Raw genomic sequence first — 53,764 nt, 5'->3', positions numbered from 1 at the left:
GGGTGACGCTGAAAAGTGACTTTTCCGGCAACGGCATTGAGCTGTTCCATTGCTTGAGCGGCAGCATTGCCAACCTGAGCAGTGACCGATTCAGCCTGAGTTTGAATACTGGCCGCAGATTGCGGCCAGGTAAGTGATGATTGTTGCCAAGCCATGAGCGGTTACTCGGCAACGGGCGCAGGCGGCCAGGGGTTGTCTTGCTTAATTTTCAGGTACCACTCCTGCGCCTGTTGCTCGTTTTTGTCCGCACCGACATCATCACCCAGCATGCGCTGCATCCGGGCTTCGTTCATCAGTGGATCAACGATTTGGGCATACTGCTGACGGCGAATGCCGTTGATTTCCTGAACTTCCGATTCAAACTTGGCCTGCTCGTCAGTTTGCCAGCCGGACTCGGTCCAGATGTCCCATCGGGTGGCGGGTTTATCTGATGTGTAATCGTTAGTGACTTCAGAGACATCATCAAATTGCTTTGATTGGGTGCAGTCTAATTTTAGCCAGGCCGTCGTAGGTTGCTTTTCTTTTTGGACTGTCCAATGACCGTCCTGATACCTGCGTGGCGCTGTGCCGTTTTCATCCAAGTAAGCGAAGTACTCACCTTCAGATAATTCAAACTCGGGCATTGATTGTGGTGAGTGATATCCGGGGATTAAAAACTCACCAGGATGCAACAAATCAGGTTGTGCATTGGTTTTCTGAATGTATCGGCCATCAGCCGATGAATATGCGTAAACAATCATGCGGCTTCCGCTCCGTGGTAGATGTAGATATAGGTGTTGATGGTTTTAGGGCGGTTTTCATCTGCAGTTGGAACAACTCTGGATGCATCAAATTTGATAGTCATTGAATAATTTTCAGTTGACTGAGCGGACACAGATAGGTCTGCATACCTTGCATTCAGTTCGCCCGGCTCAAACGCACCTTCGATGCGACTGGTCTCCCATATTGATGCGACAGATACATTTGATAATGACGCGGTAATATTTCGGATTGCATCATTCTGAGTGGTAGCAAATTCTACTCCAGCTTGCGCACCGCGGCGAAAATGCCCTCTGTGATAATCTGGGGTTGTAAATGTTAATACGCCATCACCCGTTCCGTAATGACCTGCATAATCATCTGGCGCGGCATCAATAATAGATTGTGTCGTCACATTCCCAGCAGCCTGAATATGGCTCCATAGTTGCCAGTAATCGGCTCGAGATAGCTCGAGCCGGTGAGCCTTAACATATCCTGGCCGGGGAACATCTGTTGAAAACTCAACAACTTGACCAATCATCAGTTCTGTTAACCCCCGCACCTCCGGTACGGACGGTGGGGTATCGAGGGAATAAAATGGATTTCCGTTATTATTCGTTACTGGATAATAGTTAGGAACTGCGGTAATCAGGTCAGCTAATTCGGGATGAGTCGGCGGGATCGACACATTGGTTGAGGCATATGTCATGACCTTAAATTGATCACTGGCATCGTAGCCCTCTGCTCCGACGGCTCTCATTCCCATAAACGAAACTTCACCATTTTGCACATTGCCACTGCTATTCAGTGCCAACCATTTCCGACTTTGATATTCAACAATACAAAACTGCCAACCCCAACCATTAAACTGGCGACTCATAGCGTAGCTGGTTCTATCAAACGACGATTTTACAGTGATATCTAGCGTTTCAACCCGGTCCGATGCGCTTTGCCCACCTCGACGAAAGAGCATTTTCCCGTAGACGTATGACTCACCTGCTGACGGTGTTGTATTATCCACGTAGGGGATCAACAAAATCAGAGCTGACTGATAATCAAACCAGAACTGAAATTGTTCTAATGGTGTTACTGTCCCTCGCAATGGATACTGCGGATGCGGATCCCCATCTTCCAAATGCTCCTGCATCCCACCGCGCTGCCGCCTGTCCACCACACTGCCATCCGCAGCAATATCGGCAATCTTCGCAACATAGTGAAAACGGCCCTGGCTGTCGGTGTAATCAGATTTCGCCGAGCCTGACGCGATGATGTTGACGTGATTTTCCCACTTCGACAGTGACGTGCCGTGGCGGTATACATCCAGCCAGAGTGCGTTCGGTTTGGTTGAGACGGTCTGCAGAATGTCATTGGCCAGCACGGCACGCAGGCCGCCGACATAGGCAACCCCGGATGTGATTTTGTACTTGTTCGGATCGGCCTGCTGAACCACATCAAAGCCGCTAACGAAACCGACCTGACCATAGTTATCGAGGCAGGCTAAGCGGTGGTCTTCATCCATCCCCAACAAGCGGGCTGAGAAGTCAATCTGCCAGGTACCGGCATCAACAGTTACGCCAGCCAGTGCGGCGGCGCCGTTGTATTCCATCACCAAGGTACGGGTCAGCGCAGAGCCGAGTTCTTTGGTTTCCTGCGCCTTGTGGACCACAAAACCGCACGAACCCGCCACATTTTTATCACGCAGGAAAATCGCATTGAAGGTAAACGCAGGTTGGCTGCCGGGGATTACCACCGAATACGCCAGGGCGTTGTCACCCATCTTGCCAAGCTGGTCGATATCCTGCTGATGCACCCACTGATTGGACGGTGGCAGCCCCTGATTTCGGTCAATCGGCTGGCTGGCATCCAGCCCCGGAATGTAGGCAAAAATCATCTCGTTCATGTCCGGGCCGGTGCCCGCACTGATCTGGCTTTGCAGGTAACGTTCAAATTCGAACGGTATTGCAGTCTGACTCATTGGTTGTTTCCTATGCTGGCAACAAAGATGTCTTGGCTGTGATTCACCTGGCTAGGGTTCACCGCCGTCTTCTGTGTGTATTCATCGCGGGCCCGGTACAGCGCGTGGCTGTGGCTGAATTCCCCGTGATGGAGATTGACGATTACGGGATAACTCACCTCGAACCGATAGCGGCGGCAGGTCCGGCCGTATTGCTCAATCAGGGTTTGCATCAGCCGCGAGTTCTGCGACATCGCCGAGTCACGCACTTCAATGGTGATAACGTCCCACTGGCCCGGGTCTTCCCGTTCTTTAAAAGCCACGATGCCAATATCAAGCCGCTCAAATATCGCTTTGAATCCCGCTACGCTGCCGGAGTCTTTGGCATTGATAGCCGCGAACTTCACCCGCTTGCGGTACAGGACCAGCGGCTCACCATCAAAACGCTGAATATCCCGATCCCACGCCATCAGGTTCAACAGGGATTCAGTGCAAGTCAGCGGGTCGAACTGTTCAAGCGGCCACTGCAGCCACAACTGCACTTTCTGCATGAAGGCGTACACGCCCTGGGTCAGGTAATGGGGCTCTCGCAGGGCGTCGCTAATGGTGCTGCCGTCCTGCCACCAAGGTATTTTTATTTTGGGCAGCTTCACGAATCCCCCTCAGCTTCAACAGACAGCGATGCCAAACGGGGCTGTTCAATTGCCGCGCTAATGTCCTCCTGAACCAGACCGTTCACCCAGATTTTCACTGATTCAACAGTGCTCATGGCCTGGTGAATTTCACTGGCCATCTTCGACACACTGAACCGGCTTTGTGGCCGGGCTCGGCTCATCTCAGCATGGGCTGCGGTTTCCCGAAAGGAGGCACGAATGCGGCTTTCCACTTCAGCCAATGCGGCGCTAGTCTGCTCGGGCGTCAGGTTCTTCACCAGTGCCGCCCGCACGGTCATGGTCACAGGTAAATCCGGGATGGCCTGACAGGTCAATACATCCCCATGCCCGTGATAACCCTGATTCATGATGTGCTCATTGAGCTGGCTGATCACTGCGGCGGGCGTAGGGCCAACATCCATCAGAATGAAAGCCGTCGCCGTCCCTGGCTGAATATGCCCGGTGTTTTCAAAGAAAATATTGTCACTGCGAATACCTGCAACGCTGGCAATGATGGAGCGGTACGCATCATCAATATGCCAGCTTCCAGAACTGGTAAACGCGTTCTGGCAACGCAGGGCCAGTTCTTCGTCGGTTTCTTCATTAGCGCCCAGACGCGTGAGCCAGTCCGGCTCATTCTCAGCCGAGACAATGCCGGGGATTTCTTGCGGTAACAGGTTGTAATACCCGGCAGGCAGATTAAACGCCGCTCCGGCCTCTGAGGCTTCAACGGGCACACGACCACTGCCTGTACCTGCGGGGATCACGGTTTCCGCAGTGACCCTCACCTGATACACGGTGCCATCAATGGGCGCGGTCTGAATCACGTCACCTTGCGCTATCGTGGTCTCATCATTCGGGTTAGCCTTGGTCAGGGTGATTTCTCCCTGCGCTTTCACCGCGGCTTTCGGCGTCAGGTTCAGCTCCCAGGCTTTCAGCTCCAGCGCCCAGCGCGACGCCGTTGCCACAAACATATTGGGCAGCACATGGGTTGCCAGCAGCACATTGACCAGCCAGTGAACCGGCGTCACCACCGCAGCCCGAACCCAACGCCAGAACGGCGACATGTCTGAGTCGTTTGACACCTTGCTGCCCGCGGCAACCACGGAGGTTTTCAGCTCGGCCTCGATGGCCGCTTCTGTTACGGGCAGGCCTTCATCTTCCATCAGGCTGACAAAATCCACATCAGGGCGCTGGTTCATGCCATCACCTCAATCGTGATATCACCGGTGGGGCCATACTCATAAGCCTCAGCACTCAGGGTGATGTAGTCCGAGCTGACTTCAGTGGCCGTGGCCGTGCCGGGGATCACCCGAATATCGCGCTCAGCTTCTTGCTCGATGCGGACCAGCACATCGGCCCGCAATGCCGGGTTGCGCTCAGCCTGCAGTTCACGGGCCAGCCCCTTTTCCATAATGGCGTGCTTGATGTCCTGGGCGATGCTGTATAAATCGCTGGTCGCTTCCGGCTGCTGGCCTGCATCCATCTGCCAGCCGCCGTCGATCACCTTAATATCGATATAACGTTTATCCGGCATTGAGTTCATCCCATTCGGCTAATTGGTCCGGAGTCATTCCGTTCGGCGCATCAATGTACACATCGCCATACTGACGAATGTTGCTGGTCTGCGGCGGTGTCGGGCTGGTCATGCTCTGAACCATGCTTGGAGGTACTGACGGCGTGTTTTCCGGGCGCTTGTACTGAATGGCTGTCGGCATATCGTCAGCAGATACCTGCCCTGGTAATGGGGCTGCCGTCATCGCCGGGTGCTGCACCTGATAGGTTGCCGCATCTGGCAGGGTTGCAATAGCAGGCGGGGTCGCTTTTTCAACCTGCTCTACCGCTTTCATGGCAGGGGCTTCAGGCATCTCTCCGGCACGCCATTCAATATCGATACCGGGGATCATATTCAGTTTGTCGATCACCCAGTCGATGGTGTCAGACAGGAACTTGAACACGGCGGTATCACCAAACGCGGCTTTCAGGTCGTCCCACCAATAAATCATGGCGCCCACTGCCGCGACTAAAGCGACAATCCCGGCAATCACCCAGGTGATTGGGTTGGCCCACAGCGCCGCGTTCATCAGCCAGGTGGCCGCGGTCATTGCCATCGTATTGATACGCAGCAACTTCAGCACCCCGTTCAACGTGCCTGTGGTTACTGCCCAGCCTGCTGACATCATGCGGGCAATGCCCATCACCAAGGACAGCGAGGCCACCACGCCACCCAATGCCAGTGCCCCAATAGCCACATAGCCCAGAACTTCGGTCAGGAAAGGGAATTCAGCTGTCCAGCCCGTCAGGTAAACCATGCCATCGGCCATGCTGCCCACCACCGCATTGATAGAAGGCAGAATGGCGCCAAACACCGCGGCACGTACGGCAAACCAGCTGGCTTCCAGTCGTTCCCACTGGTCTGTCATGGCCCCGGCCATTTCCTCGGCCTTGGTCATGCCTTTCACCTGGCCCAGTGCTTCAATGCTGCCTGCCAGCCCTTGGGTATCTGCCATTAGCAGCTTGATTAAGCTCACTGCCTCTTCTGAGCCAAAGGCTTTTTTCAGCGCATCGGATTCCGTGACTTCCAGGGTGTCGCCAAACTTGCCTTTCAGTTTGTCGAGAATATCGAGCATCGGCAGCATGTTGCCCTGGGCATCGGTAAACTTCAGATTAAGCTTATCCTGCGCAGTCCCGACCCCGGCCAGAAATGCCTTGTACTTGGTACCCGCTTCGCTACCGCTCATGGTGGCCTGCAAAGTACCGAGAATTGCCATCTGCTCCGACATGGCAATGCCCGCAGATGTCGCATTTGCACCGACACTGGTGAATGCTGCACTCATCTCGTTACCCGTGGTTTTGAACATCTGCACCGCACTGGCGGTCATTCCTGCAACCTGCTCCACCCATTCCCCTTTCCCCATCTCTTCAGCCTGATTTTTGAAGATGCCGTACATGGTGCCCATGTAACTGGTGATGGTTGAGGTATCGGCTTTGGTGGCCGCGGCCAAGACGCCGGATGCTTTGGTGAACTGCGACAACTCATTGCCATCGAGCCCGGCAATCGCCGACTGGATATCATAGGAAGCGGCGACAAAGTCCGTGGCAGACTTGCCATATTCGGATGAAAACTCAAACGCTGTTTGCGTTAACTGCTTCAGGGCATCGTCAGTGACTCCGAGTGATTTCACTTCCCCGATTTTCCGATCCATTTCAATGGCAGGCATTAGCGCTTCCTGAATGGCAAATCCTGATGCCACCAAACCTGCACCACCCACAGCCATATCCTGCATGCCTTGTTTGCCTGCATTCATCGTGGATTGCACCTGTTTGGTTATGCCCTGTAAGGGTTTGGTGATTTGGTCAATCAGACCAATCTGCATCAGGAGTTTTTCATTCATCGGCTAAACAACCTTGATATCGCAGCCATCACGGCTATTTCAGTGCGCTCTTTTTCGTGCTTATCCAGCCACAGGGCGCGGGCTAAGTTCTGCGGCTCATCGCTTTCACCGGGAAAGTACAACCGCCGCAGGGTAAGCGCCTGTTCCAGACCGTTCTGGTCGATGCGCTCCGCCCGCTCGGTTAGTTTTTTAGGGTGATTTTGATGCCGCCTTTTGAGGCTTCATGCACGGTGCCGAACACTTCCATGGTCAGGCCCGGCACTGTGTTCATCAGCTCAACCAGATCCGCTTTCTGCTCAGGCTTCACGGTGCGTTCCAGATAGGTGCGGGCCGGTTCGACTTTTTTATCCAGGGTGACACTGTTGCTGTAGTTGTTGGCGTCAGTCACGGTTGGGTTGAATTCAAAGTCAGTGTCACCAATGGTCACGACGACAGGTTTCATAGATTTGCTCATGCGGTTTCTCGCTCTTTGTCTAATTTCGATTCCAGACGGTCAAACCGTCCGTTGATTGATAATTTCAGGTCGTCCACGGCTTCGCGCAGTTCATGTTTGGTGGCGTACTTCTCCGCGACGTCACCGCGCAGCCGCTCGGTTGCCAGCTCGTTAGCATGGATACGGCGGTCATGGTCGCGAGCGGTCGCCTGGCCTTTATCTGTTCGTCCGAATATCAAGGCAATCAGGCTGAACACCACGGCCAGCAAAGCCACACCTGCCGATACCCAAGCTGGTTCCATCTAGCCCCCAGAGATTTTCAGGTGTTTGGTTTTATCAGCGCTGCCTTTGCTGCTCCCCAGCCAGTAGGCAATGCCTGTTGAAAATGCAGTCAGCACAGAACCCACAATGATCATCAGCACGCTGTCATAACGTTCCGGCATCGGCGGGCCGAACAACAGGGCGGTAAACATCAGGGCCACCATGCCAACCATGGCAATTGCCAGAGCGCTCGGCATCCAGTGGTCTTTATGCTGCTCGCGGGCGTGCTGGGTATCTGCCATTGCAATCCGGGCCGATTCCATCGCCAGCCGCCCTTCTTCCAGCGACAAGCGTTTCAGCTCCTGCGCGTGTTCCAGCTCAAGTTGCTTGAGTTTGAGGAAGGCATCGGGGTCATTTTTCATGGCATGTTCGATGGCTTCCGGGGTGTTATCAACACCCAGCGCACTGGCAACCAGTCCGCCGACTGCACCGCCAGCAGGGCCACCAATTAAAGTGCCAACCATGGGCGCAGCGGTACCGATCAGCTGTTTTACTTTGTCCCACATCTCAGTAGCTCCAAATCCAGGGACGCGGGCGGTTTTTCCCTGCCACCATGTCGTCCAGATGAATAAAACGGCCAGCGCCTTTCTGCGCCACACCAATGCCGGTGAAGCCATACTGCTGCGCGGTACCAATCAAATTCAGTGCGGTTTCACCGCTTAAGCTGACATCAACTGCCTGCCCGTAATTGTGCGCACCGGGTGCGGACTTGCGGGCTTCGACCGGATGGCGATCGCAGCGGTACCCACTGGTGATCACAAACGGTATGCCCATGTCGCTTCGGGTGTTCTGCAGTTTATCCATCGTGGCAGGCTGCATCTTCAGGCCGGATTCCGGCCCGCAATGGCCGCACTTACAGGCAAATTCTTCCGGTTTGAAGTTCGGCCAGCGGCGGATAAATTCTTCACGTGTCATCACAGCTTCCCCTTGTCGGCGAGTTCCTGGCATGGGGTGCAGTACTGGCACCCCGGTATGTGTTGGCGGCGTTTTTCAGGGATCGATTCGCCGCACTCCGTGCACTCTGTCGCGCTGGTCTGGTTGCCCGTCTTACGGGACGAGGCATCCAGCTGTCGGGCCAGCGCCATTTCGGTGAATTGGGTTTCAATGCCACTGGCATGATCAAGCAAGTCCATCAGCTCAACAGCCCGCGGGTATCGTTTTTATCCAGATACGGCGTGCCGTTGATGCGAACGAACAGCGGGCTGGTGACAAAGCCTTTAATCTTGCGGGTCGACTTATCTGCACTGTCCGGATCAATCCCGACGATATCGGCCAGCACCCACTTCACGCCGAACAGCTCCACTTTGTCTTCATCCACACCGTTGTTGGCGTAAAACATCATGTCTTCCGGTTTAATGCCGCGGTAACTGCCTGCACTTTTGGCTGCCGTATGGATTTTTTGAACTGGTTTAAATCCAGCTCAATTTCAACATCACAACTGACTTTGCCGTCTGTGTAGCCATCGGTGACGCCGCGGGTGAAGGCGGCAGCAGATTCGTCGTTAATGGTGGCGGTTGCGCTTTTTACATGGACAAACTCACCAAATAAGGTGGTATCAAAGCTGCGTCCTGAGAAACGTGCTGTCATTGCGTCACTCCCTGTTTGATGGCAATAGCGATGGTGATTTTGACCGGGCAGTCATAGGGCTGAACGGCCATATAGATTTCGACTTCTTCGCGGGTTACCCACTTGATCTGAATGTCGTCATCTTCCGGCGGCAAAATTTCGCCCGGTACCCCGGTTTGCGCCATGGTGCGCAGGTCCTGGGTAAAATAGAGCTTGGCTTGCGCCATACTCTCGGGCCGGGAATTGAGTGTCCGATCAGCAATGCGGGCAATAGCGCGAATACGCACCTTGCGAGCGGCCTTCATGGCGACACGGATATGGCGGATGTCCTGATAGTCACCGCCGGGCACATCCAGCGTGCGGCCCGTGGTCCAGTATTGGCCGGGGTAATCCGGGTACCACATCGGCACTGCCAGGCGGTTTTGCTCTAAGGTTTTCAGGATCGCCAGTTCGAGCGGCTTGCCGTTCTTGTCGGTCAGTAATTCCGTGCTGCCAAGAACGCTGCCCGTTTTCACCCGCGCAGGGGAATCGGCCAGAGACACTTCCTGATTGGCAAGGCGGCCGCAGTATTTACCGAGCGTTGAGCCATCGGCGTGCACGCGTGGTACCACAGTGATGTATTCGCTGGCGACGTCTGTCGGGATCGCCACCGTACTTGCCAGCCAGGTAGCCCAGTCGTCACCGTTCACCGAATCGTTATCAATTTGCGGCAGGCAACATGCGGCGAACACTTCACGGCCCAGGGTGCTTTTCAGCTCCGTGCGCAGAGCGATAGCGTCTTCCAGCAGTGATTTATCGGTGGCCGGGAAATCCAACACGAAGGCTTCAAAGCTCGATGTTTCGTTGGCTTTCTTGATGGCATCCTGCCAGTTATCGGCGGGGTCGAGAATCATCACCCCAGCGGTCCATTCGCTCTTGCCATTAAGCTGTGCGGCTTTGACGGTAGTCAGCAAGGATTCATCAGCCTTGCTCAGGGCATCATCCAGATCACTGGTTGCATCCACCATCAGCAGCTGGCGTTCAGTGCCGGTTACCTGGCCGTAGCCCACAAAGAGAAAGTGGTACTCAACCCCGGCAATGGGGCCATTCATCAGGTTCAGAATTTTGATAATAACGGTGGGCCATGCCATGTTATTTGCTCCTGTTTCGCGTCAACTCGCGTTTAATCATCATTGCGGTACGTTTTGGGCTGACACCAATCAGGTGACGTTCCGGCCTGCCAACTTCCCAGCTTCTCGCTGGCGTTTTATTTTCCAGCTCTTGTATGGTCTTGGCCGCTTCACCCACCTTCATGTTGTCCATAATCCATTTGAGGGTCGGTTTCTTTCCCCGTTTCTGCCGCCCCTGCGGTTGTAATCGAAAGTCCAGATCACGCAGCGCCTTCGCTTGCTCACGGGTTGCCGGCTCGTCCGGCTTTGGCTCACTCTGTTTCTTTGCCTGTCGTTTCCGGGCTGTAAGGCCACTGCTTTGCGACAAACCGTGATGATGCTGATAAGCCACCGTACCTCGCGCCGACGGCCAGCCCACGAACAAGTCAAAGCTGTTGTTTCGCTGGAAGTGCTTCAGCTTTTTGGTAAAGCCCCTAAGCATCTTTCCGCGGCCACGCTGCCGCTGTTTCCACTGCTGACCATCCGGCCCACGTTGGGCACGAATATTCTTGCGGGTCGTTTTAGCTATTTGGGCGCCGACTTTGCGCAATATCCGCTGGCGTGATTTCTTATCCAGCGCCAGCAGCTCCAGCGACTCTTTTACCCGCAGATAGCTTTGCTTGTCGGCCTTAACCTCAATCACCGGATCACCACATCACGCAGGCGCTCAGCCACCCAGACTTCATATTCAGCAATGCGCCAGCGCTTGCCCTGCCAGAACACACCGCCGTTCTCGTCTTCAATTAGGTTGATGGGCTCTTCAAACGCCACTTCGATAATGACTTCCGCGCTGTGCTCGTCTTCCATCACCACATCAATGCTGGGGTCGCCCAGTTCCTGATGTTCTTCACGCTCTGAGTCGTTATCCATCAGCCAGGCGGCAACGTTGGCAAACAGCACTGCCGGGTCGTATTTTTGAAACGGGAAGCGGTCGAAATAAAACTCTGCCGTGTAACGCTGGTACGCCAGCACAACCCCGTTCCCCATATGACGCGGTGACAACTGCAGCTCAATGTTGCTCATCTCGGCACTGAGCTGTTTTGCAATTGGCTCACCCACGCACTGCTCAATGTGGGTTTTCAAATCGCGCAGCTTGTAACCGGCCTGGTACTGGGTCATAGCAAGTCCACCGTTGAACGGTTGTGGCCCAGCATGTTCCGAAGAATGCGAACACTTTCGGCCAACAATTCGTTTTTGGTTTCCAGGCTGCGCTCTGCCAGGTGATCACCGTCTTTCTTCTGGTGCACCGTGACAAAGTCCGGCAGTAAATCGGCTTTCGCGCGGGCAAACACCGCGGCTTCATACTGAATCACCACCCGGTTTTTTCCGTTGATGGCCGGGAAGGCTTCAATGTCGGCGGCTTTCACAATGCCCTCTGCCATATAACGGGCTTTCAGGCGTTCCAGCTCCAGATTGACCGAGGCCATGGCATTGGCGACGGCATAGGCAATGCGCTCATCATCTTGCGCTGCTGGCGTACTGCGACGGCGTTCAAACGCTCCGGCGTCAATGTCTGGCCAGAATCCGTCATTCTGGATCAGGGTTTCCTGATAGCTGGCTGCTGTACCTGTGAACATGGCCGTTCCTTAATTAGTGCGCCTCTGCCCACTGGGTCGACGGATTCAGACGAGTGAAACACTGTCTTATCCTCGCCAGCCGAGGCGCGGCGGGGTTAGGAGCCGTTATAAATTCTTGCCGTCCTTCAGGGCATTGATGCGCTGAGGGATGCGGTCTAACACGCTTTTCACGCCAATCTTGTCGTAAAACTCATGTGCTTTTTGCAGCAGTGCCTGTGCCTTTTCCAGGGTCTCGATATCACCCACAGCCGCCGGGCGTGGCTTGCCTTCGTGATCGCGCAGCAGGTAATAACCGGCGAACTTGAACCACTTAGCTCTGACCTTTTCGTGCAACCGCCAGTCATTCATCACTTTTTCGAAAACCTGGCTGAAATACGGTTCGATGTTGTGGCCGCGTTCAGCTTCGCGCTCTGCCCATTCCAAAACGTGATCGGCGCAGAAGGTCGGCCAGTCGCGCTTGATGTTCTCCGGTGTCGGCAAGTCCATCTCAATGGCTTTCAGGCACCAGGCAATCGCGGTTTCCAGATCACCGATATCAAACATCCACAGCGTAAGGGTGGTGAAAATCGGGTTTTCATAGTGCTCGCCAGCTGCCAGATAGGCTTCCGCAACGGGGCGATACTTAGGCATCAATACATCGCGTTTATGGACGATGCGGTCAGCAATGGCGTTGAAGTTTTTCAGCACCTTTTTGTCGTTTTCAAACTCAATCAAACGCAGGTGCAGGCTATCGGTATTCACCGTGGCGGCTGCCGCCACGGTTTGCGTTTCCGACTGGAGCAACTGGTCTCGCTGACGTTTTAACGGGCTAACCATGAATCACTCCTATGCCGCTGGCTGAGGGTCAGCGACCGTGACTTCTTCAATGGCCGCGAACTTGTTCAGGTTGCCCACCGCATAACCTTCCATGCGGATGTGGTTATTCTCAAAACGCAGGCGGTCTTCGTTGTTTTCCTGCTTCCGCCACTGTGTGCCTTCCTGCGTCAGGATCTGCAGGTTTTTCAGATTGGTTACCCAAATCATTTTTGGCGGGAAGAAAGGCGGCGTGTAGGCTTTCTTACCTGCGATGGTCTTCGCCAGTTGCTGGGCTGCTTTGTGTTCGGTTGGTGTGTCTGCAGCCTGCAGCAGGCGGTGCTGTTCCGCGGCAACCAGATCAGAGCCGACAATCACAACCAGGTCCGGGTCTTGCCGGTGCTCAGGGGCAATGGTGGTGTTAATCAGGTCTTGCGTCAGCGAATCAAGGTTTTTATAGGAATCTGCCGCGGCGCCTGTGGGGTCAAGAACAGCGGCGGCCAGTACCTGCGCGGCTTTCTTTTCCTTCACTATGGTCAGCCAGCCTTTGTTGACGTCCTGGCCCAGTGGGTTGGCAACCGGATCAGTCTTATCGGCAATGGAGGTACCATTGAAACCCACCCGCAACATATCCAGAGCAAAACGACGTGAGATGGCGTTTTTCATCATCTTCAGCCATTCACCTTTTGAGCCCGAATTCGCCCACTGGGTCATGGTTTCCCAAAGGATGTGCGCACCGGAATCAGTTTTGGTCAGCTCATAGGTATTACCGTTTTGGCCGACTTCGACGCTGAAGCGGCCTGCCGGATCACGCCCTGTTGAAAGGCCATCGTTACCCACATCGACAACCTGACCTTTAATCTGCTGAACCGGCAGCAGTGCAATCATGCCCAGGAAGGCATCCGACTGCATAATGGCCTGGCGCAGCTTGGTTTCCATTGGCGGGGTGATGTTGAACATCTTAGTACCCGCTGCCGCACCAGCACTTTCAACGGTGGCGTTGCAGAACTCGTGCAGAAATTGAGTAGAGACAGCATTCAGCATTTAAAACACCTCCATTTTGTCGGCGTCTGAACCTTCACCCGCCGGGCGCTGGCCGTCGACTTCGACATTCAGGGCGGTAAACTTCTGCTCAAGGCCTTCCAATTTGTCAGTCAGTGGTTTCAGGCCGTCCTGCAGGGCTTTGGTAAAGCTCTCGGTTGAGAAAGTCTGCGTTTCAGCAGGCTCAGACTCCTGCAGGTTCTGGGAAAACTTGGCTGTCAGGCTTTCTTCCAGCTCCGTTTTCAGTTCGGTTTTCATGGTGCTGAACTGTTCTTTCAGCGCCGCTTTCAGTTGCTCTTCGGTCACGTCTGTGTCCTCTGCCGTGGGTGAAGTGACTGGCGGCGCGGTGTCGCCAGCTTTAAAAAAGGATTCCATTGCGTGATATAAACGTTTGAATGCATTCATGTCAGGCTCATCAGCCACAAATTCAAACGGTTCCAACTGGCTGTATTCGCGCTCGCACTCGGTATTGCCCATCGAGAATTTCAGGCGTGAGGTACCTGTACTGGCCGGGGAGTCGGTCACGGCAAGGCCCATCAGATAACAGCGGCCTTTACCGCGGTAGTCCGGGTTAGGCTCAATGGAAGTAAACAGTTTCTGGCCGTCTTTGTTGGCGCTCATCAGGTATTGATTCGCGGTAATTTTGGCGAACAGCCGCAACACGCCGTCTTTTTTCTCGGCTTTCAGTGCGTCTACGGTGCCCCAGTTTTTACCGTCGAACTCCTGCCAATAAGAACGCTTATGCTCAGGCCAAATCAACGCGGTGTATTCGTCCTGGCTGTATTGCTCAGCCATGTCTTTAATCCAATTCGCAGTGATGGTCCGGCCGTCTACGGTCGTTCCCTCAGTTGCTACGATGATCCATCCGCTTTCTTTTGCCATGCTGTCTGTTTTTACCGTTGATGAGTTCGCGAAATCGCTGTTTACGTATCAGGTCACGGCAAAGATACGACTTTAAAAGCCAGTGTTCATGCTGGTTCGTTCTTGAAAATTCGGATTTCAGCCGTTTCAGAATGCATCCGAACGGTAAGCGGATTTTTTCGCAGTAAACGCCAGTAAACTGCGGGCATGGCATACTCATTAGATTTACGTGAGGCGGCAAAACGCCTCTATCTCCGGCGCTATACGCCGGATGAAATTCGCATGGAACTGAACCTGCCGAATGCCCGCATCATCTACCACTGGGCGGATAAATACGGCTGGCGCGACATGCTGCGAGAAGAAGAGGTGGACGACGCAATCGCCCGCCGCATTGTGCTGCTTACCGATCAGCCCGAGAAAACCCCCGGTCAGTTGAAAGAACTGGACATGCTGATAGAAAAGCACGTGAAGCTGAAAAAGCAGCGTGCTCAGTCGGTGAAGCAAAGTGAGCCACAGCAAAGCTCAGGCAATGAAAGGACACCAGAGCAAAAGGCTTATCTAAAAGCGGCAGGTGAGAAAGCTGGCGCCAACAGTAAAAAGCGCGGCAAGAAAACGAAAAACGACATCAGCGAAATAGCTGAAGCCGACTTCACTGAACTGCATGACAGCCTGTTCAAATACCAGCTCACGATGCGTGACAACCTGCATCAGCGCACTCGTAACATTCTCAAATCCCGTCAAATTGGCGCAACCTACTATTTCGCCGCCGAAGCACTGGAAAACGCCATTATCACAGGCGACAACCAGATTTTCCTGTCCGCGTCCCGTGCTCAGGCGGAGGTGTTTCGCAGCTACATCATTCAGATTGCCAAGGAATTCCTGGGTATTGAGTTAACCGGCAACCCGATCATCATCAGTAATGGTGCCGAGCTGCGATTTCTCTCGACCAACAGCAAAACCGCGCAGAGTTATCACGGCCATGTGTATATCGACGAATATTTCTGGATCCCGAAATTCGACGAGCTGAACAAACTGGCCTCGGCCATGGCAACGCACAAGAAATGGCGTAAAACCTATTTCTCGACGCCATCGTCGAAAACCCATCAGGCGTATCCGTTCTGGACCGGCGATGCCTGGAAGAAAGGCAAAGACACCCGCCAGAAAATTGAATTCCCGAGCTTTGACGAGTACCGCGACGGTGGCCGCCTGTGCCCCGATCGGCAATGGCGATATGTTGTCACCATTGAGGACGCTGCCGCAGGCGGTTGTGACCTGTTTGATATCGAGGAGCTGCGCGATGAATACAGCGGCGACGACTTTGCCAACCTGTTCATGTGTGTGTTCGTGGACGGCAGCAACAGCGTGTTTAAGTTCACCAAGCTGGAAAAAGCCATGGTGGATACCGCCCACTGGCAGGACTTCAAACCCCACAACAAACGGCCATTCGCTAATCGTGAAGTGTGGCTGGGTTACGACCCCAGCCGCACACGAGATAATGCCTGCCTGGTTGTGGTGGCACCGCCAGCTGTCGCGCTGGAAAAATTCCGTATTCTGGAAAAGCACTACTGGAAAGGGCTGAACTTTCAGCACCATGTGGCGGAAATTGAGAAAGTCTTCGAGCGCTACAACGTGACGTACCTGGGCGTGGATACCACGGGCATTGGCGCTGGCGTGTGGGACTTGGTGACTGCCAAGCACCCCCGTGAGGCCGTTGCCATTCACTATTCCACCGAAAACAAAAACCGCCTGGTGCTGAAGATGATAGACATTGTGGATGCCGATCGCCTGCAGTTCGATGCCGAACACAAAGACATCGCCATGGCCTTCATGGCCATTAAGCGAGAAAGCACCAAAAGCGGCAACGCCATGACCTTCAAAGCAGCGCGCAGCGAAACCACAGGCCATGCCGACGCTTTCTGGGCTATCAGCCACGCGATTATCAATGAACCGCTCGACCATAACAGCAAACGTAAATCAACCTGGGCTACCGCAGCATGACAGAAGCATTGATCACCACCGCCAACAACGAACACCAGACAGGCATACCGTCCAGTAGCTACTCCATTGGCTCGGATATCGAAGTTGTCGACAGCAACAGCTGGCTGACGGAATACACGGATCTGTTCTACAACGATGGCGAGGATTACTGGGAGCCACCCATTAACCCAGAAGGGCTGGCACAGCTGGCCCATGCCAACGCCTATCACGGCAGTATGCTGATCGCCCGCGGTAATTATGTGTCCGGCCGTTTCAAAAGCGGCGGTAATATCCGGCGCCGGCACATGGCTCAGTTCTGCCGCGATTACTTTCAGTTCGGACATGGGGCGTTACTGAAGCTGCGCAACCGTGCTGGCGGTGTGATGGGGTATTACCCGTTACCTGCCATGTTCATGCGCAAACGAAAAAACGGCGATTTCTGGTTGTTAGAGCGGGAAGACCAGAAGCGGCCATACAAAGCAAAAGACGTGATCTGGCTGCCCCAGTACGACCCAAAACAACAGGTATATGGATTACCCGATTACGTAGGGGGCATGCAGTCTTCCCTGCTGAACAAAGACGCCACGCTGTTTCGTCGCCGGTATTACAAGAACGGCGCCCACATGGGCTTCATCTTCTATGCGACTGACCCGAACCTGAGCGCGGAAGACGAAGAAATGATGAAATCCAAGATCGCCAGCAGTAAGGGCGTGGGAAATTTCCGCAGCATGTTTGTGAATATCCCGAACGGGAAAGAGAAAGGCATTCAGCTGATCCCGGTGGGCGACATTGCCACTAAAGATGAGTTCGAGCGCATCAAGAACATTACCGCGCAGGATGTGCTGGTATCACACCGGTTCCCACCTGGCAAAGGCGGCATCGTGCCCACCAATGCAGCAGGTTTTGACGACATTGAGAAGGTCAGCCGGGAGTATGCTCGCGATGAGATTATCCCGGTCTGTAAGCTGATTATGGATGAGGTGAACAACGACCCGGAAATCGCGCCGTACCGGGATTTGCATTTGCAGTTTGATGTGGCGTTGCCGGGGGATGAAAACACCAACCTTCAGAAGTAGTATGTTGGGGGCTTCCCCCCAACATAAGCCGAAGTTAATCCAACGCAATGGTTTCTATTCTGGCTTTTCCACTCTCTCCAGGAAACTCTTCAAATAGTGCCTGTATCATTGCGGGCATAATTCTAGAAAGTTGAGAAGATGAGCCAGAGCTTTTGATTGTTGCTTCATAAAGAATTTTAAGATTTTCAGTACCAGATCCGATACTTTTAGCATCAACCATAAACAGCCACATCCCTCGCTCGTACTCCGTTTTAGAATACGTGGATGTGCCCACTACTCCGTAAGATGGTGTATAGGTGGTCGTTCCCGAGTAAGTACCAAATTGACCATAATTATTCAACGTACCGTAAGTAGTTGAAGATGAAACACCAGTCTGACCGTAAATTGGAACTGAAGCTAGTTTCTCCCTGCCATTATCAATGCCATAGCCAAAAGAAATGACGACATCAGGGATTTCATTCGATGTTGCTTCTGTGAAGTTGTAATTGCTAAGTTGCTGCTTTATAAGATTCTGATAGGTCTTGTATTCAAGGCTATTTTTTTGGTCTTCAGTGGGAAAAAATACATATGTTTTAGGCTGTAATGTATTGTCAAGCTGATGAAACACAGTGACTTCAGACTTTGCGCAACCCGACAAAAAGTAAGCCCCGAAGCATGCGATAAATATTCTGATAATTGTCTGCATCATATCTCACCAAGATAAACCTATCCTCAAAATTATCATAGCAAGCCAATAGCACATGTTCTGAGGCTGAAGTGCAAACTGTGATCTGATTAGTGATGAGTTGAAGGCTCTGGATCTCTTGTTACGACTTTTTCAGCATCCTTTCCTCTAACTTGTTATGTCACAAACAATTTTTAAGATATTAACTCAGTTTCACTCTTTTGTGGAAACAGATCGAAAATTCGCTCTCAATAGTAACTTTCCACTTCCCATCTTTACCCTGATTCAATAACTTATAAATTAATCGACATAACCGTGAATTGTTCCTAATTGCAATTACCCCCGGCTAATAACCGGGGGCTTTTTTTGCCTACCGCCAAAGCCCGTGCGACATCAGCGAACTGTTATTAAGAACACATGCAGTTAGACTGCGACATTTGATTTTTTTAATACAATGCGGCGGTTTAGAACGCGAAAGCCGTTTTTGCGCATGGCATCTGCAATTTGATGTAGGTCATCAACATGGGAAACAAAATCTGTTTTAAAACTAAAATCATCTTGAGCGGCCATTTCATTTAGCTCGCTTTGCATTTCAGGCTTCCGGTTCCAAGTCGGAATATCACGTTTAAATCCAGCGATTGTCATCCCTTCAAAGCTTACATGTGTGCTAATAAAACAAGTCTTTGTTGAAGAAGAATAAAGTACCCAAGTTTTATAATTCATTGCTTTGCCCTCTGTTTGGTTAGTGAGAACAAATATACAACACAAAAACCATAAGATCCATAAGATCCATAAGAATCATAAGAATCATAAGAATGTTGAGCTCGAGTCGCTAAACCTGTAAATGCCTGTATAAACATCCAGCCCACCTGATATACTCACAGCAAGAAATCAACATATCAGGTCAAAAATATGCGGGTTTATTGCCAATGCGGATCGGGGTCTTCGGTTCGTCGCTCAGTTACACTTTCTGCTGATACAGCAGCGCTTTACTGTTCGTGCCGGGACCCGGAATGCGGGCACTCGTTTGTGTCTGAGATAGGATTTAAGCACACACTGGAATTACCTGAAAAAGTACAAGATCAGCTAAGCGGATATGCTCAGGGGGAGGGTGTATTGTGGCTGTGGAAGCCGTGCTGTTATTCAGAAAACGAACCGGCTTTCCACAAACGTTGCTGATTTATACTGCCACTGTCAAAACTGCGGGCACCGTTTTGTAATGGCTCTGGCTTACAGTCATACACTCAGTCCGTCAGCAAGAACAACCGACGAACTGACCATAGCACTTATCCGGTCCTTAACGCCTGACCGCCGCCTGGCTCTCCAATCTCAGTTGTCGCTTTTTTAATATCCCGTTTCACCAATTGTTCTAAGTATTCCAAAACACCGTCATTCTCTTCGGGAATGGCGGTGTTTTCTGCTGCACGGCACTGCAGCCAGTAAAGCGCTTGTTCTTGTTTTTGATTCATTTTTGTCCCTAGCAACCCTGTATGTTTATACAGTACATTCAATTGTACACGTTGTCATTACACGTCGCTGTGACACACCTCATTGTGTGCATCTTATTGATATAATTCGCGTAACCATACGAGAAGCGATAAAGGAAGAATGCGACTATGATCAATGAACAGACGGTGCTGTTCATACGTGACTGATTTGTCTGAATTTCTGGTCACTATCGCCTAAGGTCGTTGAAGATGTACAAGAAAAAGCCTGATGTTGACCCCATGATTCGCTACTTCACGACAGTCAGAGTCCAACAAGGAATGACTCAAAAAGCACTTGCGGATATGTGCCCACACATCACGTTGACCTCGCTATCCAGATTTGAACAGGGTAGGGCTGTACCAGATTTGCGCCAGCTTCGAGAGTTAATGTCAGCATTGAGTATTACAGGAATTGACGCGGCATTGGGAGAAATTAGAACCAGGCAGCCGAAGCCGGAAGAAGTGGCGGCTCTGGTGATTCGGCTTCCCAAGATGGTTCGCAAGCCACTGATTCAACTTATTGTAGCAATGGGAAGGGTGTGATTATCATCGCAAATATTTTCAAAAGTATATCTCGCAACTGAGACATAGAAGTGCTTGTATGTTCCAGTATTCATCTATATTTAAGTGAGTATGCTTGCATAGTGTTTTGTAACCATAGGTAACGTTTTAGCCCGTTTATAGGCAAAACTAGGTTTGTACTGCATGGTCAACTATTGTACACTTTTGGAAAATAATGACCGCCTAGTCATACTTAGAAGCAGCATCCTGAAGTGATTCAGCATGCTATTTTTTGTCTCTGGAGTTATATCACTCTTTGAGAAAAGGAGCACCCCACATGCCAACAACTCGCACACCAAGTAATGTTGTGAATTTTGCTGACGCTCAACATGAAGCACGTGCAGAGGCGGAGTTCGCAAAACTGCTTGATAAAGAAACTCAGATTGAAGGAAACATTGAACCTTTGTCTGTAGAGCTGATTTCAAACGGAAAAAAACTGAGATCTCGTATTGATGCATTGCGAGCTCGTGTTGAGGAAAAACAGCATTCCGCGCTACTTGAGGGCTAATCATGGATGTCCCTCAGGTCAATGGATATGGCCTCTTCGCACTCAAAATCTTCAACCAGGAATATGCAAGATTACAGGCTTTAGTCGGCGATATTGTCACTAAAGCCGATGCTCTATTTGCTGATGAAAAATTTGATGAAGCAGAACGTCTTCTGTCTCACCCTACAATCAAACTTTTTGAAGCTGTTGATACGCTCATTTCAGAGAAAGTACCGGCCGACCCCAATGCTAAGCCTTATCGTTTAGGGAGTTATCTCGGGAAGAACTATTCATCTTGGCGTAGGATCAAGAAAATGTCCTTGCCTGATAGATATCGTCTTTTCTTTCGATTTAGTAGCACCCCGCCCAAAAGCATTGTTTACGCGTGGCTTAATGACGAATCGACGCTAAGAAAGTCTGGTTCAAAAACAGACCCTTATAAGGTATTTGTAAAAATGCTTAAAGGGGGTAAAGTTCCGAACGAATGGTCAGAATTGCTTGATGAAGCTGATGCATTAGCGTTGATTGATGAAGAGAAAGACGGCACGTCGGAATGACAGCAGGCCGCATTTGCGGCCATTTTCGAAGCTATCAGTCTCCATCTACACCAGATAAATTTATTTCTTGCCTGTACCGTGAAAGTAACTGTTGGAGAAAGTGTGCAGCTTTCTCATTCTCTTCATAATCCCCATCAGTATCTGCCGCGAGCGCGCACTGTATAAACTTTTCTGCTTGTTCAACCAGTGAATCCACTATTTAACTCCCTGTTTATAAAATCATTTCATCGAATGCTACATTGCAAGGCTCAGGCTCTGCATCAACACAAAAATGTTTTTTCAGGAAAGCAGGGATGGTCTTAAGAAGCCCTCATTCCCGGCCTAACCGCGAGAAGTCAAAGTCCAGGCGAGACTGCACTTGCTTGCGTGTAGACATCGCTTCTTTGACGAAAGGGGAGAATGCTTTGCTGAGCACTTTGAACAGCCCACCTTCGTGATAAATTTTCTCACCGCCTTTCGTTTGCAGTTCCAGGCACCAGTGGTTTTTGCTTACTTTCCGTAAGAGCACATCATCATAAAAGTCGCTGATGTAGAGCAGCATGGCGTGCGTATTGAATCCCTGATAAGTCGCCCCTGTTGCTCCTCTTTCGTGGTTTTGTTGCACCTGCTGTTCTATTGCTTTCAAATCTGAGGCGTTGAAGCACATCGTTATTTCTCCTGATCAAATCAACGGCCAGTCGTCATCGCTCTGCCAGCTGGCAGGTGGCAGCAAGTCGGGCTGGTCGGTATCGGGTTTCTGCTTGGGTTCTGCAGGTTTTTTGGGGTCATCCCAACCATCCCAGTCGCCATAAGGCTGGGGTTTGGTGGTAAAGGTGGTTTCTATTTCGATTGGCACGGTGCCGGATTGCCGGTTCAACGGCCCGGAACGCAGGCGATAACGGGCGCCATCGTTGGTAAATAGGGTATTGCCAGCCAGTAATCGGCTGATATTACCGTCACTGTCAGCCGTTGGGCCTATGGTTTTGCGGATCGCCGCTTTCAGATCTTCGACAAACCTGTCCGGCTGAGCACCCGTACAGTTATTGACAGAACTCCGAGAGGCGGCAGAGCCGCCAGAGGCAAGAGCGCTTTCTCCGGCTGTTGTGTCGGTTGCCGATTTCTTGCGTATGGTCCAGTTTCGTACCCGCGTAATCTTGGTTTCCGTGGATTCCCCATTGAAGATATCTACGCCTTTCACGCGGCTGACTGCCTCGCCGTATTCGTTCCCGAATGGTGTAACTTCGTAATGGGTTGAGATAGGGTGTTCTTTTCGTTTGGCGAACGGGCCACCCTGCCCCATGACATAACCTTGCCAGTTGCCCTCATCTGCTGCCTGCAGTGTTTCGGCAATCTGGTCATTCAGTTTGGCTTTGGGCTGATAGCTATCGACCAGGCGTTGGCGAATCTCTTTACCTTTCATTAAATGTGCAGGCATATGCGGGCCGACGAAATCGCGATTTCTGTCGGTCCACAGCTGATTCAGTTCCTTGCGGTTCAGCTCAAACAGGTACTGAGCAAAGCTGTTGCGGTCGAGGTTTGCCAGCCGGCGCAGCTCACGCCACACGGTAACCGGCGCACCGCCAAAGAACTGGAATTGGCGGATGCTCCAGCGTGACGCCCAGGCGGTAACGTTCTTTGCCATGTCTTGCACCGGCTTGCCCGTTTCTTTACTGACAGCGTCATCCATTGCGTAACCGTCGATATTTTTACTGATGTATTTCGCGATGTAACCGGTAGCCGTGCCTTTCTCCGGGTCGATGGTTTTCACATCGCAGCGGGCACGGTGTAGCAGCTTACCCGTGCGTTTAGAAATGAGCTCGTGGCGGTCTTCTTCCACCGCGTAGTCAATAAAAATGGCCTTCGCGGCCTTCACATCTTCTGGTTTTAACCACAGTAAAATGTGCCAGTGCGGCGTGCCATCGTGGTGCGGTTCGGCAACGCGAATACCAAACCACCGGATATCAGCCCGGGCCATTTCTGCGCGAATCTTCGCCCAGGTACGGCACAGGTACTGTTGCGTATCTCGAGGGCTGGCACCGTTCCAGTGCTCAACAAAAGTATTCTTCGCGCCTTTTTTCCGGCGCTTGCGGCTGTTGTGGTATTTGCTGGGTGCAGTGAGGGTATAGAACTGTCCGGCCAGTTGCAGACTGGCGGCTAAGTCTTCACAGCCACGAACACGGGTCATCAGTTCATGACGGCGAATGGCCGGGTTCGCGACCGACTTCAGCACCATGTCTTCCAGCTGTGCGGTTTCTTCTGTGTCTTCGTCGAACAGTTCGTGATTACTGATCATGTCCCAGTTGCGTTTACGCTGGGCTTTATGTTCTTCCAGGCAATCGCGGCTGCAGTATGGCGTAGCGATTTTAGAAACCGCACCCATGGCGATAGCTAAGTGTTCCCGCATGATATTGCGGGCTCGCCAAAGTTTGTCCTTCCACCATTTTTCTTTTACCAGCCTGCCAATGCCGCATTCGGCCTCTTCTGGCAAGATGTTTTTCTTTGAGTAGGGGGAACAATGCCGAATCTTCTGCACATCTCAGACAGTTGCTCGAAGGTTTGAATCACGCTGACTTCATAGGATTCTTTGGGGCCAAAAGACTCAGTCAATGTACGAAACTCTTTTTCAAACAGGTCAGCCACCTGAGCAGCAAGGCTGCGGATTTCTTCTTTATCCAGTTCTGCCAGAATGCGCACGCGTCGCGTTTTGCTGCGCTTTTGCATCATTTTGTCGAGGGTGCCTTTTCTGGCTTTTTGGGTGTGCTGAAAATCGCTCTGATCAACTTCATCGTTCATCACAGCAATCTTTTGGAAGGTTGGCAGGTGCCTGTAACGGTGGCGCACCATGCTAATGCGGTGCTGCAGGTCTTCACCCATGTAGGTACGTAGAAAGATGTTAGCTGCAGCGCGGCCTTCCGCCTCGAAAATGCGGATATACCGATCGGCAAAATAGCGCGCCAGGTAATCTGGCAGATCACCAAAATACTGACGGCGCCATTCATGGTCGGCCGGGTTCAGGTTGTAAAGCCGGCGCTCGCTGATGGTCATATCATCCGGCGTGCGATCGGCTTCTACTTTGGCGGGAATTAGTGCGATTGGCTGAGGCTCAGCAAATTCTAACTCTTGCTGAGCCCAGTTCTGACAAGCAATTGAAGCGTTGCGGATGTATTCCGGTGCTGAGTAAACATCACTCATACCGTCACAAACTCCTGTGCATCCACAATCAGGAAGCCGCCTTTGTTGGGGCCTTTACTGATCACGCCTTTCATCAGGTGTTCGCATTCCAGCACCACACAGGCTTCACGAATTGCATCAATCCGGTTTTCAAAATCACCCAGTTCAATATTCATGGGTTCGGCGGTTTGTTTATGGCGGATGATGCCGCCATCAGGACAAAGGAAAACGGCGAGGTAGTTCATCATGCCCACTCCCCCAAAGTCGGTTGGTGGTGAATATCAACGGTTTCATGCCACGATGTTTGAATAGAACTTGGGATGATCAAATCTGCTGCTGCAGAGGCAAAAAACAGCCCGCGAATAGCACCAAGTGCTTGCTGTTCAAGAAAACAGCCATTCTCTGTGCCATTGAAAACGCATTGCCAGAACGCTACCCAGCCAAGGATCACTTTCTGGTATTCAAGGGTGTCAGCGGAAGAAAACAAAGTGGATTGGACTCGGTCGGCATTCAGTGCAAACCATTCTCCGGCCGCATCCTCGATATAGTCCAAACGACGTATAAAGGCTTCAGCTTCTTTTTGAGTGAAAGCCAGATCGCCTTTCAGGCTGTCAAACAATTCACTTTCCGTGACCATGATAGAGATAGATTTCATGCCACCACCTCACCAATTTTCTTAAGGAAGTGATTGGCTTCATCAACCCAGCAACGGCCAGCCTCAACGGTGCGTTTGGCATCGTCGGTGGTGCAGCCTGCTTTTTCGATGAGCGGGTAAGCGGCTTCGGTGCAATCGCATGTTTCCTGCAGGCGGTCGCGCAGGTAACCGATCAGCCGAATACCCTGCATTGGCGTGGTGTTCGCCAGCGACAGGACACACCAACCTTCTGCAAGGCCGTATTGGCCACCTTCAAGCACATGGGTGATCTGTGAATTCATTTCCTGCCCGGTGTAATCGCCGTTTTCATCGATTTCCAGCATGTTCAGGACATCACCAACCTGATAGCTGTCGCTCAGTATGACTTCATGGGTTTTACGCCCGGCTAAGATTTCAGTGAAGTTAGCCGATTGGATTTTCACTTCGTGGAGGGTGAAATTGCTCATGCCTGCACCTCCGCCTGATCACGTGCTTCGGCAACCAGCTCGATCAGCTTGTCTTCAATTGCCAGCAGGTCTTTGATGCCGTCACGTTGGAAGTAAAACGATCTCTTGAATAGACGATCCTTTACCTCACCATCTAAATATCGGGTTGTTACAGGGCGTACGTACAAAGAAAGTTCGTCAACATGAGGTGAATAATCCATATGAATATGCAGCACATCCTTACACTCCATCGCCAGTTGCATAATGCCTAACGCAATGTCGTGACAACTGCGGTTTCTTACCGCTGCTGCCAGCTCTTCAGAATCGACCGCTAATGCTTCGGCTTGGTCTTCCAGTGAACCACTACGGGTTGATGGCTTCACCAGGGCATGACGGACCAACGCTTCACACTTGTTAAGCAGCTTCAGGTTCTCTTCTGAACGGCAGGTCACTTCTTTCAGTAATTCAGCGGCCTCTGCTTTGGCCTGCTGTACTTGTTCCAGTATCGCTTGTGTATTGTTCATGGTTTTCTCCTAACCAGGGTGACAAAAAAAGCCCGCGCCGGGCGGGCAAAGGGCGACAACAATCAGTTACAGAAATTGGATGGGTTCAGGCGGCTGATAGGGCCGGTGCTGTTTTCAAAACGGGTAACAACGCGAGACATTAACTTCAGGCCAGTGGCGATGGCCGCGACCTCCTCATTGGTGAAATCACCAAAGGGTTTATCCAGGTGGTTTTTGGTTAACCGGGCGCAGAACAAAACCATCCGGCGCTGTTCTTCAGAGAGCGAGCCGTAAACCAGCTTTAATTTGTTGCGCTTGTGGTCATGCGTGAACATGCCTTTCACTGCCGCGATAGATTCTGCCGCGCTTTTTACCGGTGTATTCAGGGCTGCACGCTCTGCATCTTTACGGCATTTCGCCTGGCCTTTTAACAGCGGTGGCACAACGGCGGTTTGTGGTTTTGGGGTGACCAGCGTAGTAGACATAAGATCTCCTTATCGACGGTTAACCGAGGCCCACTCGTCGGCGGCCTCTTGGTAGCGTTCGTTCATGTACTCCGCCAAATCTTCCAAACGAACCAGCGTGGGGCTGCGTTCAGAGTCGCGAAGCTTGAAAGCGGGAATAGGGAAAGCGCCAGCCTTCACCTGTTGCTCGGCGGTTTTTGGCTTAATGCCGAAAAACTCTTCACTGATTTGTTTCAGCTCGACCGTTGGGCTGCCAAAGCGGGCGAGCAGGGCGAATAGAAAGTTCATAGGGTCCCCTTAAGCAAAGCCGGGCACAGGTGCGCCGCTGCTGATGAAATCGACAGTCATGCTCAGGAACGGTGAAGCCCCTGATGTTTTGTTTTCCAGATCGCTCACGAGCAACATCAGGTGCCGTATGCCGTTCCATGCCGAATTCGAAAGCCGGCGGCGTTCATCCCGCGGTAGCCATTTCGCATCCTGGTGTTGAATGGCCGCCTGAGATAACTCGCCCACACTGGCAGAAGCGGCCAGCGCACAGCTGGCAAGCGTGGCGGCATTGGCATCGGTGGGCCGTTTTGCGGCCACCATGTCGAGCGCAAGCAAAAGCCCATTAATGATTTTTTGGTCGTCGGTGTAGTCGGTCAGCATGATGAGATCACGACAGGTGAGCTGCGCTGGCTGTTCTGGGTTCAGCTTGTTTCGCAGCTTTTGCCCGGCCATGCCCAGTTCGGTAGCAACGTGTTCAATCACTACCGATTCCGCAAATGCGCAGCAGGCATCATCAAAAAGCTTTTGTTTACGTTCAGGTAATCCATACATTGAGTGATTTCCGTCCGTGCTAAATACTCAAATACATACAAAGGGTAAGAAAACAACGCAAAACGCGAACAGGTGCAGCCAGAGCGGACACTTTTCCGGATGCCCGGCTGAATGCGCGTTGTTAAGGCGTTCGGTTTTGCGAAATTTCATTTCAGGTTTCGAGTTGTATTGCATCTTCACTCAACCTGCTTCAAAGCTTGCTGCGCTGCTTGTTCTGTCATCGCTATCACATTGATAAGTGGGGTTTCTCGTTTGCCGTCTTTAGGTGCCATGATGAGCTTTCCCTGTGCTGCCCAGTCTTTCAGGGTGCGGACGGAAAGGCCTGAATGGCGGGAATATTCCTCATATGTCATGTATGGCGCGTTGATCACTATTTGAAATGAGAGCATGGTGTTATCCTTATGCGTTGGCTAATGTGCTTATTTGCGTTAATACGGTTTCTAGCGTTACTGAATTCGTATTTAGCTGAATGATAGATCTGTTTTACGAAGTGGGCAATACGAAATGTCGATTTGTAGATGTGGTTTTTGATCCGCTTCTCGTTTTGAGTTTTGGGTACGTGTAGTCGAACTACACTTGTTGATTGGGGATTTGGAGTTCGTTAATGGGTAGACTGGAAGCTAAAGTTCCGCCATTTCAGTATTTAAGTGGACATGATTTTACGAACATGCTTTTAGCAGTGAATGGTGTAAAAGAGTACAGGCAACTAGCTGATATCTATGGCATACCTGCTAGTACTATCTCGACATGGCATCAACACAATAGAACTGCTCATGAACTTATCCTTAGGGCTGCGCTGAATGATCCTCGCTTAAATTTAAGAGCAATTGCTTTAGGTGAAGGTGAGTTTTTTAGTAATGGAATGGTTCCTACTAAAACCTTACCTGTATACAGGCTAGTTAACGGAAGAAAAGAAGAGTCTGGTACATCAAGTATTGACTCAGAAACTATTGAACGATTTGGCTTGTCTCAATCTAAAACTGAAATTATTGAGATTGGCGATGTCTTGTATTTTGTAGATTTAAGTGATGATGACCCTTTCTCTGGCCGATACTTGATTGACTTTGACGGGAGAGTCTCTATTAACAAGATTCAGCGCTTACCCGGTAAAAAACTATCAGTTGTGTTCTCGGATACACCTACAGAAATTTCAGAAAATGATATCAAGGTTATTGGTAGGGTAGCGGCTAGGTTATTGAAGGATTAATTTTTTTGTCTAGTTATACGACATGATGTCGTATATCTATATAGAAAGGTTGAGAATTGAGATTGTTATATGAATGCAGATAACGTGAAAAATGAACTTACGAACTGGAAAACAGTAGTCACTTTAGTGCTTAGGTTGATGGAAGATAACAAACTTAAGCAAGCCTCTCACTCGTACAGTGAATTCAAAAAAGATCTTAGCGCTCGTAAGAATGAGCTTCTTAAGTTAGAGCGAGTGGGTGGCCTAAGTGAATCTGAAGAGTACTTGTTACTCCCTGCTATTAATGAAGTTCTACTGCATTGTAACGCTCGTGTCGGGACAATGAACAAGAAAAAACTTAGTGAAACGCTTGTGGATTGCGATGATTATTTAGATTATCACTTGAGTCATATTGATTAAGTTTATGATGAGGTCACTTTGGAAAAGTCAACTTTAATGTCGATTCCGTGGGGGAATGTAATTACAGGTGTCATTGCTGCGTCTTCAGCTTTGCTTGGTGTTTTCTTTTCGAATAAGAGCCAAAATCAAAGGATTTATATACAGAATCAGCTTGAGCAAAAGAGAAAAAGTAACGACATTAAGCGGGAAAGAGTAGAGGAAATGTATTCTTTGTTTTTAAAGTGGGAGAAGTCTGTGTCGGTATATTATATGTACTTCATTCCAGCTTATAATAAACATTATACATTTGAAGAAGCTTACTCTGCTGCTATGGAAAGTTTAAAAGAAAATAAGATTGACTATGACAGATTTGAGTTGATATTACAGTTGTATCTTCCAGAGGTTATGGAGGAGCATATTAATGTTAAGAATTGCCAAGAGTCTGTAATGGATTTTTGTGCACAATCTAACCACAAGGTTAATGGCAGAACATTTAATCAATTTAAATTGGCGATTGATGGTTTTGATAAAGCATCTAATGCATTCAAATCATCTATTGTTTCGTTAATTAATAGCTTGGATTGATTGTATAAGTATGCGGTGATTTTACTAAATTTGCTATTAAGGAGATATGGAGTGTCTGAGTTAATATGCGTTTATAGAAACAATGAAGGCTTCGTAAGTGTACAGAGCCTTCGAAACATCAGCCACAATGAACCCTACATACAAGGTTGGTGTGAAAGGTTCAAAGCACCGCGAACGTTGAGGATAGAGAGAATCATCAATACCTTCGACACCCTGCAAGATGCTAATGATTACCTTAACAATTTCGACCCCGATGAGATTGTTTCCCCTCCCAAAGAAAAGCCCTCTCCGCATCCACCTTCGACGTTCACTTTACTGGTTTTAAGAAAGCAGATAAGACCCAACTCACAGAAATAGCCAAAGCAAATGGCATGACTGTACGCGGTGAAGTAACAAAGAATTTGAACGTGCTTTGCTACGGCTACAATGCAGGCCAAAAGAAACTGGAAAAGGCACTCGATCAAGGCTGCATCATACTGAACGAACCACAGTTCAGAGCCTTGATTGAGACTGGGGAAATACCGGAGGAGTGAAAACTCCTCGTTTTACATTACAAGGATGTAATCATGAAAGAATTTACGTCATTATTTAGTGATGTTTTAAAAGATAGGCTCAAGAACACTTTACTCGTTAACTTTGTTTTTTCTTGGGTTTTTGTTAACCATAGTTTGGTTTTTTATCTTATCTTTAGTGAGGATTCAAGAAATACGAAACTGGAAAAGCTGGATAGTCTTTCGTTTAGCTTTATGACAGATTTAATTTTACCATTGCTCGTAGTATCTATTTATGTGTTTATATTACCATTAGTTAACTTGTTCGTATCAAAAGCTAAATTTAATTTTGTTGATGAAAAAATCGTTAAGCAAGTTGAAGAAGAGAATCAATTTAAACTTGACCAAAAAGTGAAGACTGAAGGTGCTCGTGTTAAGTTAGCATTATTGGAAAAATCATCTGAAGTAGAACTAGACCAGAAAAGGGCAATTCATCAAGCAAAATTATCAAAATCCATTGAAGATGAAGCTAAAGCTGTAGAGAGGAAAAATGAGGCCGAAAAAGAAGAAATTAGTTTGCTTGAGCAAAGAAAGGCCGAATTTGAAAAAGTGGTAAAGTTAGAAGATGTTGTCGAGAGAATAAATGAAGTTGAGAAAAGAGAAGATCATCTAAGGCAATTGAAGAAAAATTTAGATTTGCAGAGGCATGATTTAGATACTCGTATGAGTGGGTACGTTTGGGGGGCGTTTGATGTTGAAGTGGAGGAGTCCGATAGAGTAACATTTTCTTATGAATCCAGACGAAAAGGTAAAAATATTGCTATTTTTGGAAACCGCATGAAAGAATCTGTCGAACTTGGTCTTGGTCAAATGCCTGAAGATTTCGAGATGCAGTTAATAGGTCGGAATTTGCATGATGAATTCATTGTTAAATTTCATTTCCCGAATGATTTTCATAAAGAAGATTTAGCTGGTCGGCATGAAGAGTTGGCGCTGAAAATAGAAAATATTGAAAAGAAGGTAATACCGATAAAGTCTACGTTGCTTAAAAAAAGAATGATATCAACAAATTCAAAGTATTCATTGGATAACAATTTAATGAAATTAATTAAAGATGAGTTGAATGTGTATTTCAAAAGTAAACCTTATGGTATTACAGGGCATCGAGATGACTTGGAAAATGAAGCTTATGAGATAGTTTCTGATATAAGTGACGTATATAAAGAATTCAGGAATGATTCTGAATTTAAAGCTTATTTTAAAGCGGCATATCAAGAGTTGATAAACTCAGAGAGTAATGAAGAAGTCGATGCTTGATGAAAGTTCTTAAGTATGAGGTAAAGATATGATTGACATTGCGTCTTTGAATGCAGCATTAGGAAGTCTGAAAACGGCAACTGACATAGCAAAACTGATTAAAGAAAGTGGCACTTCACTTGAGCAAGCTGAGATCAAAATGAAATTGGCAGAGCTCATCAGTGCGCTGGCCGATGCAAAGCTTGAGGTTTCTGACTTAAAAGAACTTTTAGTCAGTAAGGATGAAGAGATTCGTCAGCTTCAGGAATCTCAGGACTTGAAGAAGCATATGATTTGGGAAAAGCCATTTTACTGGGATATGCGGACTGGTGAAAAAGATGGACCTTTCTGTCAGCAGTGCTTCAATTCAGACAACAAGCTGATAAGACTGCAAACTTTCTCCGAAGGCCACTGGAAATGCCTTGCGTGTAAGAACTCATTTTTTGAAGATGATTATCGGCCACCGAGAGTAGTCCGGCGTGTAATGTCAACTGGGATATCATGATGAACCAGCTGAGATAACTAACACAACCATAAAGAGTATTAACGGCAGGCTCTCAACGAATTTGACACCAATATCCCGAAATGCTTGCGGCCAGGTGATGCTTGGCTTTTCTTTGTTTGTCATAGGGCGGAACTCTCATGTTACGAATGGAACTCGTGATTCATCCGAACGTACAACAATCAGTTAGAGATGAACTTAATCAATTCGGTATACGCTACCATGAACTGGAGTTTTTTTCAGCGACGCCAGTTGAACAAGTCGTGTTAATTTTAGACTCAATTCCTTGGGAACCGCTGTTTGGCTTGATAGGCGTGTGGGTTGGTCGACGTTCTTCACGCAAAGTCGATATTGTTTTTTCCGATGGTTCTAAGATCAATGCGAATGGTCTGTCTCAATCGGAATTGAAAGAATTGTTAAGTGAGCACCAGCAGCGGTCTATTCAGTTCTATGATCTGTCGGATGTTACTCCGAGAAAGGACGCTGAATAATGGATTCCCATTGTTAACTGATTCCTTTCTCATGCAGCTTATGCGGATACAGCTGTGTGTAAATCTGCCACAGAATGTTCAAGTTCCGGTGGCCTGTCACCTGGGCCACTTCTTCAATCGAGTAGCCTTTCTCAAACAAGCGGCTGGCCCCTTCTCGGCGCAGGTCGTGATAACGTAAATCTTCAATGCCCAGTTTGTTTCTTACCCGCTGAAAACCTGCCGTCACGCTGCGCGGTTGGTAGGGGAAGATCAGGCGGTTAATGCGCGGCTGCCGCATTACGATATCAAACGAGCCACCCAGCAAAGGCACAATCATGTGGTTGCCTTCTTTTTTACGCGGGTCTTTTCGGTCGCGTACCAGTACGGTTTTATGGTCTTCGTTCAGATCTTCCCAGCGCAGGCCGCACACTTCGCCAATGCGCATGCAGGTGAGAATGCTGAATTCCAGAATGTCGGTAAACGGAATGCGCGTGATGCCGTTGCTGCGGAACGCCATGCGTGCTTCCAAACCTTCGCGTAAACGGTCGAGCTCTATTGTGGTTGGCCTGCGGGTTCGTTTCTGGCTTTTGCCAATCAACTTCATGTTGATCAGAATGGGTACCGTTTCTTCAAACACCTGAACATTGGTGTCGATATCAAATATCGGCTTAGCCACTTTGAGCACGCTGCGCAGGTAAGCGACATCGTGGTAAATGGTGACGGGCTTTGCCCCTGCAGCCAGGCGATTTTCGCAATGGCTGATGATATCTGATGGTTTCAAGGCGTTGGTTTTCACATTGGCAATGTTGCAGTCGCGCAGCATTTTTATGACGTACTGTTTGGTACGCCCCGTGTTATCCCACAGATTGCGTTTTGCCATGTACAGGTCGAACAGTTCGCCAATGGTGGTAACTGTTGCAGTATCAAGGCCTTGGTCTTCCAGTTCACGCACACGCTGTTTACCAAACTGCATTGCTTGGGCTTTATGCTTAAATGTACGGGCTTCCCGGTGTATAATCTTCGAGTTTTTCTTAAGAACAACCGACGTTTTATACCGTTTTTCACCCGATGCCAGCTGGCGTGTTTGAATGCTGTAAGAGGCCACAATCCTACCCTTTAAAGGCGTACTATGGGCGTACCATACAGCGAAATTAACGGCATTTCAAAGAGATTACAGGAAACTGAGAAGTATGCTAAACCCTTGTGAAACCAGCGTGAAACCTGAGATTAAGCATGAATTCCCGACTTGCCGTTTTTCCGTGGCACCCATGTTGGATTGGACGGATCGTCACTGCCGTTATTTCCATCGTCTGTTGTCGCAGCATGCGCTGCTGTACACCGAGATGGTGACGACCGGGGCAATCATTCATGGTAAGGGTGATTTTCTGAGCTTTAACGAGGAAGAGCATCCGGTGGCGTTGCAACTGGGCGGCTCGAACCCGGCGGATCTGGCGCATTGTGCAAAACTGGCGCAGGAGCGCGGGTACGATGAAGTGAACCTGAATGTCGGTTGCCCGTCGGATCGTGTACAGAACGGTCGTTTTGGTGCGTGCCTGATGGGCGAGGCGGATCTGGTGGCTTTGTGTGTGTCGGCCATGCGTGAAGTGGTGGATATCCCCGTGACGGTGAAAACCCGGATTGGTATCGATGAGCAGGATTCCTATCAGTTCCTGGCAGATTTTGTCGGTACTGTGTCTGAAAAAGGCGGTTGCGATAATTTCACTATTCATGCCCGTAAAGCCTGGCTGAGCGGTCTGAGCCCGAAAGAAAACCGTGAAATTCCGCCGCTGGATTACCCGCGTGTCTACCAGCTGAAGAAAGATTTTCCGCACCTGACCATGGCGATTAACGGCGGGGTGAAAACGCTGGCCGAGATCGAATCCCACCTAGCTCACCTTGATGGGGTGATGGTCGGGCGTGAAGCGTACCAGAACCCGTATATGCTGGCGGAAGTGGATCAGCAGTTATTCGGCAGCGAACGTCCCATCATCAAGCGCCGCGAGGTGGTTGAAGCTATGTATCCTTATATTGAGCGTCAGCTGGCGAACGGTTCGTATCTGGGTCACATGACCCGCCATATGCTGGGGTTGTTCCAGAATATGCCGGGTGCCCGCCAGTGGCGCCGGCACATCAGCGAAAATGCCCACAAGCCGGGGTCGGGTATAGAAGTGGTTCAGCAAGCGCTGGATAAGATTCCCGCTCATCTGGATGTGTGATTAGCCTGCAAGATATAGTGAGTTTAACCACTCGTTATCGTCAAATTTGCTAACTTAGCCTGTAACGCCGCGAGCTGATAACGCGGCGTTTTTGTATCTTTCTGAAAAATAAGTATTTGTTTGATGGCTGAATGTTGGCCCGAAACCTGCAGTTAACCTGCAGTAAAGCAGGAAGGGGCAGAACGGGTTCTGTTCCCAGCGGATGTGAGTGGAGAGATTGGAATGGTAGAGTTTTTATTTTTACTGGTGTTTGCCGGTGTGCTGGTCATGACAGGGATCAGCCTGATGGGCATGGTTATCGCGATAACGGCCGGTTTTGCGGTAATGGCGCTGGCGGGTTTATTGGGGGTGGTGATTAAACTGCTGCCATGGATTATTTTGATTGCGGTGGCTGTCTGGTTGTACCGCGGAGCACGTCGCGAGTCGTCGATTCGTTCGTCGCGGCCCCGTGATATGCATAGACGCAAATATTAGCATGTTCAAAAAGTGAGCTTGACCCAAATCCCTGATTCCCGGCGATGAAATGCAGTTTTCTTACATAGCATCTGGTATAGTCTGGCGCAGAAAAATCAAAGCACAATTATAAAGAGCGGAGACTCAGAAATGAAAAAAAACATGCTTTCAGCAGTGGCCGTAGCAGTGGCAATTGCAGCTTCGGTACCTGCTCAGGCTGACATGCTGCTGGGCGGTACAGTAGGCGCGGATGCCTGGATGAGCAGCGCTGAAATTAACGATGCAGTAGACGGTGGCGACAAAACCATTCCGTCTTTTTATGCATCGTTTGAACATTTTATTCCACTGATTCCAAACGCACGTATTGCTTACGCCAATGTAGAAGCGGATGCGGTGGCATTTAAACAAACAGACTTTACTCTGTACTACGAAATTCTGGATAACGATCTGGTTGCCGTGGATGTGGGTGTGTCTCTGATTAAATTCGGCGACGGTGAGTACAACGCGCAAGGTCACGTGCAGACGTTTGATGATGAGTGGCAGCCGGCGGTTTACGGCAATGTTGAAGTCGGCATTCCTATGACACCGCTGACGGTATTTGCTGAAGGTAACGTCGGTAGCTTCGATGATACCAGCACGCTTGATGCCAAAGCCGGTATGAAGTTCACCATTCCTTTGGTGGCGGCCGATCTTAATCTGCGTGGCGGATACCGGGTGATGGATTACGATTTTGATGCGATTAATAATCCTGCCGGCAGCAAAGTGAAGCTGGACGGATTTTTTGCCGGTGTTGAAGTCGATTTCTGATCGGTTTAACACTGCTGACCTAAAGCCATGCTAAACGCATGGCTTTTTTGTTGCCTGTTTGCTGAGTTATAGGCCATTTTTAAAGTGGGCATTGATGCAGGAATCAGGCAGATGACAATTACCGAGTTACAGCGTTTATATGCGGACAGCGAAATCGTGGAAGCTGTGATTGAGCCTTCACTACAGGCCAACGGCTGGGTGGTCGAATTTCGTCATCGCCGTGGTGGCTTTGTCACCCTGACTGACGGCTCTGGCAGTGAAAAGTGCTACCGGGACATAGACACAGCCACTGAGCGTGCCTTTGAAGTGGGTTTTCATCAGGTACGTATTGCCGATCATTTCTGAATGCCGCGGCGCCTGATCCCCGGATTGGGCGTCTTGGTGCCGCTTTATTTCCCTACCTTCTGCTTTTCTCTTCCAAAAAGTTATAAAACATTCTTATCTATTCTTTCTTGTTATTTCGTCGAGTAGCTAATCTACCCTTACGCAATGTAAAGGGATCGTCGTGTCATGTTACTTAAGGAACTCTCGGCTTTAGCCAGCCCTCTCAATGATCAGCAGATCGGTCAGCTGCAACAGACAGTCGCAGAGCTGTCACCACAGCAACTGGCGTGGATTAGCGGTTATTTCTGGGGATTAAGTCAAACCCAAACGGCGGGCCAGCAGCCTGCCGGTCAGCCCATCGCCGCTGTAGCAGCGAAACCGGCTGGCAAACTTACCATTATTTATGCCTCGCAGACGGGTAACGCCAAAGGCGTGGCTCAGGCGCTGAAGGAAGAAGCGGTCGCGGCCGGTATCCAGGCTGACGTGTTTGCCTCTGGCGATTACAAAGGCAAAAACCTGACCAAAGAAACCCACGTGATCATAGTGGCTTCAACCCACGGTGAGGGTGAAGCGCCGGATGACGCCATGGAGCTGCATGAATTCCTGCAGTCCAAGCGTGCACCTAAGCTGCCGAATCTGAACTATGCCGTGCTGGGCCTGGGGGATTCCAGCTATGAATTCTTCTGCCAGACTGCCAAAGATTTTGACAGCTACCTCAGTAAGCTGGGCGCCAAATCGTTTGTGGATCGTATCGACTGTGATGTTGATTATGATGCCCCGGCTGCCGAGTGGCGCGCCAAAGCGCTGGAGAGCATCAAGGAAGAGCTGCTGGGCGGCAATGATGCCGAAGTGGTTCAGCTGCACGTGGCGCAAAACGCGACGGCGGCTGTGTCTCAGTACAATAAGCAAAATCCGTATGCGGCAGAGCTGCTGGTCAGCCAGAAAATTACCGGTCGTGACTCCGGGAAAGATGTCCGCCATGTGGAAATCGATCTCGGTGAATCCGGCCTGACTTATCAGCCGGGCGATGCGCTGGGCGTCTGGTATGACAATGATCCTGCCCTGGCGGAAGCGCTGGCCGCGAAAGTCGGCCTGAGCGGTGACGAAAGCGTTGAGGTGGACGGCCAAGCCTACAGCCTGAAAGACGCGCTGGTTTCTAAATACGAAATCACCGCCGCCAACCCACAGCTGGTGACCAAGTTCGCTGAACTCTCTGGCAGCAAAAAGCTGCAGAAGCTGGTGGAAGACAAAGACAAGCTGCGTGAGTACGCGGCAAACACTCAGGTGATTGATGTCTTTGCCGAGAAGAAAACCCAGCTGACCGCTGAGCAGTTGCAAGGCCTGCTGCGCCGTTTGACGCCGCGCCTGTACTCGATTGCGTCCAGTCAGGAAGAAGTGGGCGAAGAAGTGCATCTGACGGTCGGTCTGGTGGAATATCAGCAGGGCGAAGAAAGCCGCTTCGGCGGGGCTTCCGGCTTCCTGTCACACCGTCTGGAAGAAGGCGCCAATGTTCGTGTGTTTGTTGAAGGCAACAATAACTTCAAACTACCGGCAGATGATAATACCCCGGTGATCATGATTGGTCCGGGCACAGGGATCGCGCCTTTCCGTGCTTTTGTGCAGGAGCGTGATAACCGCGATGCCGAAGGGAAAAACTGGCTGTTCTTTGGTGATCGTACCTTTACCCAGGACTTCCTGTATCAGGTGGAGTGGCAGAAGTACCTCAAAGACGGCATTCTGACCAAGCTGGATGTGGCTTTCAGTCGCGATCAGTCTGAGAAAGTGTATGTCCAGCACCGTATTCTGGAAAATGCAGCTGAAGTTTGGCAGTGGCTGAAAGACGGCGCACATATTTACGTGTGTGGTGATGCCAACCGGATGGCAAAAGATGTGCATGACGCACTGATCACAGTTGTTGAGCAACAGGGCGGCAAAAGCCGCGCAGATGCCGAGCTGTATTTGAATGATTTGCGTAAAGCCAAACGCTACCAGAAGGATGTGTACTAATGACTGAGAAACTGTCTGATAACGAACGTCTGAAACGCGAGAGTAATTTTCTGCGCGGGACCATTGAGCAGGATTTGCAGGACCGTATTACCGGTGGCTTTACGGCTGATAACTTCCAGCTGATCCGTTTCCACGGTATGTATCAGCAGGATGACCGCGATATCCGCCCTGAGCGTCAGAAGCAGAAACTGGAACCTTTGCAGAACGTCATGCTGCGCGCCCGCATGCCGGGTGGCATCATCACGCCGGAACAATGGCTGGCGATTGATAAATTCGCGCAAGACAAAACCATGTACGGCAGTATTCGTCTGACCACTCGCCAGACGTTCCAGTTTCACGGTGTGCTGAAGCCGAATATCAAGCTGATGCACCAGACACTGAACGAGTACGGGATCGACTCGATTGCCACCGCTGGCGATGTGAACCGTAACGTGCTGTGTACGTCTAACCCGGTGGAGTCAGAATTGCACCAGCAGGCGTATGACTGGGCGAAGAAGATCAGTGAACATCTGCTGCCTCAGACTCGTGCCTATGCGGAAATCTGGCTCGATGGCGAAAAAATTGAAGGGCATCAGGACCAGGAGCCTATCCTGGGTTCGAATTATCTGCCGCGTAAGTTCAAAACCACAGTGGTGATTCCGCCGCAGAATGATGTGGACGTGCACGCGAATGACCTGAACTTTGTCGCCATTGCTGAAAACGGTCAGTTGATCGGTTTTAACGTGCTGGTGGGCGGCGGTTTGGCCATGACCCACGGTGATACCGCGACCTATCCGCGTCGCGCCGATGACTTTGGTTTTGTGCCACTGGACAAAACACTGGATGTCGCTGCCGCAGTGGTGACCACGCAGCGTGACTGGGGGAATCGTTCTAACCGGAAGAACGCAAAAACCAAATACACGCTGGATCGTGTGGGTGTTGACGTCTTCAAGGCCGAAGTCGAGAAACGCGCCGGCATTACTTTTGAAGCCAGCCGCCCTTACGAATTTACGGATCGCGGGGATCGCATCGGTTGGGTGGATGGCATTGACGGTAAATATCACCTGACGCTGTTTATTGAAAACGGCCGTATTCTGGATTACCCGGGCAAACCGCTGAAGACCGGTGTGGCTGAGATTGCCAAGATCCACAAAGGGGATCTGCGCATGACGTCCAACCAGAATCTGATCATTGCCGGTGTGGCCAAAGAAGACAAAGCGACGATCGAACAGATCGCCCGCGATCACGGTTTGATTGACGACGGTGTCAGCGTGCAGCGTCAGAATTCAATGGCGTGTGTGTCGCTGCCGACCTGTCCGCTGGCGATGGCAGAAGCCGAGCGTTTCTTGCCGGAATTCGTCACCGATTTTGAAGGGCTGCTGGACAAACACGGCCTGGGTAAAGACGAGCACGTGATTCTGCGCGTGACTGGCTGTCCGAATGGCTGCGGACGCGCCATGCTGGCGGAAATTGGTCTGGTGGGTAAAGCGCCGGGTCGTTATAACCTGCACCTGGGCGGCAATATTAACGGCACACGCATTCCTAAGATGTACCGTGAAAATATCACTGTTGATGAAATCATGACGGAATTGGATCAACTGGTGGGCCGCTGGGCGAAAGAGCGTGAGGACGGTGAAGGCTTTGGTGACTTTACGATCCGTAGCGGCATCATTGCCCCTGTTGAAGTCTCTGTGAGGGATTTTTATGCCTAAATATGCGTTGGCGGATTTGCTGAGTGCCACCAAAGTGGAGCAGATCCTTCAGCTGGCGGAAATTAACGCCGAGCTGGAGCAGATGACAGCCCAAGAGCGGGTTCGCTGGGCGCTGGAATTTCTGGATGGCAACTTTGCCTTAGCCTCCAGTTTTGGTATCCAGTCTGCGGTCATGCTGCATCTGGTGACTCAGGAGTCACCTAATGTGCCTGTGATTCTGACAGACACGGGATACCTGTTCCCTGAAACCTATCAGTTTGTCGATTTTCTGACCGAGCGGCTGAATCTGAATCTGAAAGTGTACCGTTCAGAGCTCAGTCCGGCCTGGCAGGAAGCACGCTACGGCCAGCTGTGGACTCAGGGTGTTGATGGCATTAAGCAGTACAACAAAATGAACAAGGTGGAGCCGATGCGCCGCGCACTGGAAGAGCTGGCGGTGAAAACCTGGTTCTCTGGCCTGCGCCGGGAGCAGTCCTCCTCCCGTGCGACTTTGCCGGTACTGGCGATTCAGAACGGTAAATTCAAATTCCTGCCGCTGATCGATTGGTCAGAGCAGGACATTGATGAATACCTGCTGAAATTCGATTTGCCTTATCATCCTTTGCTGGCCCAAGGCTATCGTTCTGTCGGTGATGTTCACACCACAGTGAAGTGGGAGCCGGGCATGAAAGAAGAGGAAACCCGTTTCTTCGGCCTGAAGCGGGAATGCGGTCTGCATGAGGATGATGCCGAGAGCGACGGTTCCGGTATTTAATCCGACAGCTTTACATTGTGGAAATAAGAAACCTGATCGGGAAACCGGTCAGGTTTTTTTATGGGGAATCAGAAAATTGACCTGAGGCTGACAGCCGAAAAAGGTGAAATCGTTACGCTCGCAGCCCGGTATCAGGTGGTGATTCAGCTGGCTGGCGTCCAGATTTTGGTCAGGGTATCAATCAGGCCGGCACTGGCACCCTGCGTCCCTAAAAATTGCGTGATAATGGGAACGAACTGACTGATCATACTAGCGTCTAATCCAAGTGCAGTGAACACTGGGCCGAGGGCATCCATATTGTTCAGCATGCCGCCCAGTCCGGCTGGAATGGCGTCCATCAGGTTTTCTGAACCCGGGATCAGCTTGGTCAGCTCAGTGGCCTGATCGCCGCTTAACTGGCTGGCCGCCATAGACAGCAGTGCACCGGCGCCACCCGCAGCCTGTTCAGTACTGACACCGAGCTGATCGGTCAGCATGCTGGCAAGGGGGTTATCGGCCAGGGCTTCCATTTTATCGTCACCGCCGCCGAATAAATCGGACAGGCTAAAAGCATGGGCGGCAGGGCTCAGTGCCAGACAGGCCAGTAATGGCATCGCAGCCAGCCAGAAGCGTTGGAATAGAGCTCGGGTCATAATGTTCTCCTTAGAATCGTGACGAGGTTTCCCGTGGGGAAGGCGTAAGCTACTCTAAGCGTAGTCTGGAAAAGAAAAAGAGGGCGTCTGTCAGGTTATTGTCAGGGTATGTTGCTGATATGAGACAAAAAAAACGGTGCCGAAGCACCGTTTTTCAGAAGGGCGCAGGACTTACAGAATGTCCAGCAGCTCAACTTCGAAAACAAGTGCAGCGAAAGGTGGGATGGCAGCACCTGCGCCACGCTCACCGTATGCCAGGTTTTGCGGAATAAACAGTTTCCACTTAGAACCGACAGGCATCATTTGCAGCGCTTCTACCCAACCTGCGATCACGCCGGTGACTGGGAATTCTGCTGGCTGACCGCGTGAGACTGAGCTGTCGAAGACAGTACCGTCAGTCAGTTGACCGTGATAGTGAACACGAACTTGCTTGTCAGACGTTGGGATGTCGCCGTTACCTTCAACCAGGACTTCGTACTGAAGACCGGATTCGGTGACTGTTACTTCTGGACGCAGTGCGTTATCTTTGAGGAAGGCTTCACCTTCAGCAGCGGCAGCTTGCGCTTGTACCTGACGAGCTTCTTCCGCGCGGGTGTGCAGATCACGCAGTGCGTCGTTGATGTCGTCTACAGCGATTTCTGGCATGTCGCCAGTCAGCGAGGTGGCAATGCCTTTGGCAATGGCAGCAACGTTCAGGCCTTCCAGGCCACTTTGAGCCAGTTGCTGGCCCATTTGCAGACCAATACCGTAGCTCGCTTTAGTTTCAACTGTATCTAGTTTAACGTCAGACATAGTGTCGTCTCTTTATGTCGAGTGAATTAAGCGGGCAGGATAACAGTTTCAACCCTCAGGGGTAAACTTTTGTGAACAGAGGTCGCATCAAAGCGTGACCCTGAAGTTTTGGCGCAGAGTGATGGAGAGTAGTTGTTATGGGACAAGCGAAACGCCGTAACCGGAAGAAATCGGCCCCGGCCCTGACACAGGTGTCGCTGACGGAGTGGAAGACCCGGCTCAGCCAGCTGAACTGGCGTGCAGCCGGCCAGATGCAATGGCAGAAGGCCCGGCTGAGGGTACAGCCCTACTGGCAGCAATTACCCGGGTTTCATCGCAAAGCCTTGCTGGTACTGATCCCTGTGGTGGTTGTGCTGTTGCTGCTGCCGGCCTCAGAACCCGAGCTCAAGATTCCCGGCAGCGAACCTGTGCGTCAGGAAGTGGCGCTGAACCTGGATGAGCCCGCGCGTTTACCCGTCGGCCAGCGTCCGGAGCCGGCATCGCCGCCTCGTCCGGCAAATACCACTGCTGTGGCGTCGCAAACCGCGGTGACGACGTCATCGTCTTCAGTGAAAACAACGCCCCGGCAGTCAGCGTCTTCAGAAAACTGGCGGAGTTATGAAGTCCAGAAAGGGGAAACCCTGGCGACCATCTTTCGTGCCAAGTCGTTACCTTTGACCGATCTCTACGCCATTGCTGCGATTGAAGGCAAAGACAAACCGCTCAGTTACATTAAATCCGGCCAGTTATTGCGCTACAAACAACTGGCCAACGGCGATCTGGATGTGCTGCAGATTGAGAGCCGGGAGGGCGATCCTGTGATGTTCTTCCGCCGTTCTGACGGTAGTTTCGCCCGCGGTCATTAACGGATGTGTCAGGCGGCTGCCGGGTTTTTCGTCAGCCGCATATCAATGTGGGGAATGCCATCCTCCAGGTATTCGTCTGAGCTGGGCTCAAAGCCAAATCGTCCGTAATAACTCTGCAAGTGTGACTGTGCGCCGATTTCAATATCCTGTCCCGGCCACAGTTGCTCGGCGTATGCCAGCCCTTGCGTGAGCAAGATATTTCCCATCCCTTTGCCCCGCGCCGCTTCTGCGGTAATCACCCGTCCGATACTGACACAGTCGTAAGTTGTACCCGCCGGTAATAACCGCAGATAAGCCATCAGAATGCCATTGTCATAAGCAATTAAATGATGCACACCCTGAGCTTTGTCGTGGCCGTCGAGTTCCGGATATGGGCAGTTCTGTTCAACCACGAACACATCGACCCTGAGTTTCATGATGTCATAGAGTTGATCAGTGGTGAGCTGATCAAAGCGAAGGCATTGCCATTGCATTGATTGTGTCCTTTTGCTGCTGTTTCTGTACCTGCTCGTCAGCATAAAATGCGTGATGAAATCCCGCAACCGGCGTTTATTTCCCCGGCGCGGCCAGATGACGCTGCAGGCTGTCCAGCTGACTCAGTGACAGGTTCAGAAACGAGGCCAGTTGCGATGCTGTGATGTGTGTGACCAGCTCACCGACGCTGTCTGTGAACAGAGCATAGCGTCGGGCCGGGCTGTACAGGCGCATGAACTGCTCTTTCTGCTCCCGGAACAGCAACTGCCGCTCGGCCAGAGCCATATACAGGCCTGGCATGTCTTGGCGCCAGCCAAGGATCAGATTTGCTGGCAGTGTCTGAATCAGGCAGGGGGATAAGGTTTCCAGCAGATAGGGAGAGCCTTCATCGGTCAGCAGGCTTTCAAAGCCAATCAGCAGATCCTGCTCCCAGAAGAAATCTCTGCTGATGGTTTTGCCGTCTCCGGTGAGATAGCAGGCATGGCACAGGCCATCAATCAGGAAAAATGCCTGTGAGGCCAGTTCTCCCTGATTCACCAGGACATGCCGGGTAGGGAGCTCTAAGGATTCGGCCTGCGACAGTGCCTGATCAATCGTGATCTGATCGGCACCGTGCAGAGCCAGAAATTGCGCGAGTGGTGTAGTCATCATGTCTTGTCGCTGTTGAGGTCTTCTTTCTTTAGCTTACCAAAAATACCGCGACCATTGGCCGCGGTATCGGGATATCGTGAAGCGGTTTTGAGATCAGTGCTGCAGGTCAATCCGGTAAACCGCAAAGCCGGCTGCATCGGTCGCCACTTGTTGCATTGGATACTGACCTTTGTCTTTGATAAAGGAGGCCGCTTTGTCACTCGGCGAAGTCTCAAAACGGATATCCAGCGGCGTTGTGCTTTTGAGCGGTGTAAAGCGCCAGTTATTATCGGCACTCGGTATCACTTGTCCCTTCTCTTGACTGACCCGGCTGATGTAGCTGGCCAGCACAGTGCGGTTTTCATCCGGGGCCGCAAAGGCGATGAATTGCTCGCCCGTACCGGCAAACTTGGCACTGTAAGCGCGGTAATTGTTGGTGGCAATCAAAAAGGGTTGAGCCGGATCAACCGCTTTGCCCTGATAGGTCAGTTGGCGGATGCGCTCGGAAGCCGGGTTGATCAGCTTGCAATCGCCGTCGTAACGGGCGGGCTGGGAGACATCGATCTGGTACTGAACACCGTCAATCACATCAAAGTTATAGGTACGGAAGTCTTCCCAGTTGATCAGCGACTGCGGCGCGTCTGAGTTGAGATCGATCTGGTTAAATTGTCCGGCAGAACACTCCAGCCATTCTTTGACGTCTTTGCCGGTCACTTTCAGCGCCACCAGAGTATTGGGGTACAGGTACAGATCTGCCGCGTTGCGGAAGGTCAGCTGACCGGCTTCCACTTCGGTGTAGTTGCCCGGATCGTTCGCCCGTCCGCCCGCCTTGAACGGGGCGGCTGCCGACAGCACAGGCAGGCCGTCTAAATCCGGATCGCCCTGAATAAAGCGCTCTACATAATCTTTCTGTGCCAGGTTCACTATCTGGACGGTCGGATCATCCTGTACCAGCGCCAGATAGCTGTACATGACGTCACTGGCTTTGCCGATGGGCTGGTTGACGAATTCACGCGTCCCCTTGTGATCCGCCATCACGGCTGCGACCAGTTTACTGTCTGCCGCCACCTGTGCTTTGCCGTCGGCAAATATCGGGCGGGCCTGGGTTTGACGGTCGGTCACCGTCCACTTGCCATCTTGCCGGGTCAGCGCCAGATCGATCACCCCCAGGTGATCCCCCCAACGGCCGGGCATCACAGCCGCGACACCATTGATCGTGCCTTTTGCGATGTCGGTATTGGGCAGGCTGGCAAAAGTTTGGCTCGGAAAAACGGCGTGGGCATGGCCGAAAGCGATCGCATCGATGCCTTCCACTTCTGTCAGGTAATAAACCGAGTTTTCCGCCATGGCATGGTAAGGATCGGCAGACACGCCTGAGTGCGGAATCGCGACGATGACATCAGCGCCTTCGGCTTTCATCTTCGGTACGAAATAGTCTGCGGTTTGCTTGATGTCTCTGGCGCTGACCTTGCCTTCCAGGTTCTTTTTATCCCAGGTCATAATCTGCGGCGGAACAAAACCGATGTAGCCGATCTTAATGTCATGCGCTGCGCCGTCGGTATCTTTCAGGCGATAGGTTTTAATCAGATAAGGGGTAAAGAGGTTTTTTCCCGTCTTGAGGTCGTAGACATTGGCATTGATATAGGGAAAGTTGGCGCCTTTTAATGCTGTTTGCAGGAAATCCAGCCCGTAGTTGAACTCGTGGTTCCCTATGTTGCCGACTTCGTAATCGAGCGGGTTCATGGCTTTATAGACAGGGTGAACACTGCCGTCTGCCAGTCCTTTGGACGCGATGTAGTCGCCCATCGGGCTGCCCTGGATCAGATCGCCGTTATCAACCAGCACACTGTTCGTAACTTCGCGCCTGGCCTGCTCGATTAAGGTCGCGGTCCGGACCAGCCCGGTTTTCTCGGTTGCTTTATCTTTGTAGTAGTCGTAGTCCATGACATTGGCGTGAATGTCTGTGGTTTCAAGAATGCGCAGCTGAATGGTGTCTGCCAGTGTCGGAGTTGCTGTTGCCAGCAGTGCGCCCAGTACGGCAAGTGAAAGCGGTTTTGCTCTTAAGGACATGATTTCACCGTCTTTATGAAGAAATTAACGCGCTAAAAGTAGCAAAAATACTGTCGCTGAAATGCAACCGCTTATCAGATATGTGACCTGAGTGTGCTTCCTTGATCTGTGCATCGGGTTTCTTTCCTGAACTGCCGTGTTCCAGGGCAGGAAATTGACCTAAGGGTTAGATCTTAAAGGCATAAGATAAGCATTTTTTGATGTAAAAAAGCGAGAAAGTGATTGTTTTATACGGAGTTAGGGACGAATTGCTGCCATATCCGCAAGGATTGCACCCACAGGAGAGTGAAGTCAGCCAAGCTAAACTTTTGGGAATAAAAAATGAAATTTTAGAATTTCAGGTAATATCCTGCCCCGTCTATAGTGCTGTTACGTACAGAGAGTAAGAGCAGTGACTATGGACTATTTACCTATTTTTGCCGATTTAAAGCGTCGTCCATGCCTGGTGGTAGGCGGTGGAGAAGTGGCCTGGCGGAAAACCCGGATGCTGCTCAAAGCCGGTGCCGACGTTCGTGTCATTGCTCCTGAGCTGAATGCTGATTTTCAGCAGGCGTTGAATAACGGCGACATCACCCTGCTTGCTGAGCAATTTATACCAGAACACCTTGACGGTATTTTTCTGGCGATTGCAGCCACCGATCGCAAAGCCATCAATGCGCTGGTGTACCAGTCGGCCAATCAGCGTCAGGTGCTGGTGAATGTGGTGGATGATACCCAGCGGTGCAGTTTTATTGTGCCATCCATTGTTGATCGCTCTCCTCTTATTGTCGCGATTTCTTCTTCCGGCAAAGCGCCGGTCCTGGCGCGTTTGGTTCGTGAGAAGCTGGAAGCCTTACTCCCTCAGCACCTTGGCAAGATGGCAACCCTGGCAGGCCAGTTTCGCGATCGCCTCAAGAATTCAGTGCAAAGCCTCTCTGCCCGCCGTCTGTTCTGGGAACAGGCATTTGACGGCCGTTTCGCAGAGCTGGTTGCTACCGGACAAGACAAAGAAGCGGAGCAGGAATTGATCCGCCAGTCCCAGCAGGTGACTACCCAGGGACAGGTGGCATTGATCGGCTCCGGCCCCGGCGACGCCGGTTTGCTGACCCTGCGTGCGCTGCAGTTGATGCAGCAGGCCGATGTGGTGCTGTATGACTATCTGGTCTCAGATGAAATTATGGATCTGGTTCGCCGTGATGCGGAGTTGGTCTGTGTCGGCAAACGCGCTGGCTACCACAGTGTGCCGCAGGAAGAAACCAACCGTCTGCTGGTGGAATATGCCCGTCAGGGCAAGCGGGTGGTTCGCCTGAAAGGCGGTGATCCTTTTATTTTCGGTCGCGGTGCCGAAGAGCTGGAAGTGCTGTTTGATGCCGGTATCCCGTTCCAGGTTGTGCCGGGTATTACCGCCGCAGCCGGTGCGACAGCCTATGCCGGTATTCCTCTGACACACAGAGATCACGCACAAAGTGCCATGTTTATTACCGGTCATACCAAACCGGACAGCGATAACCTCGACTGGTCAACACTGGCCCGTGGAAAGCAGACGCTGGTGATTTATATGGGACTGATGAAATCAAGCCATATTCAGCAACAACTGATTGAGCATGGCCGCGCCGCAGAAACGCCGATTGCGATTATCGAGCGTGGCACGCAGGCATCACAAAAAGTCTTCAGAGGCCAACTGAGCGAACTGGCTCAACTGGCTGAACATGCAGAATCGCCGTCACTCATTGTGGTGGGTGAAGTGGTGACTCTGGCGGATAAATTACATTGGTTCGGAAAGCAGGAACAACAAGGGCAACCACACCCCGCTGTCGTGAGCCTGGCTTAACATGGAGAGAAAGATGGATCCGAAACGCCTTACCCACCTTAAGCAGCTCGAAGCGGAGAGTATTCATATCATCCGTGAAGTGGCCGCTGAGTTTGATAACCCTGTGATGATGTACTCCATCGGTAAAGATTCGTCGGTGATGCTGCATCTGGCCCGCAAAGCCTTTTATCCGGGAAAAATTCCTTTTCCGCTGTTGCACGTTGATACCGACTGGAAATTCCGCGAAATGATTGAGTTTCGCGATGCGACAGCGAAGAAATACGGGTTTGACCTGCTGGTGCATAAAAACCCGGAAGGCATGGCCATGGGGATCAGCCCGTTCGAACATGGCTCGTCCAAGCATACCGATATTATGAAAACCCAGGGCCTGAAGCAGGCACTGAACAAGTACGGTTTCGACGCCGCCTTTGGTGGCGCCCGTCGTGACGAAGAGAAATCCCGTGCCAAAGAGCGCGTGTATTCTTTCCGTGACAAGAACCATACCTGGGATCCGAAAAACCAGCGTCCTGAGTTATGGAAGACCTATAACGGCCAGATCAACAAAGGCGAGAGCATCCGTGTGTTCCCGCTGTCGAACTGGACCGAGCTGGATATCTGGCAATACATCTATCTGGAAGGCATCGACATCGTGCCGCTTTATCTGTCTCAGGAACGTCCGGTGGTTGATCGCGACGGCATGCTGATCATGGTGGATGATGACCGCATGAAACTGCGTCCGGGAGAGCAGATTGAACACAAGAGTGTACGCTTCCGCACCCTGGGCTGTTACCCGCTGACCGGGGCGATTGAATCTGAAGCCAAAACCTTGCCTGAGATCATCGAAGAAATGCTGGTGGCCACCTCCAGTGAGCGTCAGGGACGGGCGATCGACCACGATCAGTCGGGATCCATGGAATTGAAGAAACGTCAGGGTTATTTCTAAGGAGTCGGGACATGAACAGCGCAATTCAACAACAAGTAGCTGAGCTGGGCATTGAAGCTTACCTGGATCAGCACCAGAACAAGTCTCTGCTTCGGTTCCTGACCTGTGGTTCAGTGGATGACGGCAAAAGTACGCTGATTGGCCGTCTGCTGCACGATTCACAGCAAATTTATGAAGATCAACTGGCCGCGATTCATGCCGACAGCCAGAAAGTGGGCACCACAGGCAGTAAGCCGGATCTGGCGCTGCTGGTTGACGGCCTGCAAGCGGAACGTGAGCAGGGCATCACGATTGATGTGGCTTACCGTTATTTCTCGACCCAGAAACGCAAGTTCATCATTGCAGACACTCCTGGGCATGAGCAGTACACCCGCAACATGGCGACAGGAGCCTCGACCTGCGATGTGGCGGTAATCCTGATCGATGCCCGTAAAGGTGTCCTGGATCAGACCCGCCGTCACTCTTATATTGCCAGCCTGCTGGGAATTCGCCAGTTTGTAGTGGCCGTCAACAAGATGGATCTGGTCGGTTTTGAGCAGGCCCGCTTCGAGCAGATCCGGGATGATTACCTGGCGTTTGCTGAAAAGCTCAATGCTGATATCAATATCCAGCTGGTCCCGCTGTCTGCGCTGGAAGGCGACAATGTCGTCACCGCCAGTGAATTGACACCCTGGTATGAGGGCGAGCCGCTGCTGTCTTTGCTGGAAAGTGTTGAAATCAACAAAAAAGTGGACGGCGAACTACGCTTCCCTGTGCAATACGTGAACCGTCCGAACCTGGACTTCCGCGGTTTCGCGGGCACATTGGCATCCGGTACTGTGTCTGTCGGTGATGCTGTGAAAGTCTTGCCTTCAGGTAAATCTTCAACGGTTGCCCGGATTGTGACCTTTGACGGTGATCTGGAGCAGGCTCATTCGGGTCAGGCAATCACGCTGACGCTGAACGATGAAATTGATATCAGCCGCGGTGACACGATTGTTCATGCCGGTGACGAAGTGGCTCTCAGCAATCAGCTACTGGCTGATATTGTCTGGATGGCAGAATCACCATTGGAAACCGGTCGTCAGTACGATATCAAAGTGGCCGGTAAGAAAACGCTTGGCTCGGTCAGTGCGATTCGTCATCAGGTGGATATTAACAACCTGGACACCTTTGCCACCGATGTGCTGCCGCTTAACGGTATTGGTCTGTGCGAAGTGGTACTCAATGAGTCGATTGCGATCGATGCTTATCAGAATTGTGCCGATACCGGTGGCTTTATTCTGATTGATCGCCTGACGAATGTGACTGTCGGTGCTGGCATGGTGCGCGAGGCGCTGGCTGAATCCGCATCGTCTCAGCAGGCATACAGTGCTTTTGAAGTTGAGCTCAACGCGCTGATCCGCAAGCACTTCCCACACTGGGATGCTAAAGATCTCAGTAAGTTGCTGGGGTAATGCCAATGGCATGGGAACAAGCGCTGGTACTGGCGATGCTGGTGGTGATCATCACCTGTTTGATCACCACCAGAATCAAACCTGCCTATTTGTTTGCAGGGACAGCCTTTATTGGTTTTCAAACCGGGATGATAGAGCTGTCAACTTTGGCGAGTAACTTCACCAACGCGTCGTTGCTGACCCTGGTCCTGCTGATCCTTGTTTCCATTGCGCTTGAAAAAACGCGCCTGATCAGTTGGGTCGGGCGCCAGATTTCTCAGGGAGGACAAACGTCTGTGGTGGCCAAACTTGGTCTGTCGACGGCCTTCCTGTCTTCCTTTACCAATAACACGGCCGTGGTGGTGTCCTTGATTGGCGCTGTCAAGCGTAATCAGCGCCATGCGCCGTCTCGTTTGTTAATCCCACTGTCGTATACCGCCATCTTAGGCGGTACGCTGACCCTGATTGGTACCTCGACCAACCTGATTGTGAACAGCTTTGTCGAAGATGCAGGATTACCCAGTCTGGGATTTTTTGCACCATCAATGATTGGATTGGCTGTGTTGCTGGTCGGGCTGGTTTTTCTGATCCCCCTCAGCCATTTTCTACCGAATTACGATGACAGCAGCCAGGATGAACTGCCGTACTTTCTGGAAGCCAAAATCGAGCCGACCTCATCGCTGGTTGGTAAGTCGGTTGCTGAAAATGGTTTACGGGCACTGCGCCGCTTGTTTCTGGCGGAAATCATTCGTGACGGCAAGACCATTGCCCCTGTGTGTCCCGAAACAGTATTACAGGCCGGTGACAGTCTGCTGTTCTGTGGTGATATCGAAAGTGTCACGACCTTACAGGAAATCGACGGACTGAGGTTATTTGGCCAGCACCACCTCAATGGACAGTCCATGATGGAAGTGGTGGTCAGTCATTCCGCCGGTATTCGGGGTAAAACGCTGAAAAGCGTGCAGTTCCGTGAACGTTTTGATGCGGTGGTGGTGGCGATCCGTCGTGGCCATGAGCGTCTGGCCGGCGGACTGGGTAATATTGAACTGCATCCCGGTGATACGCTGGTGATCGTGCCCGGCAAAACCTTTCATGAGAAAAAGCAGACGCTGAACCGTGAATTTGTGCTGATCAACGGCCTGGATTCCAGTGCCCGGCTGGACAGCACCAAAAGTATGGCCGTGCTCGGCGGTTTCGTTGCCGTGATCACCGCGGGCCTGTTGGATGTTTTACCGCTGATCAAAGGGCTGGCCGGTTATCTGTTACTGTTGCTGGCAACCTGCATTATCAGCTTTGCCGAAATTCGCCGCCGTTTTCCGATTGACATCGTGGTAATTGTCGGCTCGGCATTATCACTGGCGCAACTGATGCTTGCCAGCGGTCTGTCTGAGCGGATGGGCAATATCATGATGACATCCTTTAACGGCTGGGGCGTCTACGGCGGGTTAGTGGCCGTGTATCTGCTGACCTTGCTGATGACTGAGCTGGTAACTAATAATGCTGCGGCAGCTTTGTCTTTCCCTTTAGCGTACAGTCTGGCACTGAGCTATGGGGTCGATCCGATGCCCTTTATTATGGCAGTGCTGTTTGGGGCCAGTGCCAGTTTTATTTCACCTTATGGTTATCAGACGAATCTGCTCGTTTACACCGTAGGCAACTATAAGTTGCGAGATTATCTACGGATCGGATTGCCGTTTTCCGTGATGTACTCAGTGGTCGTATTAGCCCTGATCCCGCAGTTCTTTCCTTTTTAATGTGTTTTAGCAACGGAGTGTAATATGACCGCTGTCGTTCAACCCCATGAAAATGAAAACGTGGTCTGGCACAATCACCAGACAGATAAAGCACAGCGTGCTCAGTTAAAAAATCAGAGACCCTGCGTGCTGTGGTTTACCGGGTTGAGCGGTGCTGGTAAATCAACAGTCGCCGGCGCACTGGAAAATCGCCTGACTGAACAGGGCTTCCATACTTATCTGCTGGATGGCGATAATGTTCGCCATGGCCTGTGCAAGGATCTGGGTTTCTCTGCAGAGGATCGTAAGGAAAACATTCGGCGCATCGGGGAAGTGGCTAAGTTGATGGCGGATGCTGGTCTGATTGTACTGACCGCGTTTATCTCTCCTCATAGAGCTGAGCGCCAGTTGGTTCGTGAACTCCTGCCTGATGGAGAATTCATTGAAGTCTTCGTGGATACACCTCTGGCAGAATGTGAAAAGCGCGATCCGAAAGGCTTGTATAAGAAAGCCAGAGCGGGAGAGATTAAAGACTTTACCGGCATCGATTCTGAATATCAGCCGCCGGCAAATCCTGAGATTCATCTGCAAGCGGGCAATGCATCGGTTGGTGAGCTGGTGACTCTGTGCGTGGAAGCATTAAAACAGCGTCACATTATTTAAGACAAGGAGTACAGCGTGAGCGCACTACTGGAGTCTGTCTATCAGGTTGCACTGGAAGCAGGGCAAGTCATCATGGACTGCTATCACAGCAATGTCCGGGTTGAGGAAAAAGCGGATAAGAGTCCGGTCACTGAAGCTGACCTGGCTGCCAATGCGGTGATCGTCCGCCATTTATTACAGCTTACGCCCGATATCCCAATTCTCTCTGAGGAATCCGCACATACTGAATGGCGCGACCGTCAGCACTGGCAATCATTTTGGCTGGTGGATCCGCTTGATGGAACAAAAGAGTTTCTTCGGAAAAACGGCGAGTTCACGGTGAACATCGCCTTGATTAAAGAAGGCAGGCCTGTGCTTGCCGTAGTGCATGCGCCTGCTTTGGGTAAAACCTGGCTGGGAGACGGTCATAAAGCCTGGTTACAAACCAAGGCTGGTCGGGAACCAATCCGAGTGAGAGAAGCAACAGTGCCGACCGTGGTGGGTAGCCGTTCTCATCCAAGCCCGGACATGGCTGACTTTCTCAATAAGTTGGGTCAACACAAGATGACTGAGGTCGGGTCATCCCTGAAATTTTGTCTGGTTGCAGAAGGAAGGGCGCAATTCTACCCACGTTTAGGGCCAACCATGATGTGGGATACCGCTGCCGGTCAATGTATAGCAGAAAGTGCAGGTGCATCCGTTACCTTATTTAATCAAGAGCCACTGCAATATCACAGGGAAGAGTTGCTGAACCCTTCTTTCCTGGTTCGCTGTAAGTAAATGCTTTTATGCCGTCGGGGTAACCCGACGGGTTGCTCTTCTGCTCTAGTAGGTTGAGCTGATCGTTTCCTCGGTTGCTACGCTCTCCTCTGAGTCTCTGTTTCTTTATCTTGTCTGTCCCATGCCTGTTTTGGCTGTTTTTTGTGTTTTTTATCAGTTTCAGAGCAAAAGGTAGCCGGTTGCAATGAAATCACCAAAAAACACTTGCTGCTTTCAGCTAACCCCCTATAATGCCGCCTCACTGACAGGGCACACACGGGTTTGAATAAGTTCTTGGTAACTTGTGAATAACTTGTGTGAACTGAAAGTGGCGTAAAAAAGAAAGAGAAACAGGGTTGACACTCGTTTTTGTTTTTGTAAAATGCGCACCCTCACCGAGTAAAAGGTGCTAAAGGTTTAAAACCTTAAGTTATCTTTGGTGAGCTCTTAGTTAAGAGGGTGTTTGAGAAAGTTTTTCAAAATAACGCTTGACTGAGAAAAAATGCTGGGTAGAATACGCAGCCCTGACCAACGAGACATAACGTTGCGTCAACG

At 51.0% G+C, this 53,764-nt stretch carries 67 protein-coding genes and 2 pseudogenes (1 of these 69 cut by a window edge); 28 read left to right on the top strand and 41 right to left on the bottom strand.

The window, feature by feature from the left end:
* From P4S53_RS07730 to P4S53_RS07635, 21 genes and pseudogenes are all read right to left on the bottom strand, one after another.
* Positions 1-155, bottom strand: partial view of a hypothetical protein gene (locus tag P4S53_RS07730; protein ID WP_337112227.1) — the beginning only. It extends 736 nt beyond the left edge of the window; only the first 155 of its 891 coding nucleotides appear in the window; it begins with the start codon at positions 153-155; the stop codon falls past the left edge of the window.
* Between the two features lie 6 nt (positions 156-161).
* A complete protein-coding gene (locus P4S53_RS07725; RefSeq protein WP_337112226.1) occupies positions 162-740 on the bottom strand; it encodes a hypothetical protein in 579 nt (192 codons plus the stop codon).
* On the bottom strand, positions 737-2,713 hold the full coding sequence (locus tag P4S53_RS07720; protein WP_337112224.1) for a phage tail-collar fiber domain-containing protein: 1,977 nt from the start codon (positions 2,711-2,713) through the stop codon (positions 737-739). Before P4S53_RS07720 ends, P4S53_RS07725 begins: the two co-directional genes overlap by 4 nt.
* A complete protein-coding gene (locus tag P4S53_RS07715) occupies positions 2,710-3,345 on the bottom strand; it encodes a phage tail protein (protein ID WP_337112222.1) in 636 nt (211 codons plus the stop codon). Before P4S53_RS07715 ends, P4S53_RS07720 begins: the two co-directional genes overlap by 4 nt.
* On the bottom strand, positions 3,342-4,547 hold the full coding sequence (locus P4S53_RS07710; protein ID WP_337112221.1) for a baseplate J/gp47 family protein: 1,206 nt from the start codon (positions 4,545-4,547) through the stop codon (positions 3,342-3,344). Before P4S53_RS07710 ends, P4S53_RS07715 begins: the two co-directional genes overlap by 4 nt.
* Entirely contained in the window at positions 4,544-4,882 is a 339-nt protein-coding gene (locus tag P4S53_RS07705) for a DUF2590 family protein (protein WP_337112220.1), read from the bottom strand. Before P4S53_RS07705 ends, P4S53_RS07710 begins: the two co-directional genes overlap by 4 nt.
* Positions 4,872-6,740, bottom strand: coding sequence for a phage tail tape measure protein (locus P4S53_RS07700; RefSeq protein ID WP_337112218.1), 1,869 nt, complete (start codon positions 6,738-6,740; stop codon positions 4,872-4,874). The genes P4S53_RS07705 and P4S53_RS07700 overlap by 11 nt, the downstream gene beginning before the upstream one ends.
* Positions 6,737-6,862 carry a DUF6890 family protein gene (locus tag P4S53_RS22625; protein WP_420029159.1) on the bottom strand — a complete coding sequence of 42 codons (126 nt, stop codon included), beginning with the start codon at positions 6,860-6,862 and terminating at the stop codon, positions 6,737-6,739. The genes P4S53_RS07700 and P4S53_RS22625 overlap by 4 nt, the downstream gene beginning before the upstream one ends.
* Before the next feature lie 59 nt (positions 6,863-6,921).
* The gene (locus P4S53_RS07695; protein WP_337112216.1) at positions 6,922-7,194 is read right to left on the bottom strand and encodes a putative phage tail assembly chaperone; all 273 of its coding nucleotides are present in this window, start codon (positions 7,192-7,194) and stop codon (positions 6,922-6,924) included.
* Positions 7,191-7,475 carry a hypothetical protein gene (locus tag P4S53_RS07690; protein WP_303563063.1) on the bottom strand — a complete coding sequence of 95 codons (285 nt, stop codon included), beginning with the start codon at positions 7,473-7,475 and terminating at the stop codon, positions 7,191-7,193. Before P4S53_RS07690 ends, P4S53_RS07695 begins: the two co-directional genes overlap by 4 nt.
* Complete coding sequence (locus P4S53_RS07685; RefSeq protein WP_337112215.1) at positions 7,476-8,000, bottom strand: hypothetical protein; 525 nt, start codon at positions 7,998-8,000, stop codon at positions 7,476-7,478.
* 1 nt (position 8,001) lies between these two features.
* The gene (locus P4S53_RS07680; protein WP_337112214.1) at positions 8,002-8,409 is read right to left on the bottom strand and encodes a D-Ala-D-Ala carboxypeptidase family metallohydrolase; all 408 of its coding nucleotides are present in this window, start codon (positions 8,407-8,409) and stop codon (positions 8,002-8,004) included.
* Positions 8,409-8,630: a TraR/DksA C4-type zinc finger protein gene (locus tag P4S53_RS07675; RefSeq protein WP_337112326.1), complete on the bottom strand. Its 222-nt coding sequence runs from the start codon at positions 8,628-8,630 to the stop codon at positions 8,409-8,411. Before P4S53_RS07675 ends, P4S53_RS07680 begins: the two co-directional genes overlap by 1 nt.
* A pseudogene (locus P4S53_RS07670) lies at positions 8,627-9,081 on the bottom strand (phage protein). The gene P4S53_RS07675 and the pseudogene P4S53_RS07670 overlap by 4 nt, the downstream one beginning before the upstream one ends.
* Positions 9,078-10,190 (bottom strand): DUF2586 domain-containing protein, encoded by a 1,113-nt coding sequence (locus P4S53_RS07665; protein ID WP_337112213.1) that lies wholly within the window; start codon positions 10,188-10,190, stop codon positions 9,078-9,080. The pseudogene P4S53_RS07670 and the gene P4S53_RS07665 overlap by 4 nt, the downstream one beginning before the upstream one ends.
* 1 nt (position 10,191) lies before the next feature.
* Positions 10,192-10,851 (bottom strand): phage virion morphogenesis protein, encoded by a 660-nt coding sequence (locus tag P4S53_RS07660; RefSeq protein WP_337112212.1) that lies wholly within the window; start codon positions 10,849-10,851, stop codon positions 10,192-10,194.
* On the bottom strand, positions 10,848-11,327 hold the full coding sequence (locus tag P4S53_RS07655; RefSeq protein WP_337112211.1) for a phage tail protein: 480 nt from the start codon (positions 11,325-11,327) through the stop codon (positions 10,848-10,850). Before P4S53_RS07655 ends, P4S53_RS07660 begins: the two co-directional genes overlap by 4 nt.
* Complete coding sequence (locus tag P4S53_RS07650) at positions 11,324-11,785, bottom strand: head completion/stabilization protein (protein ID WP_337112210.1); 462 nt, start codon at positions 11,783-11,785, stop codon at positions 11,324-11,326. Before P4S53_RS07650 ends, P4S53_RS07655 begins: the two co-directional genes overlap by 4 nt.
* A 105-nt stretch (positions 11,786-11,890) precedes the next feature.
* A complete protein-coding gene (locus tag P4S53_RS07645; protein WP_337112209.1) occupies positions 11,891-12,601 on the bottom strand; it encodes a phage terminase small subunit in 711 nt (236 codons plus the stop codon).
* A gap of 9 nt (positions 12,602-12,610) precedes the next feature.
* Entirely contained in the window at positions 12,611-13,621 is a 1,011-nt protein-coding gene (locus P4S53_RS07640) for a phage major capsid protein, P2 family (RefSeq protein ID WP_337112208.1), read from the bottom strand.
* The gene (locus tag P4S53_RS07635) at positions 13,622-14,500 is read right to left on the bottom strand and encodes a GPO family capsid scaffolding protein (protein ID WP_337112207.1); all 879 of its coding nucleotides are present in this window, start codon (positions 14,498-14,500) and stop codon (positions 13,622-13,624) included.
* Positions 14,501-14,686: 186 nt separating this feature from the next.
* On the opposite strand from P4S53_RS07635, the gene P4S53_RS07630 reads away from it, so the two are divergent.
* Positions 14,687-16,477, top strand: a complete 1,791-nt coding sequence (locus P4S53_RS07630) for a terminase large subunit domain-containing protein (protein WP_337112206.1) — start codon at positions 14,687-14,689, stop codon at positions 16,475-16,477.
* The gene (locus P4S53_RS07625) at positions 16,474-17,532 is read left to right on the top strand and encodes a phage portal protein (RefSeq protein WP_337112205.1); all 1,059 of its coding nucleotides are present in this window, start codon (positions 16,474-16,476) and stop codon (positions 17,530-17,532) included. Before P4S53_RS07630 ends, P4S53_RS07625 begins: the two co-directional genes overlap by 4 nt.
* A 34-nt stretch (positions 17,533-17,566) precedes the next feature.
* On the opposite strand, the gene P4S53_RS07620 is transcribed toward P4S53_RS07625, so the two are convergent.
* Both P4S53_RS07620 and P4S53_RS07615 read right to left on the bottom strand, forming a co-directional pair.
* On the bottom strand, positions 17,567-18,220 hold the full coding sequence (locus P4S53_RS07620) for a DUF4136 domain-containing protein (protein WP_337112204.1): 654 nt from the start codon (positions 18,218-18,220) through the stop codon (positions 17,567-17,569).
* 399 nt (positions 18,221-18,619) lie between these two features.
* Complete coding sequence (locus P4S53_RS07615) at positions 18,620-18,919, bottom strand: hypothetical protein (protein ID WP_337112203.1); 300 nt, start codon at positions 18,917-18,919, stop codon at positions 18,620-18,622.
* 189 nt (positions 18,920-19,108) lie between these two features.
* On the opposite strand from P4S53_RS07615, the gene P4S53_RS07610 reads away from it, so the two are divergent.
* A complete protein-coding gene (locus tag P4S53_RS07610) occupies positions 19,109-19,375 on the top strand; it encodes an ogr/Delta-like zinc finger family protein (RefSeq protein WP_337112202.1) in 267 nt (88 codons plus the stop codon).
* Complete coding sequence (locus P4S53_RS07605; protein WP_337112200.1) at positions 19,293-19,544, top strand: ogr/Delta-like zinc finger family protein; 252 nt, start codon at positions 19,293-19,295, stop codon at positions 19,542-19,544. The genes P4S53_RS07610 and P4S53_RS07605 overlap by 83 nt, the downstream gene beginning before the upstream one ends.
* Here P4S53_RS07605 and P4S53_RS07600 read toward each other — a convergent pair.
* The gene (locus tag P4S53_RS07600) at positions 19,483-19,665 is read right to left on the bottom strand and encodes a hypothetical protein (protein WP_337112328.1); all 183 of its coding nucleotides are present in this window, start codon (positions 19,663-19,665) and stop codon (positions 19,483-19,485) included. The two genes, P4S53_RS07605 and P4S53_RS07600, sit on opposite strands and share 62 nt — an antisense overlap.
* Before the next feature lie 228 nt (positions 19,666-19,893).
* On the opposite strand from P4S53_RS07600, the gene P4S53_RS07595 reads away from it, so the two are divergent.
* The 3 genes from P4S53_RS07595 to P4S53_RS07585 all read left to right on the top strand — a co-directional run bounded on the left by P4S53_RS07595 (position 19,894) and on the right by P4S53_RS07585 (position 21,288).
* Positions 19,894-20,226, top strand: a complete 333-nt coding sequence (locus P4S53_RS07595) for a helix-turn-helix domain-containing protein (protein ID WP_337112199.1) — start codon at positions 19,894-19,896, stop codon at positions 20,224-20,226.
* A 295-nt stretch (positions 20,227-20,521) separates the two neighbouring features.
* Complete coding sequence (locus P4S53_RS07590; RefSeq protein WP_337112198.1) at positions 20,522-20,752, top strand: hypothetical protein; 231 nt, start codon at positions 20,522-20,524, stop codon at positions 20,750-20,752.
* A 2-nt stretch (positions 20,753-20,754) separates the two neighbouring features.
* A complete protein-coding gene (locus P4S53_RS07585) occupies positions 20,755-21,288 on the top strand; it encodes a type II toxin-antitoxin system YhaV family toxin (RefSeq protein ID WP_337112197.1) in 534 nt (177 codons plus the stop codon).
* A gap of 310 nt (positions 21,289-21,598) precedes the next feature.
* Here P4S53_RS07585 and P4S53_RS07580 read toward each other — a convergent pair whose 3' ends face one another.
* From P4S53_RS07580 to P4S53_RS07530, 11 genes are all read right to left on the bottom strand, one after another.
* Positions 21,599-21,934, bottom strand: a complete 336-nt coding sequence (locus P4S53_RS07580) for a hypothetical protein (RefSeq protein ID WP_337112196.1) — start codon at positions 21,932-21,934, stop codon at positions 21,599-21,601.
* Positions 21,935-21,949: 15 nt separating this feature from the next.
* Positions 21,950-23,755 (bottom strand): replication endonuclease, encoded by a 1,806-nt coding sequence (locus P4S53_RS07575; RefSeq protein WP_337112195.1) that lies wholly within the window; start codon positions 23,753-23,755, stop codon positions 21,950-21,952.
* Positions 23,716-24,459 (bottom strand): hypothetical protein, encoded by a 744-nt coding sequence (locus tag P4S53_RS07570; RefSeq protein WP_337112194.1) that lies wholly within the window; start codon positions 24,457-24,459, stop codon positions 23,716-23,718. The genes P4S53_RS07575 and P4S53_RS07570 overlap by 40 nt, the downstream gene beginning before the upstream one ends.
* On the bottom strand, positions 24,456-24,686 hold the full coding sequence (locus tag P4S53_RS07565) for a hypothetical protein (protein ID WP_442958646.1): 231 nt from the start codon (positions 24,684-24,686) through the stop codon (positions 24,456-24,458). Before P4S53_RS07565 ends, P4S53_RS07570 begins: the two co-directional genes overlap by 4 nt.
* Positions 24,683-25,093, bottom strand: coding sequence for a hypothetical protein (locus P4S53_RS07560; RefSeq protein WP_337112193.1), 411 nt, complete (start codon positions 25,091-25,093; stop codon positions 24,683-24,685). Before P4S53_RS07560 ends, P4S53_RS07565 begins: the two co-directional genes overlap by 4 nt.
* On the bottom strand, positions 25,090-25,539 hold the full coding sequence (locus P4S53_RS07555) for a DUF3850 domain-containing protein (RefSeq protein WP_337112192.1): 450 nt from the start codon (positions 25,537-25,539) through the stop codon (positions 25,090-25,092). The genes P4S53_RS07560 and P4S53_RS07555 overlap by 4 nt, the downstream gene beginning before the upstream one ends.
* The gene (locus P4S53_RS07550) at positions 25,536-26,042 is read right to left on the bottom strand and encodes a hypothetical protein (RefSeq protein ID WP_337112191.1); all 507 of its coding nucleotides are present in this window, start codon (positions 26,040-26,042) and stop codon (positions 25,536-25,538) included. The genes P4S53_RS07555 and P4S53_RS07550 overlap by 4 nt, the downstream gene beginning before the upstream one ends.
* A 62-nt stretch (positions 26,043-26,104) precedes the next feature.
* Positions 26,105-26,506 carry a hypothetical protein gene (locus P4S53_RS07545; protein WP_337112190.1) on the bottom strand — a complete coding sequence of 134 codons (402 nt, stop codon included), beginning with the start codon at positions 26,504-26,506 and terminating at the stop codon, positions 26,105-26,107.
* A 9-nt stretch (positions 26,507-26,515) separates the two neighbouring features.
* Positions 26,516-26,773, bottom strand: coding sequence for a pyocin activator PrtN family protein (locus P4S53_RS07540; RefSeq protein WP_337112189.1), 258 nt, complete (start codon positions 26,771-26,773; stop codon positions 26,516-26,518).
* 9 nt (positions 26,774-26,782) lie between these two features.
* Positions 26,783-27,304 carry a phage regulatory CII family protein gene (locus P4S53_RS07535; protein WP_337112188.1) on the bottom strand — a complete coding sequence of 174 codons (522 nt, stop codon included), beginning with the start codon at positions 27,302-27,304 and terminating at the stop codon, positions 26,783-26,785.
* A gap of 176 nt (positions 27,305-27,480) precedes the next feature.
* Positions 27,481-27,693 carry a hypothetical protein gene (locus P4S53_RS07530; protein WP_337112187.1) on the bottom strand — a complete coding sequence of 71 codons (213 nt, stop codon included), beginning with the start codon at positions 27,691-27,693 and terminating at the stop codon, positions 27,481-27,483.
* 215 nt (positions 27,694-27,908) lie between these two features.
* Between P4S53_RS07530 and P4S53_RS07525 the strand changes: the two genes are divergently transcribed.
* From P4S53_RS07525 to P4S53_RS07500, 7 genes and pseudogenes are all read left to right on the top strand, one after another.
* The gene (locus P4S53_RS07525; protein ID WP_337112186.1) at positions 27,909-28,511 is read left to right on the top strand and encodes a helix-turn-helix domain-containing protein; all 603 of its coding nucleotides are present in this window, start codon (positions 27,909-27,911) and stop codon (positions 28,509-28,511) included.
* Positions 28,512-28,580: 69 nt separating this feature from the next.
* Positions 28,581-28,910: a hypothetical protein gene (locus P4S53_RS07520; protein WP_337112185.1), complete on the top strand. Its 330-nt coding sequence runs from the start codon at positions 28,581-28,583 to the stop codon at positions 28,908-28,910.
* An 18-nt stretch (positions 28,911-28,928) separates the two neighbouring features.
* On the top strand, positions 28,929-29,474 hold the full coding sequence (locus P4S53_RS07515) for a hypothetical protein (RefSeq protein WP_337112184.1): 546 nt from the start codon (positions 28,929-28,931) through the stop codon (positions 29,472-29,474).
* 317 nt (positions 29,475-29,791) lie between these two features.
* Positions 29,792-30,007, top strand: a pseudogene (locus P4S53_RS22620) (BRCT domain-containing protein); the annotation flags it as partial.
* Positions 30,008-30,040: 33 nt separating this feature from the next.
* Positions 30,041-31,282 carry a hypothetical protein gene (locus P4S53_RS07510; protein WP_337112183.1) on the top strand — a complete coding sequence of 414 codons (1,242 nt, stop codon included), beginning with the start codon at positions 30,041-30,043 and terminating at the stop codon, positions 31,280-31,282.
* A gap of 28 nt (positions 31,283-31,310) precedes the next feature.
* Positions 31,311-31,766 carry a hypothetical protein gene (locus P4S53_RS07505; protein ID WP_337112182.1) on the top strand — a complete coding sequence of 152 codons (456 nt, stop codon included), beginning with the start codon at positions 31,311-31,313 and terminating at the stop codon, positions 31,764-31,766.
* 137 nt (positions 31,767-31,903) lie between these two features.
* The gene (locus tag P4S53_RS07500) at positions 31,904-32,254 is read left to right on the top strand and encodes a hypothetical protein (protein WP_337112181.1); all 351 of its coding nucleotides are present in this window, start codon (positions 31,904-31,906) and stop codon (positions 32,252-32,254) included.
* A gap of 13 nt (positions 32,255-32,267) precedes the next feature.
* Here the strand turns inward: P4S53_RS07500 and P4S53_RS07495 are convergent, their stop codons facing one another.
* Entirely contained in the window at positions 32,268-33,338 is a 1,071-nt protein-coding gene (locus P4S53_RS07495; protein ID WP_337112180.1) for a tyrosine-type recombinase/integrase, read from the bottom strand.
* Between the two features lie 85 nt (positions 33,339-33,423).
* Here P4S53_RS07495 and dusA point away from each other — a divergent pair, with 85 nt between their 5' ends.
* The 7 genes from dusA (at position 33,424) to P4S53_RS07460 (ending at position 40,485) form a co-directional block, all read left to right on the top strand.
* Positions 33,424-34,449, top strand: coding sequence for a tRNA dihydrouridine(20/20a) synthase DusA (dusA, locus tag P4S53_RS07490; RefSeq protein ID WP_337112179.1), 1,026 nt, complete (start codon positions 33,424-33,426; stop codon positions 34,447-34,449).
* A gap of 222 nt (positions 34,450-34,671) precedes the next feature.
* Positions 34,672-34,923: an envelope stress response protein PspG gene (pspG, locus tag P4S53_RS07485; RefSeq protein WP_337112178.1), complete on the top strand. Its 252-nt coding sequence runs from the start codon at positions 34,672-34,674 to the stop codon at positions 34,921-34,923.
* A 129-nt stretch (positions 34,924-35,052) separates the two neighbouring features.
* Entirely contained in the window at positions 35,053-35,709 is a 657-nt protein-coding gene (locus tag P4S53_RS07480; RefSeq protein WP_337112177.1) for a TIGR04219 family outer membrane beta-barrel protein, read from the top strand.
* Positions 35,710-35,820: 111 nt separating this feature from the next.
* The gene (locus P4S53_RS07475; RefSeq protein ID WP_027254029.1) at positions 35,821-36,054 is read left to right on the top strand and encodes a hypothetical protein; all 234 of its coding nucleotides are present in this window, start codon (positions 35,821-35,823) and stop codon (positions 36,052-36,054) included.
* A 165-nt stretch (positions 36,055-36,219) separates the two neighbouring features.
* Positions 36,220-38,040 (top strand): assimilatory sulfite reductase (NADPH) flavoprotein subunit, encoded by a 1,821-nt coding sequence (locus P4S53_RS07470; protein ID WP_337112176.1) that lies wholly within the window; start codon positions 36,220-36,222, stop codon positions 38,038-38,040.
* Positions 38,040-39,731, top strand: a complete 1,692-nt coding sequence (gene cysI / locus P4S53_RS07465) for an assimilatory sulfite reductase (NADPH) hemoprotein subunit (protein ID WP_337112175.1) — start codon at positions 38,040-38,042, stop codon at positions 39,729-39,731. Before P4S53_RS07470 ends, cysI begins: the two co-directional genes overlap by 1 nt.
* Positions 39,724-40,485: a phosphoadenylyl-sulfate reductase gene (locus tag P4S53_RS07460; protein ID WP_337112174.1), complete on the top strand. Its 762-nt coding sequence runs from the start codon at positions 39,724-39,726 to the stop codon at positions 40,483-40,485. The genes cysI and P4S53_RS07460 overlap by 8 nt, the downstream gene beginning before the upstream one ends.
* A 143-nt stretch (positions 40,486-40,628) precedes the next feature.
* On the opposite strand, the gene P4S53_RS07455 is transcribed toward P4S53_RS07460, so the two are convergent.
* Together P4S53_RS07455 and P4S53_RS07450 are read right to left on the bottom strand one after the other, a co-directional pair.
* The gene (locus P4S53_RS07455) at positions 40,629-41,117 is read right to left on the bottom strand and encodes a DUF2780 domain-containing protein (protein ID WP_234203604.1); all 489 of its coding nucleotides are present in this window, start codon (positions 41,115-41,117) and stop codon (positions 40,629-40,631) included.
* Positions 41,118-41,288: 171 nt separating this feature from the next.
* Entirely contained in the window at positions 41,289-41,909 is a 621-nt protein-coding gene (locus P4S53_RS07450; protein ID WP_337112173.1) for an FKBP-type peptidyl-prolyl cis-trans isomerase, read from the bottom strand.
* 137 nt (positions 41,910-42,046) lie between these two features.
* Here P4S53_RS07450 and P4S53_RS07445 point away from each other — a divergent pair, with 137 nt between their 5' ends.
* Positions 42,047-42,754 (top strand): LysM-like peptidoglycan-binding domain-containing protein, encoded by a 708-nt coding sequence (locus tag P4S53_RS07445; protein WP_337112172.1) that lies wholly within the window; start codon positions 42,047-42,049, stop codon positions 42,752-42,754.
* 8 nt (positions 42,755-42,762) lie between these two features.
* Here the strand turns inward: P4S53_RS07445 and P4S53_RS07440 are convergent, their stop codons facing one another.
* The 3 genes from P4S53_RS07440 to P4S53_RS07430 form a co-directional block, all read right to left on the bottom strand.
* Positions 42,763-43,227, bottom strand: coding sequence for a GNAT family N-acetyltransferase (locus P4S53_RS07440; protein ID WP_337112171.1), 465 nt, complete (start codon positions 43,225-43,227; stop codon positions 42,763-42,765).
* A 76-nt stretch (positions 43,228-43,303) separates the two neighbouring features.
* Complete coding sequence (locus tag P4S53_RS07435; RefSeq protein ID WP_337112170.1) at positions 43,304-43,879, bottom strand: Crp/Fnr family transcriptional regulator; 576 nt, start codon at positions 43,877-43,879, stop codon at positions 43,304-43,306.
* A 93-nt stretch (positions 43,880-43,972) separates the two neighbouring features.
* Complete coding sequence (locus tag P4S53_RS07430) at positions 43,973-45,928, bottom strand: bifunctional 2',3'-cyclic-nucleotide 2'-phosphodiesterase/3'-nucleotidase (protein ID WP_337112169.1); 1,956 nt, start codon at positions 45,926-45,928, stop codon at positions 43,973-43,975.
* 397 nt (positions 45,929-46,325) lie between these two features.
* Here P4S53_RS07430 and cysG point away from each other — a divergent pair, with 397 nt between their 5' ends.
* The 6 genes from cysG to cysQ are packed head-to-tail and all read left to right on the top strand — an operon-like array spanning position 46,326 to position 53,230.
* Entirely contained in the window at positions 46,326-47,738 is a 1,413-nt protein-coding gene (gene cysG, locus P4S53_RS07425) for a siroheme synthase CysG (RefSeq protein ID WP_337112168.1), read from the top strand.
* Positions 47,739-47,751: 13 nt separating this feature from the next.
* Complete coding sequence (gene cysD / locus P4S53_RS07420) at positions 47,752-48,660, top strand: sulfate adenylyltransferase subunit CysD (RefSeq protein ID WP_027254018.1); 909 nt, start codon at positions 47,752-47,754, stop codon at positions 48,658-48,660.
* Positions 48,661-48,671: 11 nt separating this feature from the next.
* On the top strand, positions 48,672-50,096 hold the full coding sequence (cysN, locus tag P4S53_RS07415; RefSeq protein WP_337112167.1) for a sulfate adenylyltransferase subunit CysN: 1,425 nt from the start codon (positions 48,672-48,674) through the stop codon (positions 50,094-50,096).
* 5 nt (positions 50,097-50,101) lie between these two features.
* Positions 50,102-51,829: an SLC13 family permease gene (locus P4S53_RS07410; RefSeq protein ID WP_337112166.1), complete on the top strand. Its 1,728-nt coding sequence runs from the start codon at positions 50,102-50,104 to the stop codon at positions 51,827-51,829.
* A 24-nt stretch (positions 51,830-51,853) separates the two neighbouring features.
* On the top strand, positions 51,854-52,471 hold the full coding sequence (cysC, locus tag P4S53_RS07405) for an adenylyl-sulfate kinase (protein WP_337112165.1): 618 nt from the start codon (positions 51,854-51,856) through the stop codon (positions 52,469-52,471).
* A 15-nt stretch (positions 52,472-52,486) separates the two neighbouring features.
* A complete protein-coding gene (cysQ, locus tag P4S53_RS07400; RefSeq protein WP_337112164.1) occupies positions 52,487-53,230 on the top strand; it encodes a 3'(2'),5'-bisphosphate nucleotidase CysQ in 744 nt (247 codons plus the stop codon).
* Positions 53,231-53,764 lie beyond the last annotated feature (534 nt).

The organism is Photobacterium sp. Hal280 (assembly GCF_037162255.1).
Taxonomy (GTDB): domain Bacteria; phylum Pseudomonadota; class Gammaproteobacteria; order Enterobacterales; family Vibrionaceae; genus Photobacterium.
The sequence above is the reverse complement of the archived record's forward strand: the minus strand, read 5'-3'. Positions and strand labels throughout refer to the sequence as shown.

What these genes read in the sequence shown, in the direction of transcription:
- P4S53_RS07725 (WP_337112226.1), bottom strand. Translation starts at nt 740, where the DNA reads ATGATTGTTTACGCATATTCATCGGCTGATGGCCGATACATTCAGAAA.
- P4S53_RS07720 (WP_337112224.1), bottom strand. Translation starts at nt 2,713, where the DNA reads ATGAGTCAGACTGCAATACCGTTCGAATTTGAACGTTACCTGCAAAGC.
- P4S53_RS07710 (WP_337112221.1), bottom strand. Translation starts at nt 4,547, where the DNA reads ATGAACCAGCGCCCTGATGTGGATTTTGTCAGCCTGATGGAAGATGAA.
- P4S53_RS07705 (WP_337112220.1), bottom strand. Translation starts at nt 4,882, where the DNA reads ATGCCGGATAAACGTTATATCGATATTAAGGTGATCGACGGCGGCTGG.
- P4S53_RS07700 (WP_337112218.1), bottom strand. Translation starts at nt 6,740, where the DNA reads ATGAATGAAAAACTCCTGATGCAGATTGGTCTGATTGACCAAATCACC.
- P4S53_RS07695 (WP_337112216.1), bottom strand. Translation starts at nt 7,194, where the DNA reads ATGAGCAAATCTATGAAACCTGTCGTCGTGACCATTGGTGACACTGAC.
- P4S53_RS07690 (WP_303563063.1), bottom strand. Translation starts at nt 7,475, where the DNA reads ATGGAACCAGCTTGGGTATCGGCAGGTGTGGCTTTGCTGGCCGTGGTG.
- P4S53_RS07685 (WP_337112215.1), bottom strand. Translation starts at nt 8,000, where the DNA reads ATGTGGGACAAAGTAAAACAGCTGATCGGTACCGCTGCGCCCATGGTT.
- P4S53_RS07680 (WP_337112214.1), bottom strand. Translation starts at nt 8,409, where the DNA reads ATGACACGTGAAGAATTTATCCGCCGCTGGCCGAACTTCAAACCGGAA.
- P4S53_RS07665 (WP_337112213.1), bottom strand. Translation starts at nt 10,190, where the DNA reads ATGGCATGGCCCACCGTTATTATCAAAATTCTGAACCTGATGAATGGC.
- P4S53_RS07655 (WP_337112211.1), bottom strand. Translation starts at nt 11,327, where the DNA reads ATGACCCAGTACCAGGCCGGTTACAAGCTGCGCGATTTGAAAACCCAC.
- P4S53_RS07650 (WP_337112210.1), bottom strand. Translation starts at nt 11,785, where the DNA reads ATGTTCACAGGTACAGCAGCCAGCTATCAGGAAACCCTGATCCAGAAT.
- P4S53_RS07645 (WP_337112209.1), bottom strand. Translation starts at nt 12,601, where the DNA reads ATGGTTAGCCCGTTAAAACGTCAGCGAGACCAGTTGCTCCAGTCGGAA.
- P4S53_RS07640 (WP_337112208.1), bottom strand. Translation starts at nt 13,621, where the DNA reads ATGCTGAATGCTGTCTCTACTCAATTTCTGCACGAGTTCTGCAACGCC.
- P4S53_RS07635 (WP_337112207.1), bottom strand. Translation starts at nt 14,500, where the DNA reads ATGGCAAAAGAAAGCGGATGGATCATCGTAGCAACTGAGGGAACGACC.
- P4S53_RS07630 (WP_337112206.1), top strand. Translation starts at nt 14,687, where the DNA reads ATGGCATACTCATTAGATTTACGTGAGGCGGCAAAACGCCTCTATCTC.
- P4S53_RS07625 (WP_337112205.1), top strand. Translation starts at nt 16,474, where the DNA reads ATGACAGAAGCATTGATCACCACCGCCAACAACGAACACCAGACAGGC.
- P4S53_RS07620 (WP_337112204.1), bottom strand. Translation starts at nt 18,220, where the DNA reads ATGATGCAGACAATTATCAGAATATTTATCGCATGCTTCGGGGCTTAC.
- P4S53_RS07615 (WP_337112203.1), bottom strand. Translation starts at nt 18,919, where the DNA reads ATGAATTATAAAACTTGGGTACTTTATTCTTCTTCAACAAAGACTTGT.
- P4S53_RS07610 (WP_337112202.1), top strand. Translation starts at nt 19,109, where the DNA reads ATGCGGGTTTATTGCCAATGCGGATCGGGGTCTTCGGTTCGTCGCTCA.
- P4S53_RS07605 (WP_337112200.1), top strand. Translation starts at nt 19,293, where the DNA reads ATGCTCAGGGGGAGGGTGTATTGTGGCTGTGGAAGCCGTGCTGTTATT.
- P4S53_RS07600 (WP_337112328.1), bottom strand. Translation starts at nt 19,665, where the DNA reads ATGAATCAAAAACAAGAACAAGCGCTTTACTGGCTGCAGTGCCGTGCA.
- P4S53_RS07595 (WP_337112199.1), top strand. Translation starts at nt 19,894, where the DNA reads ATGTACAAGAAAAAGCCTGATGTTGACCCCATGATTCGCTACTTCACG.
- P4S53_RS07590 (WP_337112198.1), top strand. Translation starts at nt 20,522, where the DNA reads ATGCCAACAACTCGCACACCAAGTAATGTTGTGAATTTTGCTGACGCT.
- P4S53_RS07585 (WP_337112197.1), top strand. Translation starts at nt 20,755, where the DNA reads ATGGATGTCCCTCAGGTCAATGGATATGGCCTCTTCGCACTCAAAATC.
- P4S53_RS07580 (WP_337112196.1), bottom strand. Translation starts at nt 21,934, where the DNA reads ATGTGCTTCAACGCCTCAGATTTGAAAGCAATAGAACAGCAGGTGCAA.
- P4S53_RS07570 (WP_337112194.1), bottom strand. Translation starts at nt 24,459, where the DNA reads ATGAGTGATGTTTACTCAGCACCGGAATACATCCGCAACGCTTCAATT.
- P4S53_RS07565 (WP_442958646.1), bottom strand. Translation starts at nt 24,686, where the DNA reads ATGATGAACTACCTCGCCGTTTTCCTTTGTCCTGATGGCGGCATCATC.
- P4S53_RS07560 (WP_337112193.1), bottom strand. Translation starts at nt 25,093, where the DNA reads ATGAAATCTATCTCTATCATGGTCACGGAAAGTGAATTGTTTGACAGC.
- P4S53_RS07555 (WP_337112192.1), bottom strand. Translation starts at nt 25,539, where the DNA reads ATGAGCAATTTCACCCTCCACGAAGTGAAAATCCAATCGGCTAACTTC.
- P4S53_RS07550 (WP_337112191.1), bottom strand. Translation starts at nt 26,042, where the DNA reads ATGAACAATACACAAGCGATACTGGAACAAGTACAGCAGGCCAAAGCA.
- P4S53_RS07545 (WP_337112190.1), bottom strand. Translation starts at nt 26,506, where the DNA reads ATGTCTACTACGCTGGTCACCCCAAAACCACAAACCGCCGTTGTGCCA.
- P4S53_RS07540 (WP_337112189.1), bottom strand. Translation starts at nt 26,773, where the DNA reads ATGAACTTTCTATTCGCCCTGCTCGCCCGCTTTGGCAGCCCAACGGTC.
- P4S53_RS07535 (WP_337112188.1), bottom strand. Translation starts at nt 27,304, where the DNA reads ATGTATGGATTACCTGAACGTAAACAAAAGCTTTTTGATGATGCCTGC.
- P4S53_RS07530 (WP_337112187.1), bottom strand. Translation starts at nt 27,693, where the DNA reads ATGCTCTCATTTCAAATAGTGATCAACGCGCCATACATGACATATGAG.
- P4S53_RS07525 (WP_337112186.1), top strand. Translation starts at nt 27,909, where the DNA reads ATGGGTAGACTGGAAGCTAAAGTTCCGCCATTTCAGTATTTAAGTGGA.
- P4S53_RS07520 (WP_337112185.1), top strand. Translation starts at nt 28,581, where the DNA reads ATGAATGCAGATAACGTGAAAAATGAACTTACGAACTGGAAAACAGTA.
- P4S53_RS07510 (WP_337112183.1), top strand. Translation starts at nt 30,041, where the DNA reads ATGAAAGAATTTACGTCATTATTTAGTGATGTTTTAAAAGATAGGCTC.
- P4S53_RS07505 (WP_337112182.1), top strand. Translation starts at nt 31,311, where the DNA reads ATGATTGACATTGCGTCTTTGAATGCAGCATTAGGAAGTCTGAAAACG.
- P4S53_RS07500 (WP_337112181.1), top strand. Translation starts at nt 31,904, where the DNA reads ATGTTACGAATGGAACTCGTGATTCATCCGAACGTACAACAATCAGTT.
- dusA (WP_337112179.1), top strand. Translation starts at nt 33,424, where the DNA reads ATGCTAAACCCTTGTGAAACCAGCGTGAAACCTGAGATTAAGCATGAA.
- pspG (WP_337112178.1), top strand. Translation starts at nt 34,672, where the DNA reads ATGGTAGAGTTTTTATTTTTACTGGTGTTTGCCGGTGTGCTGGTCATG.
- P4S53_RS07480 (WP_337112177.1), top strand. Translation starts at nt 35,053, where the DNA reads ATGAAAAAAAACATGCTTTCAGCAGTGGCCGTAGCAGTGGCAATTGCA.
- P4S53_RS07475 (WP_027254029.1), top strand. Translation starts at nt 35,821, where the DNA reads ATGACAATTACCGAGTTACAGCGTTTATATGCGGACAGCGAAATCGTG.
- P4S53_RS07470 (WP_337112176.1), top strand. Translation starts at nt 36,220, where the DNA reads ATGTTACTTAAGGAACTCTCGGCTTTAGCCAGCCCTCTCAATGATCAG.
- cysI (WP_337112175.1), top strand. Translation starts at nt 38,040, where the DNA reads ATGACTGAGAAACTGTCTGATAACGAACGTCTGAAACGCGAGAGTAAT.
- P4S53_RS07460 (WP_337112174.1), top strand. Translation starts at nt 39,724, where the DNA reads ATGCCTAAATATGCGTTGGCGGATTTGCTGAGTGCCACCAAAGTGGAG.
- P4S53_RS07455 (WP_234203604.1), bottom strand. Translation starts at nt 41,117, where the DNA reads ATGACCCGAGCTCTATTCCAACGCTTCTGGCTGGCTGCGATGCCATTA.
- P4S53_RS07450 (WP_337112173.1), bottom strand. Translation starts at nt 41,909, where the DNA reads ATGTCTGACGTTAAACTAGATACAGTTGAAACTAAAGCGAGCTACGGT.
- P4S53_RS07445 (WP_337112172.1), top strand. Translation starts at nt 42,047, where the DNA reads ATGGGACAAGCGAAACGCCGTAACCGGAAGAAATCGGCCCCGGCCCTG.
- P4S53_RS07440 (WP_337112171.1), bottom strand. Translation starts at nt 43,227, where the DNA reads ATGCAATGGCAATGCCTTCGCTTTGATCAGCTCACCACTGATCAACTC.
- P4S53_RS07435 (WP_337112170.1), bottom strand. Translation starts at nt 43,879, where the DNA reads ATGATGACTACACCACTCGCGCAATTTCTGGCTCTGCACGGTGCCGAT.
- P4S53_RS07430 (WP_337112169.1), bottom strand. Translation starts at nt 45,928, where the DNA reads ATGTCCTTAAGAGCAAAACCGCTTTCACTTGCCGTACTGGGCGCACTG.
- cysG (WP_337112168.1), top strand. Translation starts at nt 46,326, where the DNA reads ATGGACTATTTACCTATTTTTGCCGATTTAAAGCGTCGTCCATGCCTG.
- cysD (WP_027254018.1), top strand. Translation starts at nt 47,752, where the DNA reads ATGGATCCGAAACGCCTTACCCACCTTAAGCAGCTCGAAGCGGAGAGT.
- cysN (WP_337112167.1), top strand. Translation starts at nt 48,672, where the DNA reads ATGAACAGCGCAATTCAACAACAAGTAGCTGAGCTGGGCATTGAAGCT.
- P4S53_RS07410 (WP_337112166.1), top strand. Translation starts at nt 50,102, where the DNA reads ATGGCATGGGAACAAGCGCTGGTACTGGCGATGCTGGTGGTGATCATC.
- cysC (WP_337112165.1), top strand. Translation starts at nt 51,854, where the DNA reads ATGACCGCTGTCGTTCAACCCCATGAAAATGAAAACGTGGTCTGGCAC.